The sequence below is a fragment of the Sphingomonas sp. 1F27F7B genome (genome assembly GCF_005503355.1).
Lineage (GTDB): Bacteria > Pseudomonadota > Alphaproteobacteria > Sphingomonadales > Sphingomonadaceae > Sphingomonas.
Genome location: NZ_SCMK01000028.1, coordinates 1 through 54,140, shown reverse-complemented (window position 1 = coordinate 54,140; position 54,140 = coordinate 1). Strand labels below are relative to the sequence as shown.

General features: G+C 67.7%; 62 protein-coding genes (1 of these 62 running past the window's edge). 23 read left to right on the top strand and 39 right to left on the bottom strand.

Going from position 1 to position 54,140, the window contains the following annotated elements:
- Window positions 1-511, bottom strand: the start of a protein-coding gene (locus FFS08_RS20375) for an alpha/beta hydrolase (protein ID WP_137864835.1). It extends 947 nt beyond the left edge of the window; the window shows 511 of its 1,458 coding nt (coding positions 1-511); its start codon is at window positions 509-511; its stop codon lies beyond the left edge, outside the window.
- A gap of 52 nt (window positions 512-563) precedes the next feature.
- Window positions 564-950, bottom strand: coding sequence for a MerR family transcriptional regulator (locus FFS08_RS20370; protein WP_137864834.1), 387 nt, complete (start codon window positions 948-950; stop codon window positions 564-566).
- 45 nt (window positions 951-995) lie between these two features.
- On the opposite strand from FFS08_RS20370, the gene FFS08_RS20365 reads away from it, so the two are divergent.
- Window positions 996-1,754 (top strand): glutaredoxin family protein, encoded by a 759-nt coding sequence (locus FFS08_RS20365; protein ID WP_137864833.1) that lies wholly within the window; start codon window positions 996-998, stop codon window positions 1,752-1,754.
- 118 nt (window positions 1,755-1,872) lie between these two features.
- The gene (locus FFS08_RS20360; RefSeq protein WP_137864832.1) at window positions 1,873-3,156 is read left to right on the top strand and encodes an alkaline phosphatase family protein; all 1,284 of its coding nucleotides are present in this window, start codon (window positions 1,873-1,875) and stop codon (window positions 3,154-3,156) included.
- A 257-nt stretch (window positions 3,157-3,413) separates the two neighbouring features.
- Here the strand turns inward: FFS08_RS20360 and FFS08_RS20355 are convergent, their stop codons facing one another.
- The 3 genes from FFS08_RS20355 to lipB form a co-directional block, all read right to left on the bottom strand.
- Window positions 3,414-4,094, bottom strand: a complete 681-nt coding sequence (locus tag FFS08_RS20355) for a hypothetical protein (RefSeq protein WP_137864831.1) — start codon at window positions 4,092-4,094, stop codon at window positions 3,414-3,416.
- Between the two features lie 183 nt (window positions 4,095-4,277).
- Entirely contained in the window at window positions 4,278-4,514 is a 237-nt protein-coding gene (locus FFS08_RS20350; protein WP_086131019.1) for a hypothetical protein, read from the bottom strand.
- Window positions 4,515-4,628: 114 nt separating this feature from the next.
- Complete coding sequence (lipB, locus tag FFS08_RS20345; RefSeq protein ID WP_171012732.1) at window positions 4,629-5,276, bottom strand: lipoyl(octanoyl) transferase LipB; 648 nt, start codon at window positions 5,274-5,276, stop codon at window positions 4,629-4,631.
- Between the two features lie 89 nt (window positions 5,277-5,365).
- Between lipB and FFS08_RS20340 the strand changes: the two genes are divergently transcribed.
- A complete protein-coding gene (locus FFS08_RS20340; protein ID WP_137864830.1) occupies window positions 5,366-6,199 on the top strand; it encodes a glycerophosphoryl diester phosphodiesterase membrane domain-containing protein in 834 nt (277 codons plus the stop codon).
- Window positions 6,196-6,894 carry a hypothetical protein gene (locus FFS08_RS20335; RefSeq protein ID WP_137864829.1) on the top strand — a complete coding sequence of 233 codons (699 nt, stop codon included), beginning with the start codon at window positions 6,196-6,198 and terminating at the stop codon, window positions 6,892-6,894. Before FFS08_RS20340 ends, FFS08_RS20335 begins: the two co-directional genes overlap by 4 nt.
- Here the strand turns inward: FFS08_RS20335 and FFS08_RS20330 are convergent.
- From FFS08_RS20330 to FFS08_RS20320, 3 genes are all read right to left on the bottom strand, one after another.
- Window positions 6,867-7,457: a GNAT family N-acetyltransferase gene (locus tag FFS08_RS20330; protein ID WP_137864828.1), complete on the bottom strand. Its 591-nt coding sequence runs from the start codon at window positions 7,455-7,457 to the stop codon at window positions 6,867-6,869. The two genes, FFS08_RS20335 and FFS08_RS20330, sit on opposite strands and share 28 nt — an antisense overlap.
- A 124-nt stretch (window positions 7,458-7,581) precedes the next feature.
- On the bottom strand, window positions 7,582-8,424 hold the full coding sequence (gene hemF, locus FFS08_RS20325) for an oxygen-dependent coproporphyrinogen oxidase (protein WP_137864827.1): 843 nt from the start codon (window positions 8,422-8,424) through the stop codon (window positions 7,582-7,584).
- Window positions 8,421-8,873 carry a tRNA (cytidine(34)-2'-O)-methyltransferase gene (locus tag FFS08_RS20320; protein ID WP_137864826.1) on the bottom strand — a complete coding sequence of 151 codons (453 nt, stop codon included), beginning with the start codon at window positions 8,871-8,873 and terminating at the stop codon, window positions 8,421-8,423. The genes hemF and FFS08_RS20320 overlap by 4 nt, the downstream gene beginning before the upstream one ends.
- A 201-nt stretch (window positions 8,874-9,074) precedes the next feature.
- Between FFS08_RS20320 and petA the strand changes: the two genes are divergently transcribed.
- The 5 genes from petA to FFS08_RS20295 all read left to right on the top strand — a co-directional run bounded on the left by petA (window position 9,075) and on the right by FFS08_RS20295 (window position 12,802).
- Complete coding sequence (petA, locus tag FFS08_RS20315; protein ID WP_137864825.1) at window positions 9,075-9,626, top strand: ubiquinol-cytochrome c reductase iron-sulfur subunit; 552 nt, start codon at window positions 9,075-9,077, stop codon at window positions 9,624-9,626.
- A 12-nt stretch (window positions 9,627-9,638) separates the two neighbouring features.
- Window positions 9,639-10,898 carry a cytochrome b gene (locus FFS08_RS20310; protein WP_137864824.1) on the top strand — a complete coding sequence of 420 codons (1,260 nt, stop codon included), beginning with the start codon at window positions 9,639-9,641 and terminating at the stop codon, window positions 10,896-10,898.
- Between the two features lie 15 nt (window positions 10,899-10,913).
- On the top strand, window positions 10,914-11,741 hold the full coding sequence (locus FFS08_RS20305; RefSeq protein WP_137864823.1) for a cytochrome c1: 828 nt from the start codon (window positions 10,914-10,916) through the stop codon (window positions 11,739-11,741).
- 81 nt (window positions 11,742-11,822) lie between these two features.
- Window positions 11,823-12,359 (top strand): adenine phosphoribosyltransferase, encoded by a 537-nt coding sequence (locus FFS08_RS20300; protein WP_137864822.1) that lies wholly within the window; start codon window positions 11,823-11,825, stop codon window positions 12,357-12,359.
- A gap of 110 nt (window positions 12,360-12,469) precedes the next feature.
- Entirely contained in the window at window positions 12,470-12,802 is a 333-nt protein-coding gene (locus FFS08_RS20295; RefSeq protein ID WP_137864821.1) for a hypothetical protein, read from the top strand.
- 302 nt (window positions 12,803-13,104) lie between these two features.
- Here FFS08_RS20295 and FFS08_RS20290 read toward each other — a convergent pair whose 3' ends face one another.
- The 9 genes from FFS08_RS20290 to FFS08_RS20250 form a co-directional block, all read right to left on the bottom strand.
- On the bottom strand, window positions 13,105-13,557 hold the full coding sequence (locus FFS08_RS20290) for a MaoC family dehydratase (RefSeq protein ID WP_137864820.1): 453 nt from the start codon (window positions 13,555-13,557) through the stop codon (window positions 13,105-13,107).
- 122 nt (window positions 13,558-13,679) lie between these two features.
- Window positions 13,680-14,312 carry a 7-carboxy-7-deazaguanine synthase gene (gene queE / locus FFS08_RS20285; protein ID WP_137864819.1) on the bottom strand — a complete coding sequence of 211 codons (633 nt, stop codon included), beginning with the start codon at window positions 14,310-14,312 and terminating at the stop codon, window positions 13,680-13,682.
- Between the two features lie 12 nt (window positions 14,313-14,324).
- The gene (gene queC / locus FFS08_RS20280; RefSeq protein ID WP_137864818.1) at window positions 14,325-15,008 is read right to left on the bottom strand and encodes a 7-cyano-7-deazaguanine synthase QueC; all 684 of its coding nucleotides are present in this window, start codon (window positions 15,006-15,008) and stop codon (window positions 14,325-14,327) included.
- 183 nt (window positions 15,009-15,191) lie between these two features.
- The gene (locus FFS08_RS20275) at window positions 15,192-15,599 is read right to left on the bottom strand and encodes a hypothetical protein (protein WP_137864817.1); all 408 of its coding nucleotides are present in this window, start codon (window positions 15,597-15,599) and stop codon (window positions 15,192-15,194) included.
- A 71-nt stretch (window positions 15,600-15,670) separates the two neighbouring features.
- Complete coding sequence (locus FFS08_RS20270; protein WP_137864816.1) at window positions 15,671-16,597, bottom strand: Hsp33 family molecular chaperone HslO; 927 nt, start codon at window positions 16,595-16,597, stop codon at window positions 15,671-15,673.
- A 99-nt stretch (window positions 16,598-16,696) separates the two neighbouring features.
- A complete protein-coding gene (locus tag FFS08_RS20265) occupies window positions 16,697-17,119 on the bottom strand; it encodes a hypothetical protein (protein ID WP_137864815.1) in 423 nt (140 codons plus the stop codon).
- Between the two features lie 10 nt (window positions 17,120-17,129).
- Window positions 17,130-18,047 (bottom strand): ornithine carbamoyltransferase, encoded by a 918-nt coding sequence (argF, locus tag FFS08_RS20260; RefSeq protein ID WP_137864814.1) that lies wholly within the window; start codon window positions 18,045-18,047, stop codon window positions 17,130-17,132.
- Window positions 18,048-18,218: 171 nt separating this feature from the next.
- Window positions 18,219-19,415: an aspartate aminotransferase family protein gene (locus tag FFS08_RS20255; protein ID WP_137864813.1), complete on the bottom strand. Its 1,197-nt coding sequence runs from the start codon at window positions 19,413-19,415 to the stop codon at window positions 18,219-18,221.
- Between the two features lie 279 nt (window positions 19,416-19,694).
- Complete coding sequence (locus tag FFS08_RS20250) at window positions 19,695-20,534, bottom strand: ABC transporter permease (RefSeq protein ID WP_137864812.1); 840 nt, start codon at window positions 20,532-20,534, stop codon at window positions 19,695-19,697.
- 55 nt (window positions 20,535-20,589) lie between these two features.
- Between FFS08_RS20250 and FFS08_RS20245 the strand changes: the two genes are divergently transcribed.
- From FFS08_RS20245 to FFS08_RS20220, 6 genes are all read left to right on the top strand, one after another.
- Window positions 20,590-21,243 carry a GcrA family cell cycle regulator gene (locus FFS08_RS20245; protein ID WP_137864811.1) on the top strand — a complete coding sequence of 218 codons (654 nt, stop codon included), beginning with the start codon at window positions 20,590-20,592 and terminating at the stop codon, window positions 21,241-21,243.
- Between the two features lie 6 nt (window positions 21,244-21,249).
- The gene (locus FFS08_RS20240) at window positions 21,250-21,828 is read left to right on the top strand and encodes a demethoxyubiquinone hydroxylase family protein (RefSeq protein ID WP_137864810.1); all 579 of its coding nucleotides are present in this window, start codon (window positions 21,250-21,252) and stop codon (window positions 21,826-21,828) included.
- A gap of 57 nt (window positions 21,829-21,885) precedes the next feature.
- Window positions 21,886-22,200, top strand: a complete 315-nt coding sequence (locus FFS08_RS20235) for a hypothetical protein (RefSeq protein WP_137864809.1) — start codon at window positions 21,886-21,888, stop codon at window positions 22,198-22,200.
- Complete coding sequence (locus FFS08_RS20230) at window positions 22,197-23,720, top strand: methyl-accepting chemotaxis protein (protein WP_137864808.1); 1,524 nt, start codon at window positions 22,197-22,199, stop codon at window positions 23,718-23,720. Before FFS08_RS20235 ends, FFS08_RS20230 begins: the two co-directional genes overlap by 4 nt.
- Window positions 23,721-23,779: 59 nt before the next feature.
- A complete protein-coding gene (parE, locus tag FFS08_RS20225; RefSeq protein WP_502702061.1) occupies window positions 23,780-25,813 on the top strand; it encodes a DNA topoisomerase IV subunit B in 2,034 nt (677 codons plus the stop codon).
- A gap of 104 nt (window positions 25,814-25,917) precedes the next feature.
- Entirely contained in the window at window positions 25,918-27,222 is a 1,305-nt protein-coding gene (locus FFS08_RS20220; protein WP_137864806.1) for a serine hydrolase, read from the top strand.
- A 62-nt stretch (window positions 27,223-27,284) separates the two neighbouring features.
- On the opposite strand, the gene FFS08_RS20215 is transcribed toward FFS08_RS20220, so the two are convergent.
- From FFS08_RS20215 to FFS08_RS20195, 5 genes are all read right to left on the bottom strand, one after another.
- Window positions 27,285-27,548 (bottom strand): hypothetical protein, encoded by a 264-nt coding sequence (locus FFS08_RS20215; RefSeq protein WP_137864805.1) that lies wholly within the window; start codon window positions 27,546-27,548, stop codon window positions 27,285-27,287.
- Window positions 27,545-28,378 carry a TIGR00266 family protein gene (locus tag FFS08_RS20210; protein ID WP_137864804.1) on the bottom strand — a complete coding sequence of 278 codons (834 nt, stop codon included), beginning with the start codon at window positions 28,376-28,378 and terminating at the stop codon, window positions 27,545-27,547. The genes FFS08_RS20215 and FFS08_RS20210 overlap by 4 nt, the downstream gene beginning before the upstream one ends.
- A gap of 90 nt (window positions 28,379-28,468) precedes the next feature.
- Complete coding sequence (locus FFS08_RS20205; protein WP_137864803.1) at window positions 28,469-29,260, bottom strand: LysR family transcriptional regulator; 792 nt, start codon at window positions 29,258-29,260, stop codon at window positions 28,469-28,471.
- Window positions 29,257-29,655 carry a Co2+/Mg2+ efflux facilitator ApaG/CorD gene (gene apaG, locus FFS08_RS20200; protein WP_086130998.1) on the bottom strand — a complete coding sequence of 133 codons (399 nt, stop codon included), beginning with the start codon at window positions 29,653-29,655 and terminating at the stop codon, window positions 29,257-29,259. The genes FFS08_RS20205 and apaG overlap by 4 nt, the downstream gene beginning before the upstream one ends.
- On the bottom strand, window positions 29,655-30,863 hold the full coding sequence (locus FFS08_RS20195) for a trans-sulfuration enzyme family protein (RefSeq protein ID WP_137864802.1): 1,209 nt from the start codon (window positions 30,861-30,863) through the stop codon (window positions 29,655-29,657). The genes apaG and FFS08_RS20195 overlap by 1 nt, the downstream gene beginning before the upstream one ends.
- Window positions 30,864-31,007: 144 nt before the next feature.
- Here FFS08_RS20195 and FFS08_RS20190 point away from each other — a divergent pair, with 144 nt between their 5' ends.
- Window positions 31,008-32,312: a glycosyltransferase family 39 protein gene (locus tag FFS08_RS20190; RefSeq protein ID WP_137864836.1), complete on the top strand. Its 1,305-nt coding sequence runs from the start codon at window positions 31,008-31,010 to the stop codon at window positions 32,310-32,312.
- Between the two features lie 4 nt (window positions 32,313-32,316).
- Here the strand turns inward: FFS08_RS20190 and FFS08_RS20185 are convergent, their stop codons facing one another.
- From FFS08_RS20185 to uvrC, 7 genes are all read right to left on the bottom strand, one after another.
- Entirely contained in the window at window positions 32,317-33,420 is a 1,104-nt protein-coding gene (locus tag FFS08_RS20185) for a glycosyltransferase (RefSeq protein ID WP_502702060.1), read from the bottom strand.
- Entirely contained in the window at window positions 33,417-34,469 is a 1,053-nt protein-coding gene (leuB, locus tag FFS08_RS20180; protein WP_137865139.1) for a 3-isopropylmalate dehydrogenase, read from the bottom strand. Before leuB ends, FFS08_RS20185 begins: the two co-directional genes overlap by 4 nt.
- A gap of 48 nt (window positions 34,470-34,517) precedes the next feature.
- Entirely contained in the window at window positions 34,518-35,249 is a 732-nt protein-coding gene (gene recO, locus FFS08_RS20175) for a DNA repair protein RecO (RefSeq protein WP_137871851.1), read from the bottom strand.
- 140 nt (window positions 35,250-35,389) lie between these two features.
- On the bottom strand, window positions 35,390-36,334 hold the full coding sequence (locus FFS08_RS20170) for a GNAT family N-acetyltransferase (protein WP_137865001.1): 945 nt from the start codon (window positions 36,332-36,334) through the stop codon (window positions 35,390-35,392).
- A gap of 5 nt (window positions 36,335-36,339) precedes the next feature.
- Entirely contained in the window at window positions 36,340-37,296 is a 957-nt protein-coding gene (locus tag FFS08_RS20165; protein ID WP_137864996.1) for a polysaccharide deacetylase family protein, read from the bottom strand.
- 52 nt (window positions 37,297-37,348) lie between these two features.
- Window positions 37,349-40,150 (bottom strand): DUF3857 domain-containing protein, encoded by a 2,802-nt coding sequence (locus FFS08_RS20160; protein ID WP_137864995.1) that lies wholly within the window; start codon window positions 40,148-40,150, stop codon window positions 37,349-37,351.
- A gap of 92 nt (window positions 40,151-40,242) precedes the next feature.
- Window positions 40,243-42,165: an excinuclease ABC subunit UvrC gene (gene uvrC / locus FFS08_RS20155; protein WP_137864994.1), complete on the bottom strand. Its 1,923-nt coding sequence runs from the start codon at window positions 42,163-42,165 to the stop codon at window positions 40,243-40,245.
- A gap of 147 nt (window positions 42,166-42,312) precedes the next feature.
- On the opposite strand from uvrC, the gene FFS08_RS20145 reads away from it, so the two are divergent.
- Entirely contained in the window at window positions 42,313-43,062 is a 750-nt protein-coding gene (locus FFS08_RS20145; protein WP_171012731.1) for a class I SAM-dependent methyltransferase, read from the top strand.
- Between the two features lie 336 nt (window positions 43,063-43,398).
- On the opposite strand, the gene FFS08_RS20140 is transcribed toward FFS08_RS20145, so the two are convergent.
- From FFS08_RS20140 to FFS08_RS20115, 6 genes are all read right to left on the bottom strand, one after another.
- Window positions 43,399-43,590 carry a hypothetical protein gene (locus FFS08_RS20140; protein ID WP_137864992.1) on the bottom strand — a complete coding sequence of 64 codons (192 nt, stop codon included), beginning with the start codon at window positions 43,588-43,590 and terminating at the stop codon, window positions 43,399-43,401.
- Window positions 43,591-43,705: 115 nt separating this feature from the next.
- Window positions 43,706-44,260: a F0F1 ATP synthase subunit B family protein gene (locus FFS08_RS20135; protein ID WP_137864991.1), complete on the bottom strand. Its 555-nt coding sequence runs from the start codon at window positions 44,258-44,260 to the stop codon at window positions 43,706-43,708.
- Window positions 44,253-44,747 (bottom strand): F0F1 ATP synthase subunit B family protein, encoded by a 495-nt coding sequence (locus FFS08_RS20130; RefSeq protein ID WP_137864990.1) that lies wholly within the window; start codon window positions 44,745-44,747, stop codon window positions 44,253-44,255. Before FFS08_RS20130 ends, FFS08_RS20135 begins: the two co-directional genes overlap by 8 nt.
- 16 nt (window positions 44,748-44,763) lie before the next feature.
- Window positions 44,764-44,979, bottom strand: coding sequence for a F0F1 ATP synthase subunit C (locus FFS08_RS20125; RefSeq protein WP_086130767.1), 216 nt, complete (start codon window positions 44,977-44,979; stop codon window positions 44,764-44,766).
- 63 nt (window positions 44,980-45,042) lie between these two features.
- Window positions 45,043-45,816, bottom strand: a complete 774-nt coding sequence (locus tag FFS08_RS20120) for a F0F1 ATP synthase subunit A (RefSeq protein ID WP_137864989.1) — start codon at window positions 45,814-45,816, stop codon at window positions 45,043-45,045.
- Window positions 45,813-46,178, bottom strand: a complete 366-nt coding sequence (locus tag FFS08_RS20115; RefSeq protein WP_249341285.1) for an AtpZ/AtpI family protein — start codon at window positions 46,176-46,178, stop codon at window positions 45,813-45,815. The genes FFS08_RS20120 and FFS08_RS20115 overlap by 4 nt, the downstream gene beginning before the upstream one ends.
- Before the next feature lie 113 nt (window positions 46,179-46,291).
- Here FFS08_RS20115 and radC point away from each other — a divergent pair, with 113 nt between their 5' ends.
- Window positions 46,292-46,972, top strand: coding sequence for a RadC family protein (gene radC, locus FFS08_RS20110; RefSeq protein WP_137864988.1), 681 nt, complete (start codon window positions 46,292-46,294; stop codon window positions 46,970-46,972).
- A gap of 185 nt (window positions 46,973-47,157) precedes the next feature.
- Here radC and FFS08_RS20105 read toward each other — a convergent pair whose 3' ends face one another.
- On the bottom strand, window positions 47,158-47,556 hold the full coding sequence (locus tag FFS08_RS20105) for an EF-hand domain-containing protein (RefSeq protein WP_212742051.1): 399 nt from the start codon (window positions 47,554-47,556) through the stop codon (window positions 47,158-47,160).
- A gap of 356 nt (window positions 47,557-47,912) precedes the next feature.
- On the opposite strand from FFS08_RS20105, the gene FFS08_RS20100 reads away from it, so the two are divergent.
- Both FFS08_RS20100 and purB read left to right on the top strand, forming a co-directional pair.
- Window positions 47,913-48,557 (top strand): DUF1287 domain-containing protein, encoded by a 645-nt coding sequence (locus FFS08_RS20100; protein WP_137864986.1) that lies wholly within the window; start codon window positions 47,913-47,915, stop codon window positions 48,555-48,557.
- 46 nt (window positions 48,558-48,603) lie between these two features.
- Window positions 48,604-49,914: an adenylosuccinate lyase gene (purB, locus tag FFS08_RS20095; RefSeq protein WP_137864985.1), complete on the top strand. Its 1,311-nt coding sequence runs from the start codon at window positions 48,604-48,606 to the stop codon at window positions 49,912-49,914.
- Here purB and FFS08_RS20090 read toward each other — a convergent pair.
- The gene (locus tag FFS08_RS20090; protein ID WP_137864984.1) at window positions 49,874-50,428 is read right to left on the bottom strand and encodes a hypothetical protein; all 555 of its coding nucleotides are present in this window, start codon (window positions 50,426-50,428) and stop codon (window positions 49,874-49,876) included. The genes purB and FFS08_RS20090 overlap by 41 nt on opposite strands.
- 279 nt (window positions 50,429-50,707) lie before the next feature.
- Between FFS08_RS20090 and FFS08_RS20085 the strand changes: the two genes are divergently transcribed.
- Window positions 50,708-51,514 (top strand): hypothetical protein, encoded by an 807-nt coding sequence (locus FFS08_RS20085; RefSeq protein WP_137864983.1) that lies wholly within the window; start codon window positions 50,708-50,710, stop codon window positions 51,512-51,514.
- 8 nt (window positions 51,515-51,522) lie between these two features.
- Here the strand turns inward: FFS08_RS20085 and FFS08_RS20080 are convergent, their stop codons facing one another.
- Window positions 51,523-52,311, bottom strand: coding sequence for a helix-turn-helix domain-containing protein (locus FFS08_RS20080; RefSeq protein WP_137864982.1), 789 nt, complete (start codon window positions 52,309-52,311; stop codon window positions 51,523-51,525).
- A gap of 122 nt (window positions 52,312-52,433) precedes the next feature.
- On the opposite strand from FFS08_RS20080, the gene FFS08_RS20075 reads away from it, so the two are divergent.
- Entirely contained in the window at window positions 52,434-52,823 is a 390-nt protein-coding gene (locus FFS08_RS20075; RefSeq protein WP_137864981.1) for a hypothetical protein, read from the top strand.
- Window positions 52,824-52,867: 44 nt separating this feature from the next.
- Here FFS08_RS20075 and FFS08_RS24125 read toward each other — a convergent pair whose 3' ends face one another.
- Window positions 52,868-53,320, bottom strand: coding sequence for a winged helix-turn-helix transcriptional regulator (locus FFS08_RS24125; RefSeq protein ID WP_249341284.1), 453 nt, complete (start codon window positions 53,318-53,320; stop codon window positions 52,868-52,870).
- Window positions 53,321-53,373: 53 nt separating this feature from the next.
- Here FFS08_RS24125 and FFS08_RS20065 point away from each other — a divergent pair, with 53 nt between their 5' ends.
- Window positions 53,374-53,949, top strand: coding sequence for an NADPH-dependent FMN reductase (locus FFS08_RS20065; RefSeq protein WP_137864980.1), 576 nt, complete (start codon window positions 53,374-53,376; stop codon window positions 53,947-53,949).
- The last annotated feature ends 191 nt before the right edge of the window (window positions 53,950-54,140 follow it).

Here is a 54,140-nt window from a genome sequence, read left to right as displayed (position 1 = left end):
CCAGGTCGCGCCCCGGATTGGCGGTGGCGGCACCGTGCGCGAGCCCGCGCATCACCGCGACATCGTCCTCGATCGTCGAGGGCCGGTCGAGCGGCATCGCCGGATAGCGCAGCTCCAGCATGTCGCCGCGCAGCGTGTAGCCGCGCTGCTCGACGATCACGAGATCGTTGGCCGCGCTATAGTCGAGCCATGTCCCCAGCCTGCGCCTGGCCGCCGGGCTCTGGTCGCCGATCGTGTCGAGCATGGTAACGCCGGGGCCGCCGACGAGCAGGAAGATCGGCGGCTGGCCGTTCGGCTTCGCGGCCTTGATCCGCAGCACGCCCACCGCGATTCGCCGGCCATCGGGCCTGGCGCGGTTTTCCGGCACTTCGATCGCGCCAATCTCGTAGCGGACCGGGCGGCCGTCCGCCGCGGTCTCGGTGCCCGGCGCGAGGGAAAGTGCATCCTTCGCCGATGCGGGCATGGCCCCCGCCAGCCCCAACGCCACGATCAGCCCGATCAGAATCCGCATCTGCCCCTCCCCGTTTCGCGCCATGGTGGCGGGCGCGAAATGAACGGCGGATTTATCCTTCGAACGCCGTGAGGATCGGGCACGGCCCCGCATCGCCTCCGCCGCATTCGTGCGCCAGCCTGGCAAGCGCGTCGCGTGCGGCGGCAAGCTCGGCGATCTTGCGGTCGAGCACCAGGATCTGCTCGCGGGCCAGGGCGCGGGCGCGAGGCCGGTCGTCGCGCGCGTCGAGCGCGAGCAGCTCGCCGATCTGCTCCAGCGTGAAGCCCGCGGCCTGGGCCGAGCGGATGAAGCGCAACCGGCGTACCTCCTGCGCGCCATATCGCCGCACCCCGCCATGATAGCCGCGCTCGGGCTCGGCGAGCAGCCCGCGGCGCTGATAGTAGCGGATCGTCTCGACGCCGACGCCGCCTGCCTCCGCCAATTTTCCGATCGTCAGCATTCCGCCTTGACTCCGTACCATGGTACGGACCGTATATGGGCGCTCATGACTGGAAACGCAAAGCGCGCGACGCTCTATCGCATGGTAATGCCCGATCATGTCTGCCCTTATGGCATCAAGTCCAAATGGCAGCTCGAGCGGCACGGCTATACGGTGGACGACCATTGGCTGACGACGCGGGAAGCAACCGACGCGTTCAAGTGGGAGCACAGCGTGCAGACCACGCCGCAGACCTTCATCGACGGTAAGCGGATCGGCGGCAATGACGACCTGACCCGCTTCTTCGGCGGCAAGGTCGCCGAGCCGGGCGCGACCAGCTATCGCCCGGTGATCGCGCTGTTCGCCATGACGGCGGCGATGGCGATGGCGGCGAGCTTCGCGGCGACCGGCTCGCCCTTCACGGTGCGCGCGGCCGAATGGTTCGTAAGCTTCAGCATGTGCGTGCTCGCGATGCTCAAGCTCCAGGACATCGAGAAATTCTCGTCGATGTTCCTCAACTATGATCTGCTCGCGCGGCGCTGGGTGCCCTATGCCTATGCCTATCCGTTCCTGGAGGGGCTGGCGGGCGTGCTGATGGCCGCGGGCGCGCTCTCCTGGTTCGCCGCGCCGCTGGGCCTGACCATCGGCACGATCGGCGCGGTTTCGGTGTTCAAGGCAGTCTATGTCGATCGGCGCACGCTCAAATGCGCCTGTGTGGGGGGCAGCAGCAACGTGCCCCTGGGCTTCGTCTCGCTGACCGAGAATCTGTTCATGATCGGCATGGCGCTGTGGATGATCGCCGGGCCTGGCGGCATGGCGATGTAGGCACGGGAGGTCCGCCACCCCCAGGGCGGGACGGCGCCCGGCCGCGCATGGTTTGCCCGGCCGGGCGCCGGCATGTAACGACTTACCCCGGCAACATTTCGCTGTCAGGGGGCCGCGCATGCGCTGGTATTCGAAAATCGCCGCCGCGGCACTGGCCGCCATTCTCCAGGCCTGTGCGACTGCGCCGGTCGCCGCGCCGCCGCCCGCCGCGGCGCCCGCTCCGGCCGTGGCGGAGCAGCGCCCGCCGGTGACGATCCTGGTCTCGATCGACGGCTTTCGTTCGGATTATCTGACGCGCGGCGTGACGCCCAATCTCTCGCGCCTCGCCGCCGGCGGCGTCACCGCGCCGATGCACCCGAGTTTCCCGTCCAAGACTTTTCCCAACCACTGGACGCTGGTGACCGGCCTCTATCCCGACCATCACGGCATCACCGCCAACAAGATGGAGGATGCGGCCCGGCCGAAGGAAGTCTTCACCATGGCGAGCGACGACCCGTTCTGGTGGAACGCGGCCGCGCCGATCTGGGTCGATGCCGAGAAGGCGGGCATCCGCACCGCGACGGAATTCTGGCCCGGCGCGAACGTGGCGATCGGCGGCGCGAAGGCGGACAAATGGCCTTATGAGATTCAGGGCGGCACGCGGCCGAGCGACTGGGCGCAGTTCAACCAGGCGATCCCCGGAAAGCAGCGCGTCGACGCGGTGATCGACTGGCTGCGCCGCCCCGCCGCGACCCGGCCGAAATTCCTGACCGTCTATTTCGACACGATCGACAATGCCGGCCATATGTACGGCCCGGACGACGCGCGCACCACCGATGCGGTGGCGGACATCGACCGGACGATCGGCCGGCTGCTCGACGGACTGGCGGAGCTCGGCCAGCCCGCGAACCTGGTCATCGTCGCCGATCACGGCATGGCGCAAACCAGCGGCAAGCGTGCGATCTCGATCAACAAGCTCCTCAAGGCCGAGGACTATCATCTGGTCGAATCCGGCCCCTATCTGAGCCTGATCCCCACCCCGGGCCGCGAGGCAGCGGTGGAGAAGGCGCTGCTCGGCAAGCACGCGCATTTCGAGTGCTGGCGCAAGGGGGAGATCCCCGCGCGCTTCCACTATGGCACCAATCCGCGGATCCCCCCGATCTTTTGCCTGGCGGAAACCGGCTGGCAGGTCGGCGAGAAGGATATCGACCCCGACCAGATCGGCGGCAATCACGGCTTCGACAACATGGCCCCGGAGATGACCGCGCTGTTCATCGCCAACGGCCCGGCCTTCCGCCCGGCGACGCTGCCGGCCTTCACCAATGTCGACGTCTATCCGCTGCTGCGCGACCTGATCGGCCTGCCGCCCAAGGCCGGGGTGGACGGCACCGACGCGCCGTTCCGGGACGTGCTGGTCAAATAGTCCGCCCACCCCGCCTTCGCGGGATGACGAGGTTTGCTGAACGAGTCTTGGCCCCAGGTTGGGGACTCATATTCCTTCAATCGTCATCCCCGCGTAAGCGGGGATCCAGGGCCAGACGCGGAACCGGGACGGCAGGGCGCTGCCCTCTCCGGACGGCGTTCGCGCGGTGGTGCCGATATCCCGCATTATCCTGGATCCCCGCCTGCGCGGGGATGACGAAGGAAAATCAGATACTTGTTTGGGTTCTCAACCCCGGCTCAGTCGAGCAGCAACGGGCCGCACTTCTTGACTTGGTACTGGCCCTTCTTCCAGCACTTTTCGTTGCCGAAGGGCGGCATCTTCACGCCGTACATGCCGGTGATGATATAGCCCGACGGACGATATTGCTCGCCCCAGGGGCCGAGGCTGGCACGCAGCTCCTTCATGCGGTCCTGCGCCAGGTCGCCGAACTTGCCCGGCTTCACGAACACGGCATCGTGGCCGATTGCGGCGGCCGTCTGGCAGAAAGAGAGCTGCCCCTGAACAGTCGAGAACCCGGAGTAGATACGGGTGCCGTACTTGTCGAGCTCTAGCTGGCCCTGCTTCTTGTTCTTGTACGCTCGTTCAAAATATTTCTCGAGCGTAGCGTATGAATCACGCAGTTCGATCGCGTGATCCTTGATCAGCGAATTATAATTGTCGACCGACAACAGGGTCGGCTCGAACTGGCACTGGAGCGCCGCGACATTGAGCGCGGCACGCAGGTTCCAGGCGAGCGCGGCGCGCAGCTCGGTGGCGGTGGCGCCCGGCAATGCCGGGCCGGTCATCCCCGGCTCCGCGCCGGTGACTCGCCCGCTCTCCAGATTGGCGGGCTTGAGAAAGAATTGCGCCGAAGCCGGCGCGGATACGAACAGGCCGATCCCCCCGGCCAGCATAAGTGCGATACGCGATGCGAGCATGCTGCCCTCGAAACTACCAGTTGACCCCGTGCGCACGGGTTACGGCGTTCCGAGTCCGGGTTGAAGCCCCTTTTTTACCATTCGGGCCGTGCCATACCGGCATTTCATCGCAAAACCGGAATCGAAAAAGGCCGCCCGGTCGCCCGGACGGCCCTTTCTTCAAACACCCTGCCGGGCGCGCGATCAGTGCGCGTTGGTGGTGTTGGTCTCGACGGTGGTGGTGTTCTCGACCACGGCGCCGTTCTCGGTGGCGGCGGCGTCGATGTTGGTGACCATGGTGTCGGTGGTCACGTTCTCGGTCGGAACGACTTCGGTGGTGTTGGTCACGTTGGTCGACTCGTTGCTGGTGCACGCCGAGGCCAGGAGGGCCGCGCCGGCGATCATCGAGCCCGCAACGATCTTCGAAATGACTGCACGCATGTAGAAAGCTCCCTAGATTATGGATTTGGATTACGGTTACGCCGTTTAATACCCAAACCGGAGTGGACATTAGACGGTTCGGGCAAACCCCTCAAGACTCGATTTGACCTGCGCTCAGGTGAGAGCGTCCAAAAATGGCAAAAATGTGGCATGGAGCGCGGAATCGAATTGCCGGGATGTTACCGGCTTGCCGAGCGCGGCGGCGCTGGTGACGGGGAACTCGGCGATGCCGCAGGGGACAATGCCGTTGAAATCGCCCAGGTTCGGCGAGAGGTTCACGGCAAAGCCGTGCATCGTCACCCATTGCCGGATCCGCACGCCGATCGCGCCGATCTTCGCTTCCCGGCCGGTCTGGTCGATCGTCCAGATGCCGATGCGCCCCTCGGCGCGGAACGCCTCGATCCCCAGCTCGCCCAGCGCGGCGATCACCCAGCCCTCGACGGCATGGACATAGCCGCGCACGTCGCGCTTCCGCTGGCGCAGGTCGAGCATCAGATAGCCGATGCGCTGGCCGGGTCCGTGATATGTGTAGCGCCCGCCGCGCCCGGTGCGGAACACGGGGAAGCGCGGGTCGATCAGTTCGCCAGCGTCGGTGGCGCTGGTGCCGGCGGTATAGACGCTCGGATGCTCGAGCAGCCAGACGCGTTCGGGCGCGGTGCCGGCGGTCAGCGCGGCGGCGTGCGCCTCCATCTCGGCCAGCGCGGCGCCATATTCGATCGGCTCCGGCGCGACCCGCCATTCGATATCCTGGTTCATCGACATGCGAATTGCGCATCCGAAAGCGATTGCGCAAGCATTGGCAACATAATGCGCGCCCGCTAACACCGCCTGCGAGGGAGGAGATCGGGCGCATGGCGAAGATGGGCACCGTCTGGGATCGGACGGCGGAGTTTCTGGGTGACAATCTGGGCGCGACCCTGCCCGTGGCGCTGCTCGCCTTTTTCGTGCCGGCCTCGATCGAGGGCAGCTTCCAGGCGGCCAAGGCCGGGGGCAGCCCCGAGCTGGTGCTGTCGCTCTATCTCGTCCAGCTTGCCTTCGGTATCCTCTCGCTCTGGGGTTCGCTCACCATCTCGGCGATGGCGCTCGACGTGGCGAGCGCCCGCGGCGCGGGAGCGATCGGGCGCGCCCGGCTGCTGCCGGCGCTCGCGGTCTCGGTGCTGCTGTTCGCGGTGATGTTCGTGCTGGTGCTGCCGATCCCGCTGGCGCTGCAGCTGAGCGGATACGACCTGATGGAGATCGCCCGCGGCACCAATGTCGGGCTCGGGCCGCAGATCGCGGGCGGCATCGCGCTCTACGGGCTGGCGCTGCTCGCGCTTCTCCTGTGGGTCGGCGCGCGGCTGTTCGTCACCAATCCGGTGATCGTGCGCGAGAAGCGGATGTTCTCCGCGCTGCGCCAATCGTGGAAGCTCACGCGCGGCATGACCTGGCGGATCATCGGCGTGATCCTGCTCTTCGCGCTCGTCTCCTGGGTCTCGATGCTGGCGGCCAACATGGTGTTCGGCAGCATCTTCGCGCTCGTGGCCGGCGGCCCGGCGGAGGGTGTCACGCTGGCCGGGGTGCTCACCTCGATCGTCGTCGCCGCGGTCCAGACGGGCTTCACCGTGCTGGTGCCTGTCTTCACCGCCAAGCTCTATTTGGCGCTCGCGGCCGATGCCGGGCTGCGCGAAGGCGCGTTCCGGGCATGAAACTGAATTATGACGGTGTCCTTGCCGACGCAGCCGCGATGTGGCGCGCCAATCGCGAGGTGTTGCTGGCTGTCGCGGGCATCTTCTATCTGCTGCCGGTCTTCGCGTTCGACCTGTTCGTGCCGCGGCCTGCCATCGAGAAGCTGGCGGACGATGCGCTCATGGAGGCGGTCCGCGGATGGTATGCTGCGAATCTGCCCTGGCTGGCGCTATCGATCGCCGCGCAGCTGTTTGGCGGGGCGGCGATGCTCGTGCTGTTGCTCGATTCCAAGCGGCCGACCGTGGGGCAGGCCATTGCTCGCGTCACCGGCCTCTTGCCTGGGCTGGTCTTCGCGATGTTCGCCACTGGCGTGCTCGTTGGCCTCGGCTTGCTGCTGATCGTGCCCGGGCTCTACGCGATCGGGCGCTGCTATCTTGTCTGGGCGGTGATAGTTGCCGAGCCCGAACGCGGGCCGTTCGACGGATTCGCCGAGGCGATGCGCCGCAGCCGCGGCAATGGCTGGCGCCTGCTCGGACTGAGCATGGCGGTGATGATTCCGCTCTCCTTCCTGAGCCAGCTCTTGCCGGCGGCTCCCCAGGGCCAGGTCGCCAACGTGGTGACGGCGCTGCTGGCCGGTGGATTCGCAACCGTGGCGGGGATTGCCCAGCTGTTGCTCCAGGCTGCGGCCTATCGGGTGATCAGGCAGGGGATCTGAGGCGCCGCGCCGGGCGCCAGCACGCCGGCCAGCCGCGGATCCGCGAACGTCTCCACCGTGCGCTTGTAGGGCGTGAAGCCGTGCCTGCGGTAGAAGCCGAGCGCTCCTGGATGGTCGAGCGTGCAGGTGTGCACCCAGACGCGCGTCACGTCCGGCGTCCAGGCGAGCATCAGCGCATGCGCCATCAGCCAGTTGCCATGTCCCTTGCCCGCCAGCTCCGGGACCAGCCCGACAAAGCCCAGCTCGCAAGTCGCCTCGGCGCGGAAGTCGAGTTCGAGCATCCCCACTTCGATCCCCGTGCGATCGACCGCCGCGAAGACGTGGACGCGGGGATCGTGGAGGATCGTGGCGAGCCGCTCCTCGTCCATCACCAGTCGCGAGAACCATAGCCAGGGCTCGCCGACGCGCCGGAACAGCGCGCGATATTTGCCCGGATCGGGCGCGCTCCAGCGCACCAGCCGCAGCGGCGAATCGGGCAGCGGCCGCGGCCGCGGCCGCTCCAGCATCTCGAGCGACGTGACGACGGTTGCGATCTGGTCGTCGGCTACGGGAATCAGGCCCATCTTCCCTCCTTCGTCCCGGCCCCCATTTCGTCATCCCCGCGAAGGCGGGGATCCAGAGTCGGGCAGGTCGTCGTTCCGTTACCCTGGCTTCCCGCCTTCGCGGGGATGACGGAGAGAATGGAAGTCACGACCATGCCGCGAGCGGGGGCAGGCTCATCAGGATCGCGTCGATGTTGCCGCCGGTCTTGAGTCCGAACAGCGTGCCCCGGTCGTAGATCAGGTTGAACTCGGTATAGCGGCCGCGCCATTCGAGCTGGCGCTGCCTGTCGGCCTCGCCGAACGCCGTGCCCATCCGCCGGCGCACGATCCGCGGATAGACCTCCAGGAACGCGCGGCCGACATCCTGGGTGAAGGCGAAGTCCGCTTCCCAGTCCTTCTCGAGGTGATCGTAGAAGATGCCGCCCACGCCGCGATGCACCTTGCGGTGCGGGATATAGAAATATTCGTCCGCCCATTGCTTGAAGCGCGGATAGTGCGCGGGATCGTGCCCATCGCACGCCGCCTTCAGCACCGCATGGAACTCCTCGGTGTCCTCGGCCCGGGGGAGGGGCGGGTTCAGGTCGGCGCCGCCGCCGAACCAGCGCCTGGTGGTGGTCAGGAAGCGCGTGTTCATGTGCACGGCGGGCACGTGCGGATTGGCCATGTGTGCGACCAGGCTGATGCCGGTGGCGAAGAATTTGGGGTCCTCGCCCGCGCCGTGGATCGACTTGGCGAACTCGCCCTCGAAGGTGCCGCCCACGGTGGAGACGTTGACGCCCACTTTCTCGAACACCTTGCCCTTCATCGCGCCGCGCACGCCGCCTCCGCCGGGCGCGCCGCTCGGATCGGTGCGGTCCCAGGCGATATATTCGAACTTCGCATCCGATCCCGCCTCGGCCTCGATTGCTTCGAATTCGGCGCAGATCGCGGTGCGCAGGCTCTCGAACCAGGTGCGGGCCCGCTGCTGCTGTTCGTCCGGCTCGATCATTGTTCGGGGAATCCATCTGTCTGGCGCAGCGCTTCGGCAAGCGCGATGCCCGCCGACACGGCGAGGTTCAAGGAGCGCAGGCCGGCGCGGATCGGGATGCGCACGGCAAGGTCGGCGCGTTCGTGCACATGATCGGGCGCGCCGCGGCTCTCGGAGCCGAACAGCAGCGTGTCGCCCGGCTGGAAGACCGCCTGGGTGAGCGGGATCGATCCGCGGGTGGTGAAGAGAATCACCCGGCCCGGCAGCTTTTCGGCGAAGGCATGGAAATCGACGTGGCGGACCACGTCGGCCTGGCCGCCATAATCCATCGCGGCGCGGCGCAGGGCCGCGTCGTTCCAGGCGAATCCCATCGGCTCGATCAGATCCACGGGCGCACCGAAACAGGCGCCGAGGCGCAGCACGGCACCCACATTGCCGGCGATATCGGGCTCGAACAGGGCAAGTCGCATGGTCGCGCTCCTAGCCTTCTCTTCCCTTGCGTAACAAGTCGCTCAAAATCCCTGTTGCGGAAGCGCTTGGGCGCCGTCTATCAGGCCAGCTGGCTTAATCGGGAGACACCGGTGGGCCGCGAGGGGGGCCTTAGCGCCCGTGTCTGCGTCACGTCCTACCCGCGCGTTCGCCGCGGCAAGTTCGAAGTGCAAGGGGTAAACATGGCAATTGAAGGCGATCTGGCCGGTCCTGAAAACCCCCGCCGCCGCGATTATCTCCAGTATGCCGCCGTTTCGGTGGCGGCTGTCGGTGCCGGCGTCGTGGTGCTTCCGTTGGTCAATTCGATGAACCCGTCGGCCGATGTGCTCGCGCAGTCCACCACCGAGGTGGACGTGTCGAAGATCGAGCCGGGCCAGGCAATCAAGACGAGCTTCCGCAAGCAGCCGCTGTTCGTGCGCAACCTGACGCCCAAGGAGATCGCCGAGGCGGACGCGGTGCCGCTCTCCAGCCTGCGCGATCCGCAGACGCTGGAGCAGCGCACGGCGAAGGGCCACACCAACTGGCTGATCACGCTGGGCGTCTGCACGCATCTCGGCTGCGTGCCGCTGGGCGCGGGCGAGGGCGAGAATCGCGGGCCGTTCGGCGGCTATTTCTGCCCCTGCCACGGCTCGGCCTATGATACCGCCGGCCGCATCCGCCAGGGGCCGGCGCCGAAGAACCTCGAGGTTCCAAAATATAATTTCACGTCCGACTCTGTCGTCGTGGTTGGGTGAGGATAGAGCGCGATGAGCTTTCCCTGGGCCAAGCAATATGAGCCGAAGCATCCGCTGATGCAGTGGGTGGACGCGCGTCTGCCCCTGCCGCGCTTCGTCTACAACGCCGTCGGCGCCGGTTATCCGGTGCCGCGCAACCTCAACTACTGGTGGAACTTCGGCGTGCTCGCCGGGGTGGCGCTGGTCTGCCAGCTGATCACCGGCATCGTCCTGGCGATGCACTTTCATTCGTCGGCCGCGGGCGCCTTCGATTCGGTGAATGTCGGCATCATGCGCGACGTGAACGCGGGCTGGTTCCTGCGCTTCGCCCACGCCAACGGCGCCTCGATGTTCTTCGTGGTGATCTACATCCACATGTTCCGCGGCCTCTATTACGGGTCGTACAAGGCGCCGCGCGAGATGGTGTGGCTGCTGGGCGTGGTCATCTTCCTGCTGCTGATGGCGACTGCCTTCATGGGCTATGTGCTCCCCTGGGGGCAGATGAGCTTCTGGGGGGCGCAGGTGATCACCGGCTTCTTCTCGGCAATCCCGGTGGTCGGCGACTGGGTGCGCATCTGGCTGCTCGGCGGCTATGCGCCGGACGATGCCGCGCTGAACCGCTTCTTCTCGCTCCACTATCTGCTGCCCTTCGTGATCGCGGGCGCCGTGATCCTCCACATCTGGGCGCTGCACATCCCGGGCTCGTCGAACCCGACGGGCGTCGAGGTGAAGGGCGAGCAGGATACCGTGCCGTTCCATCCCTATTACACGGCGAAGGACGGCCTGGGCGTGGTGGTCTTCCTGATCGCCTTCTCGGCGCTGATCTTCTTCGCGCCGGACATGCTGGGCCATCCGGACAACTATATCCCGGCCAACCCGCTCTCCACGCCGGCGCACATCGTTCCCGAATGGTATTTCTGGCCGTTCTACGCGATCCTGCGCGCCTTTACCGCGGACTTCATCCTGCCGGCGAAGCTGTGGGGCGTGCTGGCGATGTTCGGCTCGATCCTGCTCCTGTTCTTCCTGCCCTGGCTCGACAAGTCGCCGGTGCGCTCGGGCAGCTATCGTCCGATGTACCGGGTCGCCTTCTGGGTGCTCGTGGTGGACGTGCTGGTGCTCGGCTATTGCGGCGGCTCGCCGGCCGAGCCGGTGTACGTGATCGTCAGCCAGATCGCGGCGGCTTATTATTTCGCGCATTTCCTGATCGTCGTGCCGATCATCTCGCACCTGGAAACGCCGAAGCCGCTGCCGGGCTCGATCACCGAGGCCGTGCTGGCCAAGACCGGCGCGTAAGGGGGACTGGGAACAATGACTTCGCTGTTCATCAAATCGATCAAGTTCCTGGTCGGCGGTGCCTTCATCCTCGTGCTGCTGATCGCCCTGTTCGGGTCGATCACGGCCGAGCGCCCGGCGGAGACCGCCGAGCATGTGATGCACAAGCATCCGGAGGCGCTGAAGCTCGCTTCGGACGGCCCGCTCGGCAAGTTCGACCGGCGCCAGCTGCAGCGCGGCTTCCTCGTCTACAAGGAAGTCTGCGCGACCTGCCACTCGCTCAACCTGGTCTCGTTCCGCAATCTGAAGGACCTCGGCTACACCGATGCCGAAGTGAAGAAGATCGCGAAGGACTGGGGCACCAAGCAGCCGGTGTTCGACGAGAAGGGCGGCACCTGGGGCGAGCGCGACAACGTGCCGTCGGATCGCTTCCCCAAGGTCTATTATGCCGGCACCGGCACGCCGCCGGACCTGAGCCTGATCACCAAGGCGCGGCATGACGGCGCGGCCTATGTCCACTCGCTGCTGACCGGCTACAACCAGAAGCCGTCGCCCGAGGCGCTGAAGCACTTCCCGGAGTTCGCCAAGACGCCCGACGGCATGCACTTCAACCCCTATTTCGCGAACCTCAACATCGCGATGCCGCCGCCGCTGACCACGGACGGCCAGGTCAATTATTCGGACGGCACCCGCGCGACGGTTCCGCAGATGGCGGAAGACGTGGCGGCGTTCCTGGTCTGGACGGCGGAACCCACGCTCGAGACGCGCCACGCGGCCGGCCTCGCCGTGCTGGGCTTCCTGATCTTCGCGGCGTTCCTGACCTATGGCGCCTATCGCTCGGTATGGGCAGGCGTTAAGCACTGACCCGCCGCGGCGGCAGTACCGACCATATCGAATCCCGCCCCGGCAACCGCCTGGGCGGGATTCCTGTTTTTGAGGGCTTCGATGGCTGAGAATGACGACATCCGGCAGCGCATCCGGACGATTCCCGACTTCCCCAAGCCGGGCATCATGTTCCGCGACATCACCACGCTGCTGCTCGATGCCGAGGGGCTGCGGCTCACCGTCGAGCGGATGGCGGCGGCGGTGGACGGGCCCGTCGATCTCGTCGCCGGGATCGAGGCGCGCGGCTTCCTGTTCGGCGCGGCGCTGGCGGTGAAGCTCGGCGCGGGCATGCTGCTGGTCCGCAAGGACGGCAAGCTGCCGGGCGCGACGATTGCCGAGGATTATGCGCTCGAATATGGCACCGACCGGATCGCCATCCATGCCGACGCGCTGGCGCCGGGCGCCCGGGTACTGCTGGTCGACGACCTGATCGCCACGGGCGGCACCGCCCGCGCCGCGGTGCGGCTGCTGCGCAAGGCGGGCGCGCACGTCACCCAGGCCTCTTTCGTGGTCGACCTGCCCGAGCTGGGCGGTGCGGATGCGCTGCGCGGCGACGGGATCGGGGTGCATGCGCTGGTGGCGTTCGACGGGCATTGAAGAGGTGATGACGGGCGCGGAACCATCCGTCCCGTAGGTCATTTAGCTCGATACGGGGGCGCGCACCTGCGATCCCGCCTCGGTCCGCGTCCCCCGCCAGGAGACCGGACATGCGCTTAGTCCTCAAATCCATGGTTTTCGCCGCCGGCATCGCCGGTGCGGCCGCGCTCGGCGGCTGCGTCGATGACGGTTACGGCTATGGCGGCCGCGTCGCGGTCGGCTATAATGCCGCCTGGGGCGATCCCTATTGGGGCTGGTACGGCGACTATTATTATCCCGGCACCGGCTATTACGTCTATGATCGCGCCCGGGTCCGCCATCCCTGGAACGACGTGCAGCGCGGCTATTGGGAGAATCGCCGCACCAACTGGCGCGGCGATTCGCACTGGCGGAACAACTGGCATGATTTCCGCGGGCCCCGCGGCGGCAACCGCCGCCGCTGACCGGCGGCCTAGCTGGCTGCCCTGGGGTCAAGACTCGTTCAGCAACCCTTGTCATCCCCGCGCAGGCGGGGATCCAGGGTAGTGCGGGATATCGATGCCATCCCGCGAACGCTCTCCGGAGCGGACTGGGCCTGCCGCACGCACCCCATCCTTGGCCCTGGATCCCCGCCTGCGCGGGGATGACGAACGAAATCAAGGCCTTGATCAGGTTCTAACCCTGGGTTGACTCGTCCAGCGACCCCGTCATCCCCGCCTGCGCGGGGATGACGTAGTAAAATCAGATCCTTGTTCGAGTTCTCAGCCTAGCCGGCCGCCGGGCGCCGCCGCATCAGCGCCAGCGCGACGAAGCGCAGCACCGGCTCGTCATGCTGGTTGTAGGTGGTCGTCTGCGTCCGCATGCTGCCCATGTCGGGCCGGCTGCGCGAGGGGTTCACTTCGAGGATCTCGCTCTCGCAGCGCAGCACGTCGCCCGGATGGACGGGCTTGAGCCAGCGCAGCTCGTCCACCCCTGCGGCGCCCAGGCTGGCCTGCGGGTGCACCGCCATCTCGGCGACGAACATCGACATGGTCATGGCGCAGGTGTGCCAGCCGCTCGCCGCGAGCCGGCCGAAATGCGTCTCGGCAGCGGCTTCGTCGGAGAGGTGGAAGGGTTGCGGGTCATATTTGCGCGCAAAGTCGAGCACTTCCTCGCGCGTGACCTCGTAACGGCCGAAGCTCCGCTTCGCGCCAACTTGTATGTCATCCAGATAGAGCATGGGATCAGTTTCGGATGAAAACTCATCCATGGCAAGTCTTCTCTACGCGACATTCCCGCCTTCTCTACTCGTCATCCCCGCTTTCGCGGGGATGACGATTGAAGGAATATGAGTCCCCCAACCTAGCGCAATCCCAGCATCTTGTGCGTCTGCAGGGTCAGACGCCATCGGGGCCGCGCCATCGCGAAGGCGATCGCGGCCCGCATATTGTCCGCCGCTTCGGCACTGTCCATCGGCTGGACGAGGAAGTTGGCGAAGTCCCAGCGCTCGAGCGCGTCGACATCGGTGCCGGGCTGCGGCCAGACCAGCTTGAGTTCGTCGCCGGCACGCTGGACGATTTCGCTCCCCGCCTTGGGGCTGACGCACACCCAGTCAATCCCCGGATGCACGGGCAAGGTGCCGTTGCTTTCGATCGCAATGCGGAAACCGCGGGCATGGAGCGCGTCGACCAATGCATCGTCGACCTGCAACATCGGCTCGCCGCCGGTGAGCACCACGAACCGCGCCTCGCTCCCCTCGCCCCAATGGCCGAGCACGGCATCGGCCAGCGCACCGGCGGTCGCAAACTTGCCGCCGCCCAGTCCGTCGGTGCCGACGAAATCGGTGTCGCAGAACCGGCAGACCGCGTTTGCCCGGTCAGCCTCGCGGCCGGTCCACAGATTGCACCCGGCGAAGCGCACGAACACCGCCCGGGCGCCGGCATTCACGCCCTCGCCCTGGAGCGTGAGGAACATCTCCTTGACGCTGTAGGTCATGATACGAAAACCCTAGGGGCGCGTCGCATATTGTGTCGGATCGGGAACGCCGGCTTCCTCGAATCCCTTCGCGCGCAACCGGCAGCTGTCGCACAGCCCGCAATGCAGCCCGCCGGGTGCCGGATCGTAGCACGACCAGCTCAGGCCCATGTCCAGCCCCAGCCGCGCGCCCTCGCGCACGATGTCGGCCTTGGTCATGTGCTGGAGCGGCGCGCGGATGCGGAAGGGCGCGCCCTCCACCCCGGCCTTGGTCGCCAGCTCGGCGAGCTTCTCGAAGCCGTCGATGAATTCGGGGCGGCAATCGGGATAGCCCGAATAGTCGAGCGCGTTGACGCCGATATAGATGTCGCGCGCGCCCGAAGCCTCGGCCCAGCCGAGCGCGAGGCTGAGGAAGATGGTGTTGCGCGCCGGCACATAGGTGACGGGAATGTCGTCCCCCACGCCCTGCTTGGGCACGTCGATATCGGCGGTGAGCGCCGACCCGCCGAACGCCCGCAGGTCCATCGGCATCACGATATGGCGCTCGGCACCCAGCGTCGCTGCGATGCGGCGAGCGGCGGCAAGCTCGATCTGATGGCGCTGGTTATAGTCGAACGAAAGGGCCATCAGCCGATACCCCGCCTCGCGCGCGAGCGCGGCCGAAATCATCGAATCGAGTCCGCCGGAAACCAGTATGATTGCAACGCTGTCTGTCATCGGCGCGACCTACTCCGGATTTCGCCGCGAGGCAAAAATCGCGCGGTGCGCATGGCCCGACGCAAAATGGGCCGCCCGTGAGCGGCCCAGTTTCTTGGGAAAACCCATGCCAGAGAGGAAAGTGCTCACTAAGAGCGAGTACCGGCATAGCCCGGCAGCGGTGAAATAAGGGTTAAATCCCGTTCAACCGCAGATGCCGGCCTTGCGCGCCTCATATTCCTGTTCGAAGGGCGAGCCGTCGAGCACGCCCTGGGTCTCGATCCGCACCAGCCGCGGCGTCTCCACCGTGATCGTGGTGCGGCCCTGGCCGTGCCCGGTGCAGGTATAGCGCACCGTCGCCGCGCGCTCGTCCTGGCTGACCACGAACTGCTCGCAGGACGCGGCGCCATGGGCGAGCTGGATGAAGCTGCTCGGCCCGGCGAAGCAGACCTTCCGCTCGCCGCCTCGCCGCTCCTTGAGCAGCCATTGGCCGCGCTCGATCTGAGAGAGCACTGCCTGAGCGGGGGAACGATGGGCCGCCGCCGGCCCATCGCCCACGATAAACAGCGATGCGCCGGCAAATGCCGCGCACACCAGACGCCTGAACAACATGCGCAACGTCCTCCCGTCGCGAGCCCGAAAGCCCACGCTCTTTGCCGCCGATATGGGGCGATTGCGCCGGATTACAACGGTGGCGGAACGAAATCCGCGAGCTTCACCGGGAATTTCTTCGAGCAAAAGGCGCAGTCGACGGCGATCACGCCGTCCTCGTCCGCCATCGCCGCCCGCTCCTCCTCCGGGAACTTGGCGAGCACCTCGGTTATGTATCCCGGATCGCAGCGGCAGCCGCGCGCGAGATCGGTGCCGCTGAGGACGCGCACCTCTTCCTCTTCGTTGAACAGGCGCCAGACGAGCGATTCGAGCGGGATCGCCGCATCGGCGAGTTCGTCCACGCCCATCGTCGAGCCCAGCGCCTCGACATGCTGCCACTCGGGATGGTCCAGCCGCACGTGCAGCCGCTCGCGCCCCGCCTCGCCCTCCGGCAGATGCTGGAGGAACAGGCCGCCGCCGATCCACTTGCCGCTATCCTTGTCGCGCCGCGCGCCCAGGCGCACCAGGCTGGGGATCTGCTCGGACTGGAGGAAATAGCTTTGCGCCGCCTCGGCCAGCGAGGCGCCGTCGAGCGGCACGATCCCCTGGTAGCGCTCCTTGGTGGTCGCCTGGTCGAAGGTGATCGCCAGATGGCCCTTGTGGAACAGCGCGAACAGCGACGGCTGCTTGCCGAGCTGCGACAGGCGCAGGGCATCATACTGCACATAGCCGCGCAGTTCGCCATTCTTGTAGTCGCACACCAGCAGGCTGACGATGCCGCCCTGGGTCTGCGCCTGGAGGGTCATCTGCCCCTCTGCCTGCTTGAGCGTCGAGCCGAGCAGGGCGGTGAGAGTCAGCGCCTCGGCCAGCAGCCGCTCGATCTGCTCGGGATAGGCATGCGCCGACAGGATCTCATCGAGCACCGGCCCCAGCCGCGCGACGCGGCCACGAGTGTGGCGGCCGGGAATGGTGAAACCGATCACGCGATCGAGATCGGTGGGGGGAGCGGTGTTGGTCACGTCGAAATTCCTCGCTGCCCGGCCGAAGCCGGGTTGCCGCTTGTGGCACAGTTTGTCGGAAGTTGCCCGCTATGTAGGGCCTTGCGGGCCCGAGACAACTCAGGCCGCGCGAACGCGCCCGGCGAGCCGCGATGCGAACCAGAGCACCCATCCCGCGGCCAGCGCGGACAAGCCGGCCAGGAAGAGTGCCACGGCGATCCAACCCGCCACCGCGATGGCCGCAAGGACGCCGGTGAGGCTGCCGTCACTCGGAAGCACAAGCCCGACCCAGTCTTCGAAGCTTCCGAGCGCGATCGCTATGCCAACCCCGATTATCACCAGCCAGAGCGCCGAACCTGACAACCCTGCGCGGCGGATGCGCCCGAGATGGGCAACCATTGCCGAGTTCGCGGCGGCAACGAACAGCGCGGCCAGGCAGGTCAACCGATCGGCATAGTCGGCTTCACGAGGCACGAGCCAGAGCAACGAGAGCAGCACCGCGAGACCCAAGGCAACCGACGCTGCGATGCGAACCGACGGCAAGGCACGCCTCCTAGATCTGCCCGAAGCACCACCGTAGCACGGCCTTCTGCGCGTGGAGGCGATTTTCCGCCTCCTGCCAGATCAGCGACTGCGGCCCGTCGATCACGGCGTCGACCACTTCCTCGCCGCGATGCGCGGGCAGGCAGTGGAGGAACCTGGCGCCCGGCTTGGCGACGCCCATCAGCGCCTCGGTCACCTGGAAGGGCATCATCGCGGCGAGCTTGGTCTCGGCATGCGCCTGGCCCATCGAGATCCAGGTGTCGGTGACGACGATGTCGGCGCCTTCCACTGCTTCCTGCGGCGTGCCGACCACTTTCGCCCGGCCCTTGCCGCGCCCCACGTCCGCGTCGCTCGGCTGATAGCCCTGGGGGCAGGCCGCGACCACGTCGAAGCCCATCAGCCCGCCGGCCTCCATGATCGAGGCGAGGACGTTGTTGCCGTCGCCCAGCCAGGCGACCTTGAGCCCCGGCAGCGCGAAGCCGGCCTCGAGGATCGTCTCCAGGTCAGCCATGATCTGGCAGGGATGCGAGGCGTCGGTGAGGCCGTTGATCACCGGCACGCTGGCGTATTTCGCCATGTCGACCACCTTCTGGTGATCGTCGGTGCGGATCATGATCGCATCGACATAGCCCGAGAGGATGCGCGCGGTATCGGCGATGCTCTCGCCGCGGCCGAGCTGCATGCTGCCCGCATCCATCACGATCGAGGTGCCGCCGAGCTGGCGGATCGCCATGTCGAACGAGACTCGCGTCCGGGTGGAGTTCTTCTCGAACACCATCGCCAGCACATGGCCGGCGAGCGGGGTATCGGCATCCACCTTGCCCTTGGGCCAGCCGGCACGGGCCTGTTTCCGCGCGATGGCGTCGTCGAGCATCGCCTGGATGCCGGCGGTGCCGGCGTCGGACAGATCAAGGAAATGGCGGGTCATTCTTAAATCCTCCCCCAAAGCGCAGCGGCGGGGGAGGTGGCGCGCGAAGCGCGACGGAGGGGGCGGCGCGCAGCGCCGTCCTGCCCTCTCACCAAGGACGTCGCCTGCGGCGAGCCCCCTCCACCAGCTTCGCTGGTCCCCCTCCCCCTCCGGGGGAGGATCGAGAAAAAATCAATCGTCACTCGGGATCCCGAAGCTGCGCGCGCCTTCGCTCAGGCGCTCGATGCATTCGGCGATGTGATCCTCGTTGATCACCAGCGGCGGCAGCACGCGGAACACGTTCTCGCCCGCCGCGACGGTGAGCAGCCCGTGATTGTCGCGCAGGTGCGCCACGAAGTCGCGGCTCACCGCCGGCTCCTTCATCTTGATGCCGAGCATCAGCCCCTTGCCGCGAATCTCCTCGAACAGGTGATCATGGTTGGGGATCATCTGCTCAAAGGCCTGGCGGAGGCGCTCGCCCATCTTGGTGACGTGATCGAGAAAGCCCGGCTCGAGCATCACGTCGAGCACCGCCTGGCCCGCCGCCATCGCGAGCGGATTGCCGCCATAGGTGGAGCCGTGCGTGCCGATCACCATGCCCTTGGCCGCTTCCTCGGTCGCCAGGCAGGCGCCGAGCGGGAAGCCCGCGCCGATGCCCTTGGCCGCGGTCATGATGTCGGGCGTGATGCCGTAATGCTCATAGGCCCACATCTTGCCGGTGCGGCCGTAACCGCACTGGATCTCGTCGAGGATGAGCAGCAGGCCATGCGCGTCGCAGGCCTTGCGCAGGCCCTGGATGAACTCGGGCGTGCCCGCGGTCATGCCGCCCTCGCCCTGCACCGTCTCGACCAGGAAGCCCGCCGTCTCGTCGTCGATCTTCGCCAGCGCGCCTTCGAGGTCGTTGAACTTCACATAGTCGAAGCCCGGCAGCAGCGGCTCGAAGCCGTCGCGCATCTTGGGCTGGTCGGTCGCCGAGATCGCGCCGATGGAACGGCCGTGAAAGGCGTTCTTGAAGGTGATCAGCTTGTGGCGCTGCGGGTTGCCGTTGACATAGTGATAGCGGCGCGCGGTCTTGATGGCGCACTCGATCGCCTCGACGCCCGAATTGGTGAAGAACACCGTGTCGGCGAAGGAATTGTCGATGATCCGCTGGGCCAGCGCCTCGCCCTGGGGACTGCCATAGAGGTTCGACACGTGCATCAGCGTGGCGACCTGGTCCTGCAGCACCTTGGTCAGGTGCGGATGGCCGTGGCCGAGCGCGTTGACCGCGATGCCCGCGGCGAAGTCGAGATACTGCTCGCCGCGCTCGCCATAGAGATACACGCCCTCGCCTCGCACCGGCCGCACAGCGCACCGTGGATAGACGGGCATGAGCGGGGTGATGGTCATGGGAACGTACCTCCTTGTGAAAAGCTCGAAACGAGACTCCAGAAACGCAAAAGGGCGGCCTGTCGGGACCGCCCGAGGCGGGTGTTTACGAGTCTCTCGGCGGAGAGGCAATAATCGTTTCGGCGAGGGGCATGCATGCCCGCTATCGGCCCTTCTGCGTCATGCTGAACTTGTTTCAGCATCCAACCTGCCACTAGCGATACCGCTTGAGGCGCGTTGGACCCAGAAACAAGTTCAGGGTGACGGTTCGGATTGGATGAAGGCGTGTCGCAAAGAACTTCAGTTCTTGATCTTCCACCCGCGGCGCAGCAGCGCGTAGCAGACGAAGCCCAGCAGCACGTCGAGCCCCAGGATCACCAGGCTGCCGACCAGGATCGGCGAATCGGCGACACCGAGGAAGCCGTAGCGGAAGCCCGAGATGATGTAGAAGAACGGGTTGGCGTGGCTGATCGCCTGGAAGGCGGGGGCGAGCCGCTCGACCGAATAGAAGGTGCCCGAGAGCAGCGCCAGCGGGGCGACGACGAAGTTGGTCACCGCGGCGGCATGGTCGAACTTCTCCGCCCAGATCGACGTCAGCACGCCCATCAGCGCAAGGAACAGCGAGCCGAGAAAGCCGAACCAGAGCACTGCCCAGAGATGCTGCGGCCACACGTTCACGCCCCAGATCGCCATGGCCAGCCACACCGTGCCGCCCACGCAGAAGGCGCGCGTCACCGCGCCGCCGGCGAGCGCGGCGAGCATCTCGGTGGTCGAGAGCGGCGGCATGAGATAGTCGACGATCGTGCCCTGGATCTTGCCGACGAGCAGCGAGAAGCTGGCATTGGCGAAGGCGTTCTGCAGCATGCCCATCATGATCAGGCCCGGCGCGATGAATTCGGCGAAGTGAATCTCGCGGTGCTGGAGCGTCACCATCCGCCCGCCGCCGCCGAGCGCGACGGTGAAGATCACCAGAAACAGCAGCGTCGTGACGGCCGGCGCCCACACCGTCTGGAGCTGCACCTTGAAGAAACGGCGCACCTCCTTGATATAGAGGGTGCGCAAACCTCCCCAGTTGACGTTGCGGATCACCGGAACGCCGGGCTCGGGGAGCTGTTGACCGAATTCAGGCTGGCTGCTCATCGCGCGTTCGCGTAACCGCTGCGCGGGCCGCCTGCAAGGTGAAGGAAGAGAAGTTTTGAGCTGGACCGAAGAGCGGATCGATACGCTGAAGAAGATGTGGGACAGCGGCCTGACCGCGACCCAGATCGCCGAGGAACTGGGCGGGGTGAGTCGCAATGCCGTGATCGGCAAGGCGCACCGCCTGGGTCTGCCCGCGCGCCCCTCGCCGGTGAAGCCCAACGAGCCCAAGGCCGCGGCCGAGCCCAAGCCGGCTCCCGCGCCGCGCCCGGCGCCAGCCGCCACCGCCGCACCCGCCGAGTCGCCGGCCCCGCGCGCCGCGGCGCCCGTCGCCGCGCCATCGGCCCCGGCCGAGCCCAAGCCCGCCTCCGACGGGCCGGTGCTCCGCTCGGTCGGCCCGGGCGGCTTCGTCCGCCAGAATCCCGGCGAACAGGCGCCGCCGATCTCGCCGGCACCGCCGCGGCGGCTCGTTCCCGCCAAGCCGAGCGAAGCGATCGCGGGCAAGACCAGCCTGCTCGATCTCAACGACAAGATCTGCAAATGGCCGATCGGTCATCCGGGCGAGCCGGACTTCCATTTCTGCGGCGACAAGGTGAACCCCGGCTTCCCCTATTGCGTCGCGCATTGCGGCCATGCCTATCAGGCGCAGCTGCCCCGCCGCGATCGCCGCCCGCCGCCGCCGCTGCCCTTCGGCGGTCCGCGCGTCCGCTAATCGCCAATGCCGATCGCGGCACGCCTGGCGCCCGGCGAGACGCTGGGCGACCGCGTGCTGCGCGTCGATCATGCCGGCGAGCATGGCGCGGTATGCGTCTATCGGGCGCAGCTGCGATTCGCCCGCTGGACCGCGCCGGGCCTGCTCGCCGAGATCGAGGACTTCATCGCACACGAGATGCGGCACCGCGCGCTGTTCGCAACCGAACTGGCGCGCCGCGGCCAGGCGCGCTGCCTCAGCTATCCGCTCTGCGCAGTGCTCGGCACCTTGCTCGGCACCGTCACCGGCCTGCTCGGCCGACATGCGATCGCCGCCACCACCGTCGCGATCGAGCGCATCGTGCTGCGCCATATGGCGGAGCAGATCGAGGCGCTCGAAGCCGATGATCCGGTCGCCGTCGCCCTGTTGCGGGACATCGTCGAGGAAGAGCAAGAGCATCACGACCGCTCGGCGGCGCAACTGCGAGGCGGCGCCCTCCAGCACGTGCTCGATATTGGCGTGGGCGGCGCGACCGAGGCCGTGATCTGGATCGGCATGCGCCGCCGGCGTGCGACTGCCCGGCGCACACGGCCGGAGATATCGTAATCTGCGCAAATACTGTAGTTTACGTGTTTCTAACCTAATTGCCGCTAGACGCGCGGAATGAACCGTTTCGGAGCAATCCTCGCTCGCCACGCCCTGACTGCGCAGCTCGCGCTCGTCGGGCTGGCTCTGGCCTGCGCGGCCTTCTGGCCTCCCAGCCAGGGGCGGATGCTGCTGGTGCCGGTGCTGCCCGGCGCGGCCGATCACATGCTGGCCCATGCGGTCGGAGGCGGCGCACGGCTGCTCGGGGGCGGACCGTTTCCCGGAAGCTTCGTCGTCATCGGCGCACATCCCGCCATCGCCTCGGCGCTTCGGGGCCGGGCGATCCTCATCCTCGCGGCGCCGCCGGCCCTGTGCGGAAGCGTGGCCGCATGACCGAGATCAATCGCCTTCGCCGCCGCGGCGTGCGGACGCTGGTCATGGCCAGCTGGGCCACCGTTGCCGTGGTCTTCGTGCTGGGCCTGCTGCTCGGCAGCCAGCGCGAATGGATGACCTTCCTGCTCGGCGCGGCCGCGAACATCGCGCCGACGGTCGTCGCGCTACGCCGTCGCTACGATGCCGCGGCGCGAATGATCGTCGGCACGCTCGCCGCGATCCAGCCGGCGCTCGCCGTCTATGCGCTGACGGGCCATCCCTGGCAGATGGACTCGCACATGTATTTCTTCGTCGCGCTCTCGGGCCTGACGCTGCTCTACGACTGGCGGCCGATCGCGCTCGCCTGCACGCTGATCGCGGTCCATCACATCGTCCTCCAGCTCGCCCTGCCGGCCTGGGTGTTCGAGGGCGGCGGCAATTTCGGCCGCGTCGTCTTCCATGCCGTGGCGGTGCTGCTCGAATTCGCGGTGCTCGCCTATCTCACCACCCAGCTCGTCCGCCTGATCGAGGCGCAGGCCGATGCCCGCGCCCAGAGCGACCGCTTCGCCGCGGACGCGACGGCGCGGCGCGACGATGCGGAGGCCGCGCTCACCGCGATGCGCGCCGCCGAATCGCGCGAACGCACCGAGCGCGAGCTGCGCGAGACGAGCGAGCGCAGCGCCACCGCCGAGCGCCGCCGCGAGATGCTGGCGCTCGCCACCGCCTTCCAGGAATCGGTCGCCGAGACCGTGCGCGATGTGACGCGCGCCGCGAGCGACCTCGATCGCTCGGCCCAGGCGCTCAATTCGCTCGCCCATACGGCCAGCGTGGAGCTCGCCGCGACTGCACATCTCGCCAGCCAGGCCTCTGACACTGCGGGCGGGCTCGCCAGCGGCGTGCGCCAGCTCACCGCCTCGATCGTGGCGATCGCCACCAGCGTCGACCAGCAGGCCAATTTGAGCGGCGCGGCGCGCGGCGTCTCGCGCTCGGGCGAGAATGCGGTGCGCGCGCTGGCCGAGCGGGCCAGCACGATCACGCTCTTCGCCGAATCGATCCAGGACATCGCGGCGCGGACCAATCTGCTCGCACTCAACGCCACCATCGAAGCTGCCCGCGCCGGCGACATCGGCCGCGGCTTCGCAGTGGTCGCGCACGAAGTGAAGGCGCTGGCCAACCAGACCGGCTCGGCGACCGAGGAGATCCGTACCCTCGCCGGCACCGTCCAGGGCGGCGCCACCCTGGCACATGGCGCGCTCGACGAGATCGCCGCCACCGTCGCCGAAGTCGCCGCGGCCGCCGAGGCGATCCGCAGCGAAGTCGACGGCCAGCGCCAGGCCGCGGGCATGATCGAGGCGACCGCGCACGACACCGCCGAGGGCGCCACGCGCATGGCGGAGCGGATCGGCGCCGTCGCCACCGTGGCGAGCGACACCGAAACGCTGTCCGACCGCGTCTCCAGCGCCGCGACGGGGCTTTCCGAGGCGGCGGTCGCGCTGGAAGCGGCGACCGACAAATTCATCGCCCAGCTCAAGGCGGCCTAGGGAACGGGCTTTCGACGCGCTCTTCGTCACCCCGGGCCGGTGCCGGGATGGCTGTCGGGATGTTCTCCCATCCCTTGCGCCCGTCACCCCGCACCCCCTATACGTTCTCGATGGCCGCTGAAGACCTGTTTGCCGCGCCGGGCGTGCCCTCCGGCACCTATGACGCCTCCTCGATCGAAGTCCTCGAAGGGCTGGAGCCGGTCCGGCGCCGCCCGGGCATGTATATCGGCGGCACCGACGAGCGCGCGCTGCACCACCTCGCTGCCGAGATCCTCGACAATGCGATGGACGAGGCGGTGGCCGGCCATGCCAGCCGCATCGAAGTCACGCTGGAGGCCGGCAACCGGCTGACCATCGTCGACAATGGCCGCGGCATGCCGATCGATCCGCACCCGAAATTCCCCGACAAGTCGGCGCTCGAGGTGATCCTCACCATGCTGCACTCGGGCGGCAAATTCTCGGGCAAGGCCTATGCGACGTCGGGCGGCCTGCACGGCGTCGGCATCAGCGTGGTCAACGCGCTGTCGATCGATACCACGATCGAAGTCGCCCGCGACAAGCAACTCTATCGCCAGCGCTTCAGCCAGGGCAAGACGCTCGGCCCGCTCGAGCATCTCGGCGGCACGCCCAATCGGCGCGGCACTTCGGTGAGCTTCGTTCCCGACGCCGAGATCTTCGGCGAGATGCTGTTCAAGCCGAACCGGCTCTACAAGCTGGTCCGCTCCAAGGCCTATCTGTTCGCCGGCGTCGAGATTCGCTGGAAGTGCGACGCCGAGCTGATTGCCGACGAAACGCCGCCCGAAGCGGTGTTCCAGTTCCCCGGCGGCCTGGCCGATCACCTGAAGGAGCAGATCGCCGCGCGCGAATGCGCCACCGCCGATTTCTTCGCCGGGCGCCAGGATTTCCCGGGCGAGAATAACGGCCGCGTCGAATGGGCGGTCGCCTGGCCGCTGTGGAGCGACGGCTCGTACAGCTGGTATTGCAACACCATCCCGACGCCCGATGGCGGCACGCACGAGGCCGGGCTCCGCGCCGCGCTCACCAAGGGCATCCGCGCGTTCGGCGAGCTGATCGGCCAGAAAAAGGCCAAGGACATCACTGCCGACGACGTGATGACCGGCTCGGAGCTGATGCTGAGCGTGTTCGTCCGCGATCCGCAATTCCAGTCGCAGACCAAGGACCGGCTCACTTCGCCCGAAGCCGCCGGCCTGGTCGAGAAGGCGGTGCGCGACCATTTCGACCATTTCCTCGCCGACAATATGGACCGCGGCAAGGCGCTGCTCGGCTATGTGCTCGAGCGGATGGACGACCGCCTGCGCCGCAAGCAGGAGCGCGAGGTCAAGCGCAAGACCGCGACCAGCGCGCGCAAGCTCCGCCTGCCCGGCAAGCTCACCGATTGCTCGGCCGACGATCCGGCGGGCACCGAACTGTTTATCGTCGAGGGCGATTCGGCCGGCGGCTCCGCCAAGCAGGCACGCGACCGCAAGACCCAGGCGATCCTCCCGATCCGCGGCAAGATCCTGAACGTCGCGTCGGCGACATCGGCGAAGATCCTGGCCAACCAGGAAATCGCCGACCTGATCCTCGCCATGGGCTGCGGCACCCGCAAGGACTGCGACCCCTCGAACCTGCGCTACGAGCGCATCATCATCATGACCGACGCGGACGTGGACGGCGCCCATATCGCCACGCTGCTGATGACTTTCTTCTTCCAGGAGATGCCCGACCTGGTCCGCCAGGGGCATCTCTATCTCGCCCAGCCGCCGCTCTATCGCCTGACGGTGGGCTCCAAATCGCTCTATGCCCGCGACGACGCGCACCGGCTCGAGATCGAGACGACGGCGTTCAAGGGCAAGAAGGTCGAGGTCAGCCGGTTCAAGGGCCTGGGCGAGATGAACCCGAACCAGCTCAAGGAAACCACCATGGACCCGGCGACCCGGGGCCTGCTGCGCATCACCCTGCCCCAGGAATATGAGGAGCGGGCGGGTGTGAAGGACCTGGTCGACCGGCTGATGGGCAACAATCCCGCCCACCGCTTCGCCTTCATCCAGGAGAATGCGGCGCGACTGGACGAGGAAGTGATCGACGCCTGATCGGGCGCGGCCCTTCCCGCGCCAGATGCCTCATCCGGCGATAAATGTTGATATCATAATTTATTGACGGTATCAGCTGTGCATCCACAGCCGATGAGGCACCGATGCGCCTGCTACCGTATCTCGCCGCTCTTCTGATCGCCGCCCCCGCCGCCGCGCAGACCCCGGCGCCTCCGGCCGCCCAGGCAGACCCCGCCTTCACCCTGCGCCTCGGCCAGCTGATCGCGATCCTGAACGGCGGCGGCGACTATGCGGGGTTCTTCACGCCGGCCTTCCAGGCGCAGGTGCCCGAGGCGAAGCTCAACGAAGTCACTGCGCAGCTGATCGCCGCCAGCGGCAAGCCGGTCGCCGTCCTGAGCGTCGCACAGGAGACGCCCTGGCGCGCGAACGTGCGGGTCCAGTATGAGAAGGCAGTGGCCAATGTCCTGATCGTCGTCGATCCGGCGGCGCCGCACCAGGTGGGCGGGCTGCTCGTCCGCGGCTTCGAAGTCGCGGAGAAGACGCTGCCCGAAATCGAGGGCGCCTTCGCCGCGCTGCGCGGCGACACCGGCTATGCGATCGCGAAGCTGGGCACGGGCAAGCCGCAGCTGCTCGGCGGCCGCAATGCCGACAAGCCCTATGCGATCGGATCGGCATTCAAGCTGGTGATCCTGGGCGAGCTGGTCCGCGCCACCAATGCGGGCGAGCGCAAATGGGACGATCTCGTCACGCTCGACGGCGGCATGCTGCCCGGCGGCGGCTATACGGCGAAGCCCAAGGGCACCCAGGTGTCGCTGCGCGAGCTCGCGACGCAGATGATCTCGGTCAGCGACAACAGCGCGACCGACATCCTGCTCCATCATCTCGGCCGCGCGAAGGTGGAGGCGATGATGCCGGTGCTCGGCATCGCCGATCCGGCGCGCAACCGCCCCTTCCTCGCCGCGCTGGACATGTTCCGGCTGAAGGGTGTCGCCGGGCTGGCCGACCGCTATCTCGCGCAGGACGAGGCCGGGCGGCGCCGGCTGCTCGATGGCGAAGTGGCGGGCATCGCGCCGATCCTGGTCGACACGACCAGCTTCACCACCAAGACTCCCAAGCTGATCGACACGCTCGAATGGTTCGAGAGCCCGAACGACCTGGTCCGGGTGATGGACTGGCTGCGCCGCAACACCGAGGGCCCGGCCGGCATCGAGGCGCGCAGGATTCTCTCGATCAACCCCGGTATCGGCCCCGATGCGCGCGGCAAGTGGCAATGGGTCGGCTATAAGGGCGGATCCGAACCGGGCGTGATGAACATGACGCTGCTGCTCCAGGCGCGGAACGGCGACTGGTACGTCGTCACCGGCAGCTGGAACGACGGGCAGAAGGAAGTCGACCAGGTGCGCTTCGCCTCGCTGATCGGCAAGGCGGCGGAACTGATCGCGCCCTAGCTGACGGCGCGTTGCGCGACGAATTTCCCGGAGCGGCTGCAATATGCCGATCGCCCCGGCCCCTAGATCTCCCCGCGCATCCTCCGCTTGTGATATTTGGTGCGCATGCCGATCCCCATCAGCATCAGCGCGAAGCCGCCGACGATCGCGGCCAGGGTGACGATGTTCGGGATCGGCGTCCAATAGGCGTTTATCAGGATCAGCGCCGACCCGGCCACCGCCAGCGCCACGCCCAGGCGGCGCGGCCCCCTGGCGACCGCCATCAGCTCGCGGCGATAGGCGCGGCGCTGCTCGGGATCGGCGAGGTTGGGGACCGGCCGGCTCAACGATTGCCCCCGATCAGGTCGCCGATCCCGCCGAGCACCGAGCCTTCGCCGCGATTCTGCCCGCCATGGCTGCTCGCCGCCGCCATCATCCGCCCGGCGAGGCGCGAGAAGGGCAGCGACTGGATCCACACCTTGCCCGGCCCCGTGAGCCGCGCGAAGAACAATCCCTCGCCGCCGAAGATCGCGCTGCGCACGCCGCCGGCGCCGACCAGGTCGAACTCCACCGAAGGCGTGAAGGCGGCGACGCAGCCGGTGTCGACATGCAGTTCCTCGCCCGGTGCCAGCTCGCGCTCGACGACCATGCCGCCGAACTGGACGAACACCCAGCCATCGCCGTCGAGCTTCTGCATGATGAAGCCCTCGCCGCCGAACAGGCCAGTCATGATCCGCCGCTGAAAGGCGATGCCCATCGACACGCCCTTGGCGGCGCAGAGGAACGCGTCCTTCTGGCAGATCAGCGTGCCGCCGACCGAATCGAGCTTCAGCGGCACGATCGCTCCCGGCACCGGCGCCGCGAAAGCGACGCGCGCCTTGCCCGAGCCGTTATGCGTGAAGACGGTGGTGAACAGGCTCTCGCCCGTGACCAGCCGCTTGCCCGCGCCGAGCAGCGCACCCATGAAGCCGCCGCCCTGTGCGCCGCTGCCGTCGCCGAACACGGTGGTCATGCCCACCGCAGCATCTTTCCACACCAGCGCCCCGGCCTCGGCCACCGCGCTCTCGCCCGGGTCGAGCTCGATCTCGACGAACTGGAGCTCCTGCCCCTTGATCTCGAAATCGATATCGTCGGCAATGCCGGCGCTGCGGCTATGGCTCCAAGGGCTTTGCGGCATGGGTGTTCGCTCCTGCGGTTTTGCGCCTCCTTACCCGGCTTCACCGCACCGATGAAGGCCGATGCGCATCGGCCCGCGATCGGAGCGCGCTCACGCAGCGAGCGCGTCGACCAGCGTCTTCACTTTCTTCTGCCGCCACTGGGGCAAGGGTGCGACCAGCCAATAGCCGAGCTTGGAACTCTTGGGCTCGCCGACCACGACGACTCGGCCCGATTCGATGTCGCTGCGGGCCAGCAGCTCCGGCACCGTCGCCCGGCCCAGCCCCTCGGCCGCAGCATCGAGCGCGAGGCCGGCATCGGCGACACGCACCAGCGAGCCGGCATCCTCGGCCATGCAGCCGGGCCAGGAGATGCGCACGTCGATGCCGCCGCCCGGCCGCTCGACCGTGACCATCCCGTCGCTCTCCAGCGCCTCGCCCTCATGCTCGCCAGGCCCTTCGCCCCAGCGGATCGCGAGATCGAGATTGGCCTCGGTGAAGTCGATCGCCTCGTCGGCGGGGACCAGCATGAAGCGCAGGTCGCTGTCCTCGCGCGCGATCTCGGCCAGGCGCGGCATCAGCCACTTCGCGGTGAGGTCGCGCGGCGCGGCGATGGTCAGCGACTTGGACGATTGCCCGGCCTGCATCGCGCGCACGCTTTCCTCGAACTCGAGGAAGCCCGCACGCAGCGCCGCCAGCCCCGCCTCGGCCTCCGGCGTAAGCTCCAGCCCCTTGGTGGTACGGCGGAACAGGACGACGCCCAGCGTATCCTCGAGCGCACGGATCTGCTGGCCGACCGCCGCCGGCGTCACCGCCAGCTCGTCCGCCGCGCGGGTGAAGCTCAAATGCCGCGCCGCCGCGTCGAGCACGCGCAGACCATTGAGGGGGAGATGGGTGCGCTTCATTCCGCCACCGCCGGCGCCGTGAGCGCGAATTTGGGGATGGCGACGTCGAATGCCGAGCCGTCCTCTCCGATCATGTGATAGCTGCCCTGCATGTTCCCCATCGGCGTGCTCAGCGGGCAGCCCGAGACATAGTCGAAGCTCGCCCCCGGCGCGATCATCGGCTGCTCGCCGACCACGCCTTCGCCTTCCACCGTGTGGCGCGCGCCGCGCCCGTCGGTGATGATCCAGTGCCGCGTCAGCAGCTGCACCGTCATCGGCCCGCTATTCTCGATGCGGATGTGATAGGCCCAGAACCAGCGGCCGCGATCGGGCTCGCTCTGCTCGGGTAGATAGCTCACCGACACGCGCACGGTGATCCCGCGCGTTTCCGCCGCATCGGTGAACAATGCGTCCATCACAATCCGGCGGCCCTCAGCGCCTGGTCCAGATCGGCGATCACGTCCTCGGAATCCTCCAGCCCGACATTGAGCCGCAGCATGCCCTCGGTCACGCCCATCTCCAAGCGCTTCTCCTCGGCCACGCTCGAATGGGTGGTGGAAGCCGGATGCGTCATCAGCGAGCGCGAATCGCCGATGTTGTTCGAGATGTCGACCAGCTCCAGCGCGTCGAGCAGCGCGTGCGCCTGTGTGCGGCCGCCATCGACCTCGAACGAGAAGATCGGGCCCGCCGCATCCATCTGGCGGTTGAAGAGATTGTGCTGCGGATGGCTGGGCAGCGCCGGGAAGTTGATCCTGGGCACCCGCTGCTCGAGGAAACTGCCCACCTTCAGCGCATTCTCGCTCTGCCGGCGGATGCGCAGGTCGAGCGTCTCCAGCCCCTTGAGCACCACCCAGGCGTTGAACGGCGACAAGGTGGGCCCGGTGTTGCGGGTGAAGGGCAGCAGCACGTCGTTGATGAATGCGGCCGAGCCGGCGACCGCGCCGGCGAGCACGCGGCCCTGCCCGTCCATCATCTTGGTCGCCGAATAGGCCACCACATCCGCGCCGAATTCGAGCGGGCGCTGGAGCGCGGGCGTGGCGAAGGCATTGTCGACCACGCTGGTGATGCCGTGCTTCCGGGCAATGCCGCACACCGCTTCCAGGTCGACCACGTCCATCGTCGGGTTGGCCGGCGTCTCGAAGAAGAAGACCTTGGTGTTCGGGCGCACCGCGTCCGCAAACTGCTGCGGATCGCGCGCGTCGATCACCGTCGTCTCCACGCCGAAGCGCGGGAGCAGGCTGTCGGTCAGCCAGCGGCAGGAGCCGAAGGCGGCGCGACCCTGGACGATATGGTCGCCCGCGCTCACCTGGCACAGGATCGCGGCGGTCATCGCCGCCATGCCCGAAGACATGGTGCGGCAGGCCTCGGCGCCTTCGAGCAGCGCGATCCGCTCCTCGAGCATCTCCACCGTCGGATTCTGCAGGCGCGAATAGGTCATGCCCTGCTGCTCGCCCGCGAAGCGCGCGGCGGCGTCGCCCGCACAATCATAGGCATAGCCGGACGTGAGGAACATCGCCTCGCTCGTCTCGCCCCATTCCGAACGCGCGGTGCCCCCGCGCACGGCCTGGGTGGCGGGTTTCCAGTTGCGGGTTACGCTGCGGTCTTGGCCGGTACGACGCTTCATAGTGCGAGATGCTTTGCGGCTGAGGGAACGAGGCGTCAACACCGCTCGTCACTTGGGCGCCGACAAGTCCTGCTTCGTCGCTCCGCGGATCCGGAAACCAAGTTCAGCATGACGGCTGCGAAACGCTCGGCTAATCAACGCGCCATGCTCGATCGCCTCAAGGCCCTGCAGGACCGCCCCTGGCTCGTCGCCCTGCTCCTCGCCATCGCCGTACAGATGCTGTTCCTGGTCCATCTCGACCAGCCGAGCGTGATCATGTTCGACGAGGTGCACTATCTGCCCGCCGCCCAGGCGCTGCTCGACCTGTCGGGCCCGCGCAACGTCGAGCACCCGATGCTCGGCAAGGAGCTGATCGCTGCGGGCATGGCGCTGTTCGGCGACAATCCGTTCGGCTGGCGCATCGCCTCGACGCTGGCGGGCACCGCCACGGTGCTCGGCGTCTTCGCGTTCCTCTGGCTGCTCGCCGGCAACATGCGCACCGCGCTGGTCGGCGCGGTGCTCACCACGCTCAACCAGACCGTCTATGTCCAGGCACGCACCGGCATGCTCGACATATTCCTGGGCGCCTTCCTGGTCTGGGCGCTGGTGGCGTTCCTCTGGGCGATGAAGGCCCCTGGCGGGGCCGCCAGCTGGCGGCGCTGGATCGCAGGGAGCGTGCTGCTCGGGCTCACCACCGCAGTCAAATGGGCGGGCGTCCCCTATATCGTGCTTGCCGCCCTGGCCTTTGTCGTCATTCGCGCCCGTGACGCGCGCCTGGCGAAGCGGCCGCTGCTCTCCGCGCTCTCGGGCAAGGGCCAGCCGCACTGGCCCGGCCTGCCCGCGATCCCGGCGATCCTCGCGCTCGGCGTGGCAAGCGTGATCACCTATTTCGTCACCTTCGCGCCGGCCTTCTTCTACACCACCGATCCGCTGACCTCGCTCTCCGGCCTGTTCGCCCAGCAGCTCCACATGTGGCAGATGCAGACGCAGATCCTGCCGCACCACACCTATCAGTCGAGCTGGTGGAGCTGGCCGCTGATGCTGCGGCCGATCTGGTATTTCTACGAATGGGATCGCGGCGCCCAGCGCGGCGTGCTGCTGATCGGCAATCCGCTGATCATGTGGGGCGGGCTGGTCGCGGTGGCCGCCTGCTACTGGGCCTGGTTCCGCGACAAGGCGATCCGGCCGCTGGCAGTGGCGCTGCTATGGACCGCATCGCTGGCGATCTATGTCGTGATCCCCAAGTCGATCGGCTTCTATTATTACTACCATCCGAGCAGCATCTTCCTGTGCATGGCGCTGCCGATCGCCTTCCAGCATTTCGACCGGGGCCGGAATCGGGGCTGGGAAGAATGGTTCGCCGCGCTTTCGCTGCTGGTGTTCGGCTATTTCTATCCGATCCTCTCGGCCGCCCCGCTGGCGGACAGCCAGGGCTTCACCCATTGGATGTGGATCGGCAGCTGGCGCTGATCCGTCAATAGCGTCCCCAGACGAAGCGCGAGGAGAGCGCGAAGTTCCACACGGCGGCGACGGCGATGCCGGCCAGCGCCGCGAAGCGCCAGTCGCCATGCTGGACATTGTGCAGGAAGGCCGCGACCCCGACATTCGCCGCCGCGCCCACGCTGCACACCAGGCAGAAGGAGAACCAGCCCGCCAGCAGCGCACCGCCGCCCTTCAGTCGCTGCTCGCGATAAGTGAGCGCGTTGTTGAGGAAGAAGTTGAACGTCATCGCCGCCGCGGTGGCGAGGATGGTGGCCCCGACAAAGGGCCAGGCGAGGCCGCGGAACAGCACGCCGAGCACGAGGAAATGCACGCCCGCGCCCAGCGCGCCGATGCCCGAGAACATCACGAAGCGCACCGGCACCACCCGGCCGAACATCCGGTCGTAGAGCGCGATGAGATATTCCATCGCCACCACATAATCGAGCTTGCTCTCCCCCAGCGCCCGCGTGCGGAACACATAGGGCAGCTCGAGGAACTTCAGCGGCCGCGGCGATGCAGTCATGATGTCGAGCAGGATCTTGAAGCCGATCGCCGACAGCGTCGGCACCAGATCGCGCACGATCCCCGTGCGGATCATGAAGAAGCCGCTCATCGGATCCGACAGGTCCGCCTTCAGCACGCGCCGCGACAGCTTCGTCGCCAGCGCCGACTTCGCCACCCGCTCCTCGTCCCACTCGCCCGTGCCGCCGCCGTCGACGAACCGCGAGCCGATCACCACGTCGAGCGCATCGTCGCCTTCCAGCGCATCCAGCATCCTGGGCAGCAGCGTCTCGTCATGCTGCAGGTCCCCGTCGATCACCGCCACGAACGGCGCCGCCGTCGCGCACATCCCCTCGATACAGGCCGAGGACAGCCCACGCCGACCGATCCGCTGGATCACCCGAACCCGCGGATCCCGCCGGCCCAGCGCCCGCGCCGCATCCGCCGTCCCGTCCGGGCTGTCGTCGTCGACGAACACCGCCTCCCAGTTCCGACCCTGCAGCGCCGCATCCAGCTTCTCCACCAGCAACGGCACGTTCGCACGCTCGTTGAACGTCGGGATCACGACTGCAAGCTCGAGCTGATTGGGAATCACGCGAGTTCCTTGAGCACCGCGTCGCCCATCTCGGTGGTCGACAGCGATCCGCCGAGATCCGCTGTCCGCGCCCCGGCGGCAAGCGCCGCCGCGATGGCGGCCTCCACCTTCTGCGCCGCTTCCTCGTTGCCGAGCGAATGGCGCAGCAGCATCGCCGCGGAGAGGATCGCCGCACACGGGTTCGCCTTGCCGGTGCCCGCAATGTCCGGTGCCGAGCCGTGGATCGGCTCGTACATGCCGTTGTCGCCGCTCCAGGCGCGCAGCGAGGCGGAGGGCAGCATGCCGATCGAGCCGGCGCACATGCTCGCCTGGTCGGAGAGGATGTCGCCGAACAGGTTGCCGGTGACGATCACGTCGAACGCCGCCGGCGCGCGCACCAGCTGCATCGCGGCATTGTCGACATACATGTGCGTGAGCTGGACCTCGGGATATTCGGTGGCCAGCTCGTTGACGACGTCGCGCCAGAGCTGCGACGTCTCGAGCACGTTCGCCTTGTCGACCGAGCAGAGCTTCTTCCGGCGGCGCTTGGCCATCTCGAAGCCGACCCGGGCGATGCGCTCCACCTCTGCCTCGTTGTAGCTCATGATGTCGAAGCCCTGGCGCAGGCCCTCGGCATCGTGCCGCCGGCCCTTCTCACCGAAATAGACGTCGCCCACCAGTTCGCGGACGATGACCAGATCGAGCCCCGCGACCACTTCGGGCTTGAGCGGGGACGCATCGGCCAGCGCCGGGAACAGCGTCGCCGGGCGGATATTGGCGAAGAGCTGCAGCTCGCGGCGCAGGCCGAGCAGCGCCGCTTCCGGGCGCAGCCGCCGCTCCAGCGCCTCGAAGCGCGGATCGCCGATCGCGCCGAACAGCACGGCATCGGCCTGCTTCGCGAGGTCGAGCGTCTCTTGCGGCAGGGGGCGCCCCGTCGCCAGATAAGCCGCGCCGCCGACGGGCGCCTCCGCGAAGTCGAGGCCCAGCGCCAGCGCTTCCAGAACCCGGCGCGCCTCGCGCGTAACTTCCGGCCCGATCCCGTCACCGGGCAGAACAGCAATCAGTGGCAATTCATGCTCCCCACGTCGTCGTCGCCTGCTTTGCCGCCCTTGTGTCCGTCACGCAACAGCGCGCTTCAACCGATCGACCAGCCGCCCCCGCGCCGCGAGCAATTCCGCGCCCTTTCCGATCAGCAGGTCGCGCTCGAGGAAATGGCCGGTGAGCCGGAGCCCGTCGAGGATATCGTCCCACCCGGCCTCCCCGCCCTCGATCAGGAAGCGCGGCAGGCGGAGCAGCCGGGCCTCATAGCCCTCCGCCCCGATCCGGCTCACCGCGATGCCGCTGCGGGGGCTGACATAAGCGAGATCGTCGTTGCGGCCGGTAGCGGCGCAATGCTCGAGATCGAGCCCGAAGCCGAGCTCGGCGAGGAGCAGCAGCTCGTAGCGGACCATCGCCACCGCCCAGCCCCGCGCCGCCGGCGCCGCCTCGATCGCGGCGAGCACGCCGTCGAGCGCCGCATAGAGCCGCGGATAGGGGAGCCCCTCGGGCAAGGCGAAGGCGCTGAGCGCGGTCGCCCATTGAAAGGCGGCCGCCGGCAACGGCTCGGAGAACATCGCCGCGCGGCTGTGGAGCAGCTCGACCGTGAGGCCGGCCAGCGCCTCCTCGGTGCGCGAGCGCCATTCGCCGAGCACCAGGTTCGCAGGCTGGAGCACCGGCCGCATCGTCCGCCCGTGCCCGCCGCGGACATAGCCCGGCTGCACGCCATCAGCCTCGGTGAACGCCCGCACGATCGCGCCATGCTCGCCATGCGCGCGAACGGAAAGGATGATGGCTTCGGCGCGGAGGTGCATGGGAGGGTTATATATTTCCTCCCCGAGCTTGTCTCGGGGAGGGGGACCGCGCGACGCAGTCGCGTGGTGGAGGGGCCGGCGCGCCCCTCCACCATCCGCTGCGCGAAGTGTCCCCCTCCCCCAGCAAGCTGGGGGAGGAACTAGGCTCCCCGCCGCACCTTCTTCGCCAGCTTCTCCAGCCCTGCCCGCTGCACCAGCGCCTTCATGCCGGCCACGCCGCGATTGAACCCGCCCAGCGCCGCCATCGTCACGCGGTTCGCCAGCGACGGGCGCAACAGGAACAGGTCGACGCACGCCACGCCGCCGGTGGCGAACTGGCGCTTGTGCTGGCCCTCGCCTTCGGTGAAGTCGAAGCGCGCGAACTTCCCCTCCTCGAACAATTCCCGCATCGCCTCGAGCTGGAGGACCGCGCCGGGTGAGAGATCGTTGAACGCGGGATCATGGCCAACATGGGCATAGATCACGACGCCCCCCTCGATCACCGGGCAATAGAGATAGGCCGCCGGCTCGCCCGCGATGTAGAGCAGCCAGGCCCGCACCTGGCCGGCGGCAGCCTGGGCCAGCATCGTCGCGATGAACTCGGCGCTGTCGGGCAGGCCCGAGCCGAGCAGCCGCTCCTGATAGGTCCGCAGCGAGATCCGCCGCGCGACGTCGTGGAACGCCTCGAGCTCCTGCGGCCCGCGAAAGGCGCGCACGTCGAGCTCGCCGCCGCTCTCCGCCGCGATCTTCTTCGCCTTGCGCTTGATGCCCTGGCGCGCGTTGGACGAGAGCCCGTTCCACCAGGCATCGAAGCCGATCCCGAAATCGGTGAAGTAGCGCGTGTAGCGCTGGCGGACGAAGGGCAGCATGTCGCCCGACGCCTTGACCAGCGCCGGCACCAGCTGCTCGGGCAGCGAAGTGACGCCATAGCCATGGGCCTCACGCGGCAGCGGCGGCAGCACCGGCAGGCGTTCGGCACGCGCTTCGTCGAGCGTCAGCGGGATGCGGACCAGATAGCGCTGGATCGCCACCAGCGTGCGCGCGCCGATCTCGAACTTCAGGCTGGTGGACCGGGCCTGGGGGGCTTCGGCGGCGACGTCGCCCATCGCGTTCACGCGGCGCGCTCCTCGACCAGGTTCGACCAGAGCTGCTCGGCCTGGCGCCAGCGCGTGCGCAACAGGCTCGGCCCGAGCGGCGCGTCCTCCTGCCCCAGCGTCATTCTCGGCCTGTCGGCGAAATGTTCGGTCACCAACACCCCCCGGCGGCTGGCCAGCATGCGGCACAGCGCCGCGAAGCGCCGCACATGCACTGCGTTAGGCCGTGTCCCGGCACGATTTGCAAGCTCGAAGCCATGGCTGACGATGGTGACCGCCGAATGGCTGCGGACCACGGCGTGATCGAGCGCCGCGCGCATCTCTCCCGCCGAGAGCGCGCAGATCTGGAAATGGCGGAGGTGTCCGGCGCGATCCTCGATCAGCGTCACCGGCACTTCGACGATCCCGCGATGCGCGATCGGCGCGATCTGGCGGGGCTCCAGCCCGATCGCACTCGGCCAGGGATGCTCGGAGCCGTTGTGGCTGGAATCATATTCGAAGCCGAGCTGCGCCAGCGCGCCCAGCGTATCGTCGCTCGCCGAATAACTGCCCGCACGGAACGCGATCGGCTCGGGCGCGCCACAGGCGACCAGCATGTCCGATGCCCCGGCGAGCAGTTCCACTTGCTCATCGAAGCTGTAGTCGATCAGCTCGAACGCGCCATGGGTCGCGCCCTTGTCGCCGGCATGCGCGCCGGTCCAGTTGGGATGGAGATGCAGCTGCACTTCCTGCCCGGCTTCCAGGATCGCGCCGACCACGCGCCGGATCGGATCGAGGCCATAGACCAGGGCCGGCATCGGATCGACGAAGAAGCATGCCTTGAGGCCGTGCCGGGCGAGCTGCTCAAGCTGCCAGGCGACGCCCACATTGGCCGGCTCCAGCGAACGCTGGACGATCGTGTCGACGTCGAGCCCGGCAACATGGTGCCGCCACATGATCTCGGTGTCGATCGTGATGAAGACCCGGGTAGCCATGGTGCCCGAGTATCGCACGGGCGTGAAGAAATGCCGAACGGCCGATGCGGGATCAGGGCTTGATCCCATAACGGGCATAATCTTCGTCGACGCGCGGCCACATCAGCCGGGCGGCGGCCAGATCGGCGTCGCTGCCCTTGATGTCCCCGGTCCGCCGGCGCACGACGCCACGCAGATAGAGGCTCGCTCCCTGCATCGGCGAGACTTCGAGTGCAGCGTCGAGATCGGCCAGCGCCTCCTCCATCCGGCCCATGCGGAAATAGACCATGGCGCGGCTGTCGTAGATCGATGCCGGGTTCTCCGCGATCTCGATCGCGCGCGTACAATCCTTCAATGCGCTGTCGAGCGACAGGTTGCGCGTGCCTTTCAGCCAGCAGCGCGAATTGAGCAGGATCTCGTTGCCGGGCGTCACGCGGATCTCCTCGTCGATCAGCTTCACGCCTTCCTCCGCCCGGCCTGCCTCGCCGAGCAGCTCGGCCTTCTCGGTGACGAAGCCCTGCCTGGCCTTGCCGCCCGCTGCGATGCGTTCGTCGATCAGCGCGAGCGCGGCATCGCGCTCGCCGCCGCGGAAGCGCAGCGAGGCCAGCATGTTCGCCGCGGCCTGGGATCCGGGATCCAGCGCCAGCGCCGCTTCGGCATCGGCGCGCGCGCCCTTGTCGTCGCGCATCGCCAGCCGCATCTGCGCCCGGGCGAGATGGAGCTGAACGGTCGGCTCGATCGCGATCGCCTTGTCATAATCGGCGGCGGCGCCCTTCCAGTCCCAGATCCCGGCCAGGAACGCGGCGCGGTTGGTATAGCCATATGTCTCATCGGGCGCCGCATCGGCCACGCCCTTGGCATAGATGGCCATGATCGGCGCGAAGCCGGTCTTGCCGGCATCGGCGACGATCTTCCAGCGCGGCGGATAATCGATGGGCGCAAGCACCTCGAGCAACCGCGACTTGGCGAGCGCGACCTGGGCACGCGCCGCCGGCAGGTCCGCCGGCGCCACTTCCGCCGCATCGCTCTGCATATGGTCTTCGACCACCACATCGCCGTTCGCCACCGTGACCTTGCGAGACAGCGGGATGCCCGCAAAGCGCGCCGGCAGTGTCTGATCGCCCTCCAGCGTGAAGCCGGCACCTTGCCCGGGCAGGCGAATGCGCGTCCGGATCACCGTGGCGAACGGCGCCGGAGTGGTCATCACCGGAATGTCCTTCCAGGCGGGGCGGGCCCGATCCGGCGCGAAATCGGCGGCGGAGACGATGCGGTCGAGCTGCGCACGATAGCGGCGCTCGCTCAGCTTCCAGGGCGAGCCCACGATACCGCTCGCGGTCGCCGTCGCGGTCGCCGTCTCGGGGTCGTAGGAGAGCTTGCGATCGACGACCAGCGCATCGCCGATCACGCTCGAGACCATGCCCTGGCCCATATTCTCGAGCTCCTCCTTGCCCGCCTGGCTCGACAGGGCCCGCACCGCCTCGGCCATCTGGCCGCGCATCGTCAGCGTCAGGGTGAAGGGTGTCGGCAGGCTGAGCCCGGCCCGCTGGTCGAATTCGAGCGAGGTCTCCATTATCGGGCGCGCCGGCGCACGCATCGGCAGCGGCATCAGCTCGGCCCCGCCGGGCCGCAGCGGCAGCACGTCCCGGAACGGCGGAGTGTCGTCGAGATCGGCCAGCCGCGTGCCGGAGCCGGTGCCGTCGAGCCACAGCGACTTGCCCCCGATCGTCGCGCGCACCAGCACGTGATCGAAGGCGCCGGCGCTGGGCAGCCGCTGCGCCACCAGCCCGCTCAGGTTCATGCTGGCCGCCACCGGCTCAGCCTCGATATCCATGGCGCGGAGCAGCGCGAGCAGCAGCAGCGTCTTGGCCTTGCAATCGCCATAACGGCGCGTCCAGGTATCGGCGGGCTTCTGGGGCACATAGTTGCCGCCGTTCATCCCCTCGAACAGATAGCGGATCTCGTCCTGCACCAGCCGCAGCGCCAGCGCGGCGCGCACGCGCGGATCCGCCGACCTGGCCTTGATCTTGTCGACTTCGGCGGCCAGCGGCGTACCCGGCGCGATCAACCCCTCGGTGAGGTAGAGCGCCCCGATCACCGCCGAGACCGATTTCCAATCGGCGAAGCTGGTCACTTCGAGGAGCGGCGGCTTCCGATAACGGACCGGCGCATCGGCAGGCAGCTCGGCCGGCTTGGGGAGCGGCAGCGCCACTTCGATCTCGTCGAAGCCGTCCCGCTTGGTCACCTTCGGCGCCGCACCATCGGCGTAGCTGCGCCAACGCAGCGGGCTGCCCGACGGCCAGGAGACGCGCGCCCGCGCGAACCCCACCCGCGCGGGTGCCGCGAGCAGCGGCACGAAGGTCTGGGTGTTGCCGCCCAGCGCCTTGTCCCTGCTCGTCACCGAATAGCTCAGGCGCAGCACGTCGCCGACGCGCAGGCCCTTCACCGCCATCGTCGCGGTGAGCGTGCCGTTGATCATCAGCTGCTCGAGCTGCTCCTCGCGCCGCAGCACCTCGAAGCCCTGCCCCCCTGCGAGCAGGTCGATATGCTCGCCGCCGCGGATGATCTCCGCCTTGTGGACGATCAGATCGCCCTCGTCGGGCTGCCAGGGCAGTTGCAGCGTGCCGAGCTGCGTCATCATCTGGGGCGAGATCACGCGGCTCGCCTGGTCGACATAGGCCCAGACCTGCCCGCCGCTCACGCGCTGCTGGAAATCGTTGAGCACGAGCGCGGGATCGGCGTCGGTGAGCTTCGCCGCGTCGGGCATCGGCGCGGGCACCACCCATGCGGGCGCAGCCTGGTAGAGCGGCTTGTCGCCGGCGTGCGCGACGCCGGAACAGCTCAGAAAGACGAATGACGCCAGCGCCTTGCGAACCATGATGCCCCCCCCCCGTTTTCGACACCGACCCTAGCGCCTCGCCGGCGCGTCGCAAGCCAGGGCGCGAGGATTATCTGTGCAGTTCTGGCGCCTTATCGGGCGTGAAAATAGTCATAGACCTGCTGTGCGACGCCCGCGCTCACGCCCGGCGCCTTCTGCAGATCCTCGAGGCTCGCCGCGCGCACCGCCCGCGCCGTGCCGAAATGCATCAGCAGCGCCTTCTTGCGCGCGGGGCCGATGCCGGGGACTTCGTCGAGCGGGCTCGCCCCGATCGCCTTGGCGCGCTTCTGCCGATGCGCGCCGATCGCGAAGCGGTGGACTTCGTCGCGCAGCCGCTGGAGGTAGAAGAGCACGGGCGAATTGACCGGCAGCATCAGCTCGCGCCCGTCCATCAGGTGGAACACCTCGCGGCCCTCGCGCCCGTGATGCGGGCCCTTGGCGACGCCGACCATGCAGACATCCTCGATGCCCAGATCCTCGAGCACTGCCCGGGCCGCGTTCAGCTGCCCGCGCCCGCCGTCGAGCAGCACCAGATCGGGCCAGCTGCCGCCCTGCCGGTCCGGGTCCTCGTCCTGCGCGCGCGCAAAGCGGCGAGTCAGCACTTCGCGCATCATCCCGTAATCGTCGCCCGGCACGGTCTCGGCACGCTTGATGTTGAACTTGCGATACTGGTTCTTCTGGAAGCCCTCGGGGCCCGCCACCACCATCGCTCCCAGCGCATTGGTACCCTGGATGTGCGAGTTGTCGTACACTTCGATCCGCTCCGGGCTTTCGGGCAGCTCGAAGATGTCGGCGATCTCGGCGAGCAGCCTGGCCTGGGTCGTGCCCTCGGCCAGCCGCCGGTCGAGCGCTTCCACTGCGTTGCGGGTCGCCTGCTCCAGCAGCCGCCGCCGCGGCCCGCGCTGCGGCACGCCCAGCGCCACCTTGTGCCCGGCGCGTTCGCGAAGCGCCTCGGCCAGCAGCGCGGCTTCCACCAGGTTGCGATCGACGAAGATCGTCCGGGGCGGCGGCACTTCCTCGTAGAACTGCATCAGGAAGGCCGAGAGCACTTCGTCCTCGGACACGTCGTTGGTGTGTGCCGGGAAGAAGCTGCGATGCCCCCAATTCTGGCCGCCGCGGATGAAGAAGGCCTGGATCCCCATCACCCCGCCCTTGCAGGCCAGCGCGAAGATATCGGCATCGCCCACGCCCTCGGCATTGATTGCCTGCGATCCCTGGATGAAGGTCAACGCCTTCAGCCGGTCGCGCAGGATCGCCGCCAGCTCGAAATCGAGCGCCTCCGCCGCCGCTTGCATCTGCGCACCCAGCTTGGCCTGCACCTTGGTCGACTTGCCCATCAGGAAGTCGCGCGCGTCGTCGACCAGTTCCTCATATCCGGCCGGATCGATCCGGTCGACGCACGGCGCAGAGCAGCGGCGGATCTGGTAGAGCAGGCACGGCCGGTCGCGTGTGTTGAAGAAGCCGTCGGTGCAGCTGCGCAGCAGGAACAGCTTCTGGAGCGCATTGAGCGTCTTGCGCACCTGCCCCGCGCCCGCGAACGGGCCGAAATAATCGCCCTTCACCTTGCGGGCGCCGCGATGGAGCTGAATGCGCGGAAACTCGTGATCCCGGCGCAGCAGGATGAATGGAAACGACTTATCGTCGCGCAGCAGCACATTGTAGGGCGGGCGGAAGCGCTTGATCAGCTGGGCTTCCAGCAGCAGCGCCTCGGCTTCGTTGTTGGTGGTGACGATCGTCATCGATCGCGTCTGCGCCACCATCCGCTGGAGCCGCTTCGAGAGCCGCATCACCTGGGTATAGTTGGTCACCCGGTTCTTCAGCGCCCGCGCCTTGCCGACATAGAGCACGTCGCCGCGCGCATCCTGCATGCGATAGACGCCGGGGCGCGCCGGCAGCGTCTTCAGCACGTTGCGGATCGCCGCGACGCCGGCTTCCAGATCGGGCGCGTCGGCGCCGCGCACGGCATTGGTGGCGGCCTCTTCGTTGAAGCGGTTGGGCGAGTTGGGATCGGACATCGTCGCCAGCGATTTAGGGGGTGAAGCGACGGACCGCCACTCCCCCGTTCGTCATCCCGGCTTTCCCCGCGGTGATGGCGATGGGCGCAACTTGAACGGCCGCACCGATATGCCATGCTCCGCCCACATGCTTAGGAGAGTCGTCCCATGAAGCTCGCCCTGTCCGCCGCGCTGCTCGCGCTGGCCGCGCCACTCGCCGCCCATGCCCAGACCGTTCCCGCCCCGATCACCGCCGCGCTCGGCGATTCCGGCCGCCCCCCGGCCGACAAGGACCGAGACGCCGCCCGCCACCCGGGCGAGATCCTTGCCTTTGCCGGCATCGCGCCGGGCGGGAAGGTCGCCGATTTCATCATGGGCGGTGGCTATTGGACGCGGATCCTCGCCCCGGTCGTCGGGCCCAAGGGCAAGGTCTATGCCTATCAGCCGGCCGAGTTCATCCAGTTCCGCGCCGCCTATGCCGACGACCAGAAGGCCGCAGTGGCGGGCCGCGCCAATGTCGCGGCGATGAGCGACAGCCTGAAGAGCTTCGCCTTCCCCGAGCCGCTCGATGCGATCGTGACGGTGCAGAACTGGCACGACCTGCATCTCAAGGCCGCATCGCCCGGCGCTGCCGCGGCAATCGCGAAGAAGCTCTACGATTCGCTCAAGCCCGGTGGGGTGCTGCTGGTGATCGACCATGTCGCGAACACCGATCCGAGCTTCGCGGTGCCGCAGACGCTCCACCGCATCGATCCCGCCGCCGCGCGCGCCGAGATCGAATCGGCCGGCTTCAAGTTCGACGGCGAACTCCCGCTGCTGCGCAATCCGAACGATCCGCACACCGCCAATGTCTTCACCCCCGAGATCCGGGGCAAGACCGACCAGTTCATCTACAAGTTCCGCAAGCCGGCGGCGTGAATGACGGCGATCGGCATCCGGAGCGGGTGCCGATCGCCCGGTTCCCCTCACTCTGGACTTGTTTGGGGCCTATCCCGCTTGGACAAGGATGGTCCCATAACCGTCATCCCCGCGCAGGCGGGGATCCAGAGTCACGGGCGATACGGCAGAGAAACCCTGGGTCCCCGCCTGCGCGGGGATGACGAAAGAGGGGGGCTTGTCTCAAAGGGACAGGCGCCAACCTGTTTCAGGGTCCAATTTTCCACAGGCGATATCGCTGGAGGAGATGCCGAACCGCGGATCAGATCCGGGACAGCATGAAGGGGCAGGTTACGAGCCAGCCCGGCGCCGGCGGCCCTATCGCCCCGCCTCGTTCTCCAGCGCGTTCGCCCGCGCCTCGATGCGCTCCATCGTCTCGTGCGCCCGCGCGCCGATGTCGTTCGCCTGGCGATGTTCCTCGACGGCGCTGTGCCAGACCATGCCGATCATGAAGACGAGCAGCAGCGCGGTGAGGGCCGTGGCGAGCTGGAGCCAGCGTTGGATGGTCATGCGGATATCCTAGCCGCCAGTGCCCTGTGCCGCCAGCGCGGAAGGACGGACGCGAAAAGGGCGCGCACCCCATGGATGCGCGCCCTTTTCGTTCGAGCCTCGCCGAAGCGGGCGGTCAGTTCAGGCGGCCGAGCCCGGCGATCGTCTGGTCGACCAGCTTCTTGTCGGCTTCGGCGCCGTGCTTCTCCGCGATGATCGCGGCAGCCGCGGCAGCCGCGGCGTCGGCGGCCGTGGCGCGAACCTCGGCGATCGCGGCACGCTCTGCGGCGGCGATCTTGTCCTCGGCCATCTTGGCGCGGCGCCGGGTCAGCTCCTTCGCATCCACCTCGGCCTTCTTCAGCAGCGCCTTGGCCTCGGCTTCGGCATGGGCGACGATCGCGGCGGCGTCCGCCTCGCTCGCCGCGTTGCGCGCCCTGGCCTTGGCCAGCTCGGCCTCCGCTTCGGCACGAAGCGCGGTGGCCTCGTCCAGCTGCTGGCGGATCGAGGCGATCTTGGCGTCGAGCATCTTGCCGATCATCGCCGGCACGCGCTTCCACAGCACGATGCCGAGCACGACGAGCATCGCGATCGCCACGAACATCGGTGCGGTGACGACGCCGAATGCCGCAGGCTCATGATGGAGTTCCACGGTGCCGGTCTCCGCCTTCAGGCCATGGGGTTGTTCAGCCATTGGCCAGCGCTGCCTTCACTTGCTTGGCGACCGACACGCGGTCGGCCTTCACGCCCGAGAGCTTGGCGACGATCTCCTGGACGGCATCCACCGTCTCGGCTTCGATCTCGCCCAGCGCCTGGGTCTTGGTCGCCGCGATGCGCTGCGCAGCCTCGGCGATCTTCGCCTCGGACGCGGCATCGCCCTTCTTCACTTCGGCCTCGGCCTTGGCGGTCGCCTTGTCCTTGGCCTGGCTCAGCGTCGCGAGCGCCGTGGTCCGGGCCGATTCCAGCCCGGACTCATAAGCGGCATCCGACGCATGGGCCGCGTCTCGGGCAGCCTCGGCCGCGGCGAGGTCTCCGGCGATACGGGCGTTGCGGTCCTCGACCGTACGCTCGATCTTCGGAACCATCGCCTTGCCGATCCCGAAATAGATGAGCGCAAACACGATCGCGAGCCAGAAGAGCTGCGACGCGTAGATCTCAGGGATTTGGGATAGCTGCGGCATTGGCTGTCCTTCGACCTTAGCCCTTGACGACGAACAGGATCAGGATCGCGACGACGAACGCGATCAGGCCCAGAAGCTCGGCACCGGCGAAGCCGATGAACAGGCGGCCCTGCTGGCCGTCGGCGGCACCCGGGTTGCGCAGCGCGCCCTCGAGGAACGAACCGAACACGTTGCCCACGCCGAGCGCGGCCAGGCCGATGCCGATCGCCGCGAGGCCGGCACCGATGTACATTGCACCAACGTCAGTCATTTCTAGCTCCCTACGTAATCCAATAAACCAAACGAACAGCGCGACTTAGTGCAGATGCACCGCGTCGTGGAGATAAAGCGAGGTCAGCAGCGCGAAGACATAGGCCTGGATCGCGCAGACCAGCAACTCGAGCGCGCTCACGCCGATGATCATCAGCATCGAGGCGAACCACACGCCATAGCCGATCCCGCCGGCATTCAGGCCCTGCACGGCGAAGCTGCCGAACACTTCGAGCAGGATGTGCCCCGCGGTCATCGCGACGAACAGTCGCAGGCCCAGCGAGAAGGGACGCACCATGAACGAGATGAATTCCACCGGGATGATCACCGGCATCAGCCACAGCGGCGCGCCGTGCGGCACGAACAGGCTGAAGAACTTGAGGCCGTGCTTCCAGAAGCCGACCGCGAGCACGATGGCGAAGGAGAAGAAGGCCAGCACCGCGGTCACGGTGATGTGGCTGGTCACCGCGAAGGTGTGCAGCCCGGGCACCACCGCCAGCGGCAGGATGCCCACCAGGTTGGCGAACAGGATGAAGAAGAACAGCGAGAAAATGTACGGCGCGAACTTCTTGCCGCCCTTGCCGATGCTGGTGCTCACCATCGAATCGATGAAGCCCACCGCGCCTTCGGCCATCAGCTGCCACTTGCCCGGGATCAGCGCGCGCTTCATGCCGCCCAGCATGAACACGAACAGCAGCGCCGCCACGACGAACATGAACAGGGCCGAGTTGGTGAACGAGAGATCATAGCCAAGCAGATCGAACTTGATCAGCTTGCCGACCTCGAACTGCTCCATCGGATTGATTGCGCCGGCGCTCACTCAACGCGCTCCTTCGAGATCTTGTAGATGTTGCGGAAAGCCGCGACGAACGACAGCACCACCAGCCCCAGCAGGAACCACGGGCTGGTGTTCAGCCAGCTGTCGAGAGCGAAGCCCAGAACGCCGCCGCCCAGCGGCATGCCGATCAGGTCCATCAGCACGCGCGAGCCCTGCTTGTAGCCCTTGGCATCGGCAGGCGCCTTGACGCCCTCGCCGGTGCGCGCAGCCTCGGCCGCCTTCGCATCGGCGATGCGGCGGTCCAGGTCGCTAGGTGCACGGTCTTGGGTCAAGGCGGTCAAGGCGATCCAGATATGAAAAAAGCCGCCGACACACGCCGACGACATTTGAGCATCGCCGGCCATGCGACCGCGTTGCTCGGGCGCTTTAGGAACGCTCGCGGACCGAGTCAACTCTATCGCCAATTCGGCGAAATCCTCGCCTTGAATAACGCGGCGTTTGCAGGAACAAATCGGGCATGTCCGAGACGCCAGACAATAGCGGCCACCGCGCGCGCCTGCGCCGTCGCCTGTTCGAGGGCGGGCCGGACGCGTTGCTCGATCACGAGCTGGTCGAATATCTGCTCGCGCTGGCGATTCCGCGGCAGGATACCAAGCCGCTCGCCAAGGCGTTGCTCCACGAATTCGGCGGCATCGCCGGCCTCCTGACTGCCGATGCCGAAGCGCTGGCGCGGGTGAAGGGCATGGGCGAGACCAGCGTCGCCGCCTTGAAGACCGTCCATGCCGCCGCGCTCCGCCTGCTGCGCGCGGAGGTAGCCGAGCGGCCGGTCCTGGCCAATTGGCAGGCATTGCTCGACTATCTGCGCGCCGACATGGCGCATCACCCGATCGAGCGCTTCCGCGTCCTCCATCTCAATTCGAAGAACATGCTGATCCGCGACGAACTGATGGGCGAAGGCACGATCGACGAGGCCGCCGTCTATGTCCGCGAAGTGATCCGCCGCGCGATCGAGCTCGGCTCCGCAGCGCTGATCCTCGTCCACAACCATCCCTCCGGAGACCCTTCGCCCAGCCGCGCCGACATCGAGATCACCCGCCAGATCGCGGCGGCGGGCAAGGGCCTGGGCATCGGGGTGCACGACCACATCATCCTTGGGCGCGAGGGACATGCCTCGCTCAGGGGCCAGGGGCTGATCTAGCGTATCGTTGCGGCTTGGCCCGCCGCGCGACATCGGCTTCGACCTGCTCTCGCACGCGGCGCTGCTGATCCGGCCGGTAAGGATGTCCTGCTCCGCATGACACCCCGACAAGCCAAACGGCCGCCGGAGGCAAGCCCGGCGGCCGTTCGGGAGCAAGCGCCATGCGCAGGCGCGGTGGGAAGGGATCAGCCCGGCTGCTTCGGGGTGAGGAAGACGGTCAGCTCCTGCCTGTTCACCGATGCATTCCTGTCGGTATCGGCGCTGGCGAAGGCCTGGTTGGCCCAGGCCGCCGCCTCGGCGCTGCCCGGCTGGAAGCTGGGTTCGGCCGCCTTGCGCAGCGCGCCCATCCAGGCGGCGAACTCGGTCGCGTCCAGCTTGCCGTCGCCATTCTTGTCATAGCTGCCGAAGTCACGGCCCACGGCCTGGGCGACCTGCTCCTGCGTGGCGGCCGGAGTCGCGGCGGGCCCGGTCGCCGCCGAGGCGGCAGCCGCCGGCTGGCCGGGCACGGGCGACGCTTCCTGCGCCACGCCCTGGGCCGGCTGAGTCGCCGGGGCTGCCTGGGCAGCGGCGGCCTGGTCCTGCACGCCCGGCGCCTTGTCATCTGTCGTCGGCGGAGTGGCCTGTTTCGGCGCCGGAGCCGCCTGTGCCGGCCGCGTATTATCTTGCGCGGGCACCTCCTGCGCGAAGGCAGGAACGGAGAATAACATCGAAGTAGCGAGAAGAATCGGCTTAATCATGAATATATCTCCTGCATTCATCGGAAGTTATATTTACATTTCTCCCGATGTTATTTCGATCAACTCCCCATACCAACCTATGACCCGACGATCATGTTCCCGATTTCGTCGCACTCAGCCTCGAATCAACCCTTTACACGCTCGACTTGCCGCATTTCATTTGCCCTGTGGCGCACGCGTCACGGGCGGTGCAGGATGGCGCGATGTTCGATCGCCGCGCCTTGCTGCTCGGAATGGCCGCCGGCCTCGCCGGTTGCGGGGGCGCCCCGAGGGCGTCGGGAAAGCCGGACGAGCCCAAGCCGCCGCGCCTCGCCGCCAACGACCCGGCCGCCGGGCTGGTCGCCGCCGCGCGTACCCAGGTCGGCGTCACGCGCAGCTATGATTCGGCCTATACCCGGCTCGCCTTTCCCAATGGCGACGTACCGCGGGAAAAGGGCGTGTGCACCGATGTGGTGATCCGCGCCTATCGCGACGCCTTCGGGATCGATCTCCAGGCGCTGGTCCATGCCGACATGAAGCGGGCCTTCGCCGCCTATCCCCGCAAATGGGGGCTGACCCATCCGGACCCGAGCATCGACCATCGCCGCGTGCCCAACCTCGCCCGCTTCCTCGCGCGGATGGGCGCGGCGCTGCCGGTGCCCGCGGGCGGCAAGGGCTGGCTGCCGGGCGACATCTTCACCTCCGCGCCCGCCAACGGCATGGGCGGCACCGCCACCCATATCGGCCTGGTCTCGGACCTGCCCGGTGCCCGAGCGCCGATGATCCTCCACAATATCGGGCGGGGCGCCCGCGAGGAGGATGCGCTGCTCGACTGGCCGATCACCGGGCGCTTCCGCTGGAAAGTCTAGGGCGCGCTTGCTAGGGGGCCGGCACACCCCCGGCGAAAGGCTTGCAATGGTTCCCCGTTATTCGCGCCCCGAAATGACCGCCATCTGGTCGCCCGAGGCGCGCTTCCGCATCTGGTTCGAGATCGAGGCGCACGCCACCGAGGCGCTGGCCGAACTCGGCGTGGTGCCGAAGAGCGCGGCCAAGGCGCTGTGGGACTGGTGGGCGACCAACCCGGCGATCGACGTCGCCGCGATCGACGCGATCGAAGCGGTGACCAAGCACGACGTGATCGCCTTCCTCACCTGGGTGGCTGAACAGGTGGGTGACGAAGCGCGCTTCATGCACCAGGGCATGACCAGCTCGGACGTGCTCGACACCTGTCTCGCCGTGCAGCTGGCCCGCGCTTCGGACATCCTGCTCGCCGATCTCGACCGGCTGCTGGAAGTGCTCGAGCGACGCGCCCATGAGCACAAGCTCACGCCCACGATCGGCCGCAGCCACGGCATCCATGCCGAGCCGGTCACCTTCGGCCTCAAGCTCGCCGAGGCCTATGCCGAGTTCAAGCGGGGCAAGGAGCGCCTGCTCGCCGCCCGCGCCGACATCGCCACCTGCGCGATCTCGGGCGCAGTCGGCACCTTCGCCAATATCGATCCGCGCGTCGAAGCGCATGTCGCCGCGAAGCTCGGCCTGTCGGTCGAGCCGGTCTCGACTCAGGTCATCCCGCGCGACCGCCACGCGATGTTCTTCGCCACGCTCGGCGTCATCGCCTCGTCGATCGAGCGCCTCGCCGTCGAGGTCCGCCACCTCCAGCGCACCGAAGTGCTCGAGGCGGAAGAATATTTCTCGCCGGGCCAGAAGGGCTCGTCGGCGATGCCGCACAAGCGCAACCCGGTGCTGACCGAGAACCTCACCGGCCTGGCCCGCATGGTGCGGAGCGCGACGATCCCGGCGATGGAGAATGTCGCGCTGTGGCACGAGCGCGACATCTCGCACAGCTCGGTCGAGCGCTATATCGGCCCGGACGCGACGATCACGCTCGATTTCGCGCTCGCCCGCCTCACCGGGGTGATGGACAAGCTGCTCGTCTACCCGGCCCGCATGCAGAAGAATTTGGATCGAATGGGCGGCCTCGTGCATTCCCAGCGCGTGCTTCTCGCCCTCACCCAGGCCGGCGTCAGCCGCGAGGACAGCTATCGGCTGGTCCAGCGCAATGCGATGAAGGTGTGGGAATCGGACGGCCAGCTCTCGCTGCTCGAGCTGCTGAAGGCCGATCCGGAAGTGACCGCCGCGCTCTCGCCGGCGGAACTCGAGGACAAGTTCGATCTCGGCTATCACTTCAAGCACGTCGACACGATCTTCCAGCGCGTCTTCGCTTGATCGGACTCAGCGCATGCGGGCGGGCAATCCATCCGCCCGCCCGCATGCCAAGCAGCGCGAGCAGCGGCCCGCTCATCGCTGCCGCCCAGACGAATGCACCAGCCAGCGGAACAGTCTCCGATTCTCGGCCATGCTCGTCCATGGCGGAATGATAGGGCTGGAGCGCCAGCAGCGCGAGCGCGGCGCAGAGCAGTGCGGGAAGCAGGCGCGGGCCCCGCCCGCGCAGCATCCGCGCGATGCCCCAGGCCCAGAAGGGATGCGCGTACCAGCCCCATGCCGCTAGCGGATGGCCCCCGATCGCCCAGCGCGGCCAATGCTCGTATCCCGGCAGATCACGGCCGGCCGCGTCGCTCGCCAGCGGGGCCAGCGGTCCGAAGACCAGGAGGATCACTCCGGGTATCCGCTCCGGACGATCGACGCCGCGCCAGTCGGGGGCCACCGACATCGAAGCCGGCATCGCCAGCGTCACCGCCCAGAGCAGCAGAGTCGCAAAGGCCAGGCGGCGCAGCGTCACGGCGCCCTCCTAGCCGGCCGAAATGTTTGGCGGCGTGGATGTTTGACGGAGATTCCATGTCTTTCCGGTGCAGCGCCGCATGAACCCCAATTCCCAGCGCGCTGCGCATTGCCCCCGCTTCCACTGATGACCGGGGTGCCCGGCTGCGGGATTTCCCCGCGCCCATCATGCCGCCGCGCGTCATCCGGGCGCTTGCATTGCGTCCGCGATCCCGGACCCGCTTTCAATGTAGGATTTCGCCCGATAGGCCTGTCCCCGAATCGAGAAGGGGGCAGGCGGGTGGCGATCGGCGCATCGGTGGGCAAGGGCGGCGTCAACGAGCTGGCCGACGTGCTCGTCGTCCAGCACCTGCTCAACGACTGGCTCGGCGCCACCGGCCAGCAGCTGCTCCCCACCAGCGGCGCGTGCGGCACGCGCACCATTGCCGCGATCACCGGCTATCAGGCGCAGGTGCTGGGCGCTGCCCGACCGGACGGGCTGATCTCGCCCGGCGGCAGGACCTGGCTCGCGCTTGCCGCCGGCCAGGGCGCCCGTCCGCCACTCTCGGGCGCCGACTGGTGGAACGCCAACCAGGCCAGATATCCGAACAGCGCCGCCGTCGCCGATCTGGCCCAGCCCTTCCGCGACAACGTCGCCGCCTTTCTCAAGGCGCTGAAGGACGCGGGCGCCAGCGTCACTATCTCCGCCACGCGCCGCAACGCCCTGCGTGCGCAGCTGATGCATTACAGCTGGCGGGTGGCGAAGGGGCTGGTCGCGCCGAACAAGGTCCCTGCCCTGCCCGGCCTGGATATCCGGTGGGACCATGGCGACCTCGCCAGGTCGAAGGCCGGCGCGCAGGCGATGTGCGACCTGTTCCAGATCGCCTTCGAGCCCTCGCTCACGTCGCGCCATATCGAAGGCCGCGCGATCGACATGACGATCGGCTGGAACGGCACGATCAAGGTGAAGGACCGGCAGGGCAAGGCCCGCGAGGTCGGCGCACCGCGCTCGGGCGACACCAACCCCGACCTCCACAGGATCGGCGCCGGCTATGGCGTGATCAAGCTGGTCTCGGACCCGCCGCACTGGAGCGACGACGGGCGGTAGGGTGCCCCCTAGCCGCCGCTCAGCCCCCGCAAGCGTTCCCCGGTGATCGCATCGGCAGGATAGAAGGCCTCGATCGCCAGCTCGTCGAGCGTCACGTCGAGCGGCGTGCCGAACACGGTGGTGGTGCTGATCAGGCTGAGTTCGCCCAGCGGCGTGGCGAGCCGCAGCGGGATCGCGAACCCGCCCATGTCCTCCGCCTGCCCCGCTCCGTCCGGAAAGGGATAGGCCTCCAGCTCGGCGACCAGCGCCTCGAGCCCGGAATCGCCAGTCGTCATCGCCTGGCGCCGCAGCCGCTCGAGCAGATGCGCCCGCCATTCGGCGAGGTTCAGGATACGCGGCGCCAGCCCTTCGGGATGCAGGCTCAGGCGCAGCACGTTGATCGGCCCTTCCAGCAGATGCGCCGCGCAGCCGGCGAGCAGCGGCTTGATCGCCGCATTGGCCGCGATCAGGTGCCAGTGGCGATCGATCGCCACCGCCGGCCAGGGCTCGTGCCCCTTGAGCACCAGGTCGATCGCGCGTCGCGCCGCCGCCAGCGCGGGATCGTCGAGCGCACGCTCGGCATAGAGCGGCGCGAACCCCGCCGCGAGCAGCATCGCGTTGCGCTCGCGCAGCGGCAGCGCGAGCTGATCGGCCAGCCGCAGCACCATCTCGCGGCTCGGCCGGCTGCGCCCGGTCTCGATGAAGCTCAGGTGCCGGGTCGATATCTCCGCATCCAGGGCCAGGTCCATCTGGCTCAACCGGCGGCGGCGGCGCCATTCCTTGATCTGGTCGCCGAGCGGGCGGGCGGCTGTCTGCACGGATGATCTCCTTCGCCGCTTCTCTGCCTGCATAGGCCGCCGGCTTCCATTACCTCCCGCGTAATCGACCCGGCGCGCCGATGCCGTCAGCCTTGCGTCATCACCAGCAAGGGAGACGACCCATGACCAATCCGATCCATTTCCTCCGCGCCGTGCTGACGATCGACGCGATCACCTGCCTGGGGATGGGCGCGCTGCTCGCCGCCGCCGCCGGGCCGCTCGCCGGGCTGTTCGACCTGCCGGCGGTGCTGCTGTTCGAGGCCGGGCTGCTGCTCTTCCCCTCGGCCGCCTTCATGCTGTGGGCCGCACGCCAGGCCGACCGGCTCGAATGGCCGGTGCGCGCCATCGCGCTGCTCAACCTGGGCTGGACCGCGGCCAGCTTCGCAGTGATTGCGCTGCTCGCGCCCAATCCGCTCGGCGCCGCCTTTATCGTCTTGCAGGCGCTGGCGGTGGCGGGGCTCGCCGCGCTCGAATTCCACGGCCTGTCGCTGTTCCGCCGCGCCTTTGCCTGAGCGGGACGAAGGGAGCCCGGCGCCTCCGCCGGGCTCCCTTCTTGTCAATGGGCGTCCGGATCCTCCGCCACCGCGTCGAACCGGCGCCGCGCCGCATCGATCTCGGGCAGGTTCGCCATCACCCATTGGCCGAGCGCGATCACCGGCTGCTGGAGCGAACGCCCCAGCGGCGTCAGCGTATATTCCACGCGCGGCGGGATCGTCGGGAACACTTCGCGCGTCACCAGCCCGTCGCGCTCCAGCCCGCGCAGAGTAAGCGTCAGCATTCGCTGCGAAATGCCCTCGATCCCACGCTGCAGCGCGCTGAACCGCTGGGTTCCCTCACTCAGCATCATGATCGTCAGGATGCTCCATTTGTCGCCGATCTTGGCGAGGATCTCGCGGACCGGGGTGCAGCTCTCATGCCCGCCGCGTGCATGCCCCTCGCTTACATGCCCCTCGCTTACATGGGTGTGCCTGGGTTCCAGAAATGTGCCTCCTTGTGGCGATGCATCCACCGCATCATTTGATCCCCTGTTACGATTCGTAACCGGAAAGGGTCGCAATTTCCATGCTCAACCTCGCACTCATCATCGGCAGTACGCGCCCGCAGCGTTTCGCGGACGTTCCCGCCCAATGGATCGCCGCCGGCGCCGCCGGACGCGACGACTTCGCGCTCGACATCCTCGACCTGCGCGACCAGGATCTGCCGCTGTTCGAGGAGCCGGTGGCGCCGGCCTGGACCCAGGGCGTCTATTCGCACCCCGCCGCCGAGGCCTGGCGCCACAAGGTCGGCAAATATGACGGCTTCATCGTCACTGCCGCCGAATATAATCACGGCCCCACCGCGGTACTGAAGAACGCGCTCGATTCCGCCACCTTCGAATGGCGGCGCAAGCCGGTGGCGTTCGTCGGCTATGGCGGGGTCGGCGGGGCGCGCGCGATCGAGCAGCTGCGCGGCATCGCGGTCGAGCTGCACATGGCGCCGATCAAGGCCGAAGTGAACATCGGCATGGAGCCGTTCCTCGGCATCCTGCAACAGGGCAAGACGCTCGACGACTATCCCCATCTCGCCGCCGCCCGCGCCACCTTGTTCGACGAGATCGCCTGGTGGGGCAATGCGCTCAAGGCCGCCCGCGCCGCCTGAACCTCGCGCCAAAGGAGAAGGGGCCCGGCGTTTCCACCGGGCCCCTGCCTCCATCTTCAAGTCGCCGGGACTTAACGGTGACGTGCGCCCCTGGAATGTGACCGATTTTGAGTAGAGTCCGACGCAAAGGAGTCGGACGAGAATGAAGCGCAGCAGGTTCAGCGAAGAGCAGATCATCGCGATCTTGAAGG

Excerpts from the sequence above, each read along its gene's own strand:
- FFS08_RS20360 (WP_137864832.1), top strand. The coding sequence starts at position 1,873 with ATGCGCTGGTATTCGAAAATCGCCGCCGCGGCACTGGCCGCCATTCTC.
- FFS08_RS20195 (WP_137864802.1), bottom strand. The coding sequence starts at position 30,863 with ATGAAGCGTCGTACCGGCCAAGACCGCAGCGTAACCCGCAACTGGAAA.
- FFS08_RS20100 (WP_137864986.1), top strand. The coding sequence starts at position 47,913 with ATGTTCGATCGCCGCGCCTTGCTGCTCGGAATGGCCGCCGGCCTCGCC.
- FFS08_RS20140 (WP_137864992.1), bottom strand. The coding sequence starts at position 43,590 with ATGACCATCCAACGCTGGCTCCAGCTCGCCACGGCCCTCACCGCGCTG.
- recO (WP_137871851.1), bottom strand. The coding sequence starts at position 35,249 with ATGCACCTCCGCGCCGAAGCCATCATCCTTTCCGTTCGCGCGCATGGC.
- FFS08_RS20170 (WP_137865001.1), bottom strand. The coding sequence starts at position 36,334 with ATGGGCGACGTCGCCGCCGAAGCCCCCCAGGCCCGGTCCACCAGCCTG.
- FFS08_RS20310 (WP_137864824.1), top strand. The coding sequence starts at position 9,639 with ATGAGCTTTCCCTGGGCCAAGCAATATGAGCCGAAGCATCCGCTGATG.
- FFS08_RS20160 (WP_137864995.1), bottom strand. The coding sequence starts at position 40,150 with ATGGTTCGCAAGGCGCTGGCGTCATTCGTCTTTCTGAGCTGTTCCGGC.
- FFS08_RS20130 (WP_137864990.1), bottom strand. The coding sequence starts at position 44,747 with ATGCCGCAGCTATCCCAAATCCCTGAGATCTACGCGTCGCAGCTCTTC.
- purB (WP_137864985.1), top strand. The coding sequence starts at position 48,604 with ATGGTTCCCCGTTATTCGCGCCCCGAAATGACCGCCATCTGGTCGCCC.
- FFS08_RS20365 (WP_137864833.1), top strand. The coding sequence starts at position 996 with ATGACTGGAAACGCAAAGCGCGCGACGCTCTATCGCATGGTAATGCCC.
- FFS08_RS20255 (WP_137864813.1), bottom strand. The coding sequence starts at position 19,415 with ATGACCATCACCCCGCTCATGCCCGTCTATCCACGGTGCGCTGTGCGG.
- FFS08_RS20305 (WP_137864823.1), top strand. The coding sequence starts at position 10,914 with ATGACTTCGCTGTTCATCAAATCGATCAAGTTCCTGGTCGGCGGTGCC.
- FFS08_RS20320 (WP_137864826.1), bottom strand. The coding sequence starts at position 8,873 with ATGCGACTTGCCCTGTTCGAGCCCGATATCGCCGGCAATGTGGGTGCC.
- radC (WP_137864988.1), top strand. The coding sequence starts at position 46,292 with ATGTCCGAGACGCCAGACAATAGCGGCCACCGCGCGCGCCTGCGCCGT.
- parE (WP_502702061.1), top strand. The coding sequence starts at position 23,780 with ATGTTCTCCCATCCCTTGCGCCCGTCACCCCGCACCCCCTATACGTTC.
- FFS08_RS20075 (WP_137864981.1), top strand. The coding sequence starts at position 52,434 with ATGACCAATCCGATCCATTTCCTCCGCGCCGTGCTGACGATCGACGCG.
- FFS08_RS20190 (WP_137864836.1), top strand. The coding sequence starts at position 31,008 with ATGCTCGATCGCCTCAAGGCCCTGCAGGACCGCCCCTGGCTCGTCGCC.
- queC (WP_137864818.1), bottom strand. The coding sequence starts at position 15,008 with ATGACAGACAGCGTTGCAATCATACTGGTTTCCGGCGGACTCGATTCG.
- FFS08_RS20220 (WP_137864806.1), top strand. The coding sequence starts at position 25,918 with ATGCGCCTGCTACCGTATCTCGCCGCTCTTCTGATCGCCGCCCCCGCC.
- apaG (WP_086130998.1), bottom strand. The coding sequence starts at position 29,655 with ATGGACGCATTGTTCACCGATGCGGCGGAAACGCGCGGGATCACCGTG.
- FFS08_RS20350 (WP_086131019.1), bottom strand. The coding sequence starts at position 4,514 with ATGCGTGCAGTCATTTCGAAGATCGTTGCGGGCTCGATGATCGCCGGC.
- FFS08_RS20065 (WP_137864980.1), top strand. The coding sequence starts at position 53,374 with ATGCTCAACCTCGCACTCATCATCGGCAGTACGCGCCCGCAGCGTTTC.
- FFS08_RS20205 (WP_137864803.1), bottom strand. The coding sequence starts at position 29,260 with ATGAAGCGCACCCATCTCCCCCTCAATGGTCTGCGCGTGCTCGACGCG.
- FFS08_RS20335 (WP_137864829.1), top strand. The coding sequence starts at position 6,196 with ATGAAACTGAATTATGACGGTGTCCTTGCCGACGCAGCCGCGATGTGG.
- FFS08_RS20125 (WP_086130767.1), bottom strand. The coding sequence starts at position 44,979 with ATGTACATCGGTGCCGGCCTCGCGGCGATCGGCATCGGCCTGGCCGCG.
- FFS08_RS20250 (WP_137864812.1), bottom strand. The coding sequence starts at position 20,534 with ATGAGCAGCCAGCCTGAATTCGGTCAACAGCTCCCCGAGCCCGGCGTT.
- FFS08_RS20115 (WP_249341285.1), bottom strand. The coding sequence starts at position 46,178 with ATGGCCGGCGATGCTCAAATGTCGTCGGCGTGTGTCGGCGGCTTTTTT.
- FFS08_RS20290 (WP_137864820.1), bottom strand. The coding sequence starts at position 13,557 with ATGCTCTATCTGGATGACATACAAGTTGGCGCGAAGCGGAGCTTCGGC.
- FFS08_RS20330 (WP_137864828.1), bottom strand. The coding sequence starts at position 7,457 with ATGGGCCTGATTCCCGTAGCCGACGACCAGATCGCAACCGTCGTCACG.
- FFS08_RS20235 (WP_137864809.1), top strand. The coding sequence starts at position 21,886 with ATGAACCGTTTCGGAGCAATCCTCGCTCGCCACGCCCTGACTGCGCAG.
- FFS08_RS20210 (WP_137864804.1), bottom strand. The coding sequence starts at position 28,378 with ATGCCGCAAAGCCCTTGGAGCCATAGCCGCAGCGCCGGCATTGCCGAC.
- FFS08_RS20300 (WP_137864822.1), top strand. The coding sequence starts at position 11,823 with ATGGCTGAGAATGACGACATCCGGCAGCGCATCCGGACGATTCCCGAC.
- lipB (WP_171012732.1), bottom strand. The coding sequence starts at position 5,276 with ATGTCGATGAACCAGGATATCGAATGGCGGGTCGCGCCGGAGCCGATC.
- queE (WP_137864819.1), bottom strand. The coding sequence starts at position 14,312 with ATGACCTACAGCGTCAAGGAGATGTTCCTCACGCTCCAGGGCGAGGGC.
- FFS08_RS20165 (WP_137864996.1), bottom strand. The coding sequence starts at position 37,296 with ATGGCTACCCGGGTCTTCATCACGATCGACACCGAGATCATGTGGCGG.
- FFS08_RS20295 (WP_137864821.1), top strand. The coding sequence starts at position 12,470 with ATGCGCTTAGTCCTCAAATCCATGGTTTTCGCCGCCGGCATCGCCGGT.
- FFS08_RS20230 (WP_137864808.1), top strand. The coding sequence starts at position 22,197 with ATGACCGAGATCAATCGCCTTCGCCGCCGCGGCGTGCGGACGCTGGTC.
- FFS08_RS20370 (WP_137864834.1), bottom strand. The coding sequence starts at position 950 with ATGCTGACGATCGGAAAATTGGCGGAGGCAGGCGGCGTCGGCGTCGAG.
- FFS08_RS20240 (WP_137864810.1), top strand. The coding sequence starts at position 21,250 with ATGCCGATCGCGGCACGCCTGGCGCCCGGCGAGACGCTGGGCGACCGC.
- FFS08_RS20340 (WP_137864830.1), top strand. The coding sequence starts at position 5,366 with ATGGCGAAGATGGGCACCGTCTGGGATCGGACGGCGGAGTTTCTGGGT.
- FFS08_RS20135 (WP_137864991.1), bottom strand. The coding sequence starts at position 44,260 with ATGGCTGAACAACCCCATGGCCTGAAGGCGGAGACCGGCACCGTGGAA.
- uvrC (WP_137864994.1), bottom strand. The coding sequence starts at position 42,165 with ATGTCCGATCCCAACTCGCCCAACCGCTTCAACGAAGAGGCCGCCACC.
- FFS08_RS20275 (WP_137864817.1), bottom strand. The coding sequence starts at position 15,599 with ATGTTGTTCAGGCGTCTGGTGTGCGCGGCATTTGCCGGCGCATCGCTG.
- argF (WP_137864814.1), bottom strand. The coding sequence starts at position 18,047 with ATGACCCGCCATTTCCTTGATCTGTCCGACGCCGGCACCGCCGGCATC.
- petA (WP_137864825.1), top strand. The coding sequence starts at position 9,075 with ATGGCAATTGAAGGCGATCTGGCCGGTCCTGAAAACCCCCGCCGCCGC.
- FFS08_RS20145 (WP_171012731.1), top strand. The coding sequence starts at position 42,313 with ATGAAGCTCGCCCTGTCCGCCGCGCTGCTCGCGCTGGCCGCGCCACTC.
- hemF (WP_137864827.1), bottom strand. The coding sequence starts at position 8,424 with ATGATCGAGCCGGACGAACAGCAGCAGCGGGCCCGCACCTGGTTCGAG.
- FFS08_RS20355 (WP_137864831.1), bottom strand. The coding sequence starts at position 4,094 with ATGCTCGCATCGCGTATCGCACTTATGCTGGCCGGGGGGATCGGCCTG.